Consider the following 56783-nt stretch of genomic DNA (forward strand, 5'->3'; position numbering starts at 1 on the left):
CTCGCGGCTTACGCACCTGCCGCCGTAGGAGCCGGCTTGCCGGCGAAGAGGCCTTCAAGCCTTGTGCTGCCCTTGCGGGCGCACTCGCTGGCAAGCCAGCTCCTACAGCGAGGCGGCCGGCAAGGATCAGGCGCCGGGAACGAAGTGCTTCTGGGCGGTGCCGCGGGCGATCAGGCGGGAGATGTAGTCGAGCTTCTGGGCATCCTGGTCCACGAAGCGGAAAGTCAGCTGCAGCCACTCGCTGTCCGGCTTGGGTTCAAAGGCCACCACCGCATGCAGGTAGCCATTGAGCCGCGCCACTTCGGCGTTGTCGCCCTGCTCCAGGTCCAGCACCGCGCTCTCCAGCACCTGGGGCAGGCTGTCGGTGCGCTTCACCACCAGCAAGGCTTCCTTGATGCTCAGGGCCTTGATCACACACTGTTGGTTGCCGCTGGACAGCCGCAGCTGGCCCTGGCCACGACCACCACCGGCCGCTGCCGCAGGCGCCGGGGCCTTGACCGGAGGGCTGTTGAGCAAACCGCGGGCCGGCGCTGCTGCCGCTGGAGCTGGAGCCGGGGCGGCAGCCGCCGGTTTGGCGAACGGATTGACCGGAGCGGAAGCCGCCCCCACCACCGCCGGCTTGCCGCCAGTCAGGGCGCTCAGGGAGTCGTTGCCAAAGGCCGAGTTCATCTTGGTCGGCGCGCTGTTCATCAAGGTGTCGAGCTTGCCGACCTTGTTCAGCGCCTGCTTGACCTTGGTCAGCAGCTGTTCGTTGGTAAAAGGCTTGCTCACATAACCGGAAACCCCGGCCTGGATCGCCTGCACCACGTTTTCCTTGTCGCCCCGGCTGGTGACCATGATGAACGGCATGGCCTTCAGCGCATCTTGCTCGCGGCACCAGGTCAGCAGCTCAAGGCCGGACATTTCCGGCATTTCCCAGTCGCACAGGACCAGGTCGAAGGCTTCACGGGCGAGCATCGCCTGGGCCTTCTTGCCATTGATCGCGTCTTCGATCTTGATGCCAGGGAAGTAGTTGCGCAGGCACTTCTTCACCAGGTCACGAATGAACGAAGCGTCATCCACCACCAACACACTTACCTTACTCATCGACCACCCCTTTAAAAATCCCGGCAAGCATAACGCTGGCTGATGGCACTTTGCCAAAACTCTTCAGTCACGCCGGGACTTTTCGTTCGCGGGTGCTGCTTTTCAATTTCCAGGAGCACAAACAAAAACGCCCGGCCAAAAGGCCGGGCGCTCTTCTCGGGCACTCTTACTTATCGTCAGTTTCATCCGGAACATTAGCGGATTCGCCACTGGTACCTTCAACTTCCTGCTTCATGCGCTTGAGCCCAAGGTGACGAACATCGGTGCCGCGCACCAGATAAATCACCAGCTCGGAAATGTTGCGCGCGTGGTCGCCGATCCGCTCCAGCGAGCGCAGCACCCAGATAATGCTCAGAACCCGCGAGATAGAGCGTGGGTCTTCCATCATGTAGGTGGCCAGCTCACGCAGCGCGGTCTTGTATTCGCGGTCGATGATCTTGTCGTACTGGGCCACCGAAAGTGCCAGGTCGGCATCGAAGCGGGCAAAGGCGTCCAGGGCATCGCGCACCATGTTGCGCACCTGGTCGCCGATATGCCGCACTTCCACGTAGCCACGCGGGGCCTCGCCCTCTTCGCAGAGCTGGATGGCCCGGCGGGCGATCTTGGTGGCTTCGTCGCCGATGCGCTCCAGGTCGATCACCGACTTGGAGATGCTGATGATCAAACGCAGGTCCGAGGCCGCCGGTTGGCGACGGGCGAGAATGCGCAGGCATTCCTCGTCGATATTGCGTTCCATCTGGTTGATCTGGTCGTCGATCTCGCGCACCTGCTGGGCCAGGCCGGAGTCGGCCTCGATCAGCGCTGTGACCGCGTCATTGACTTGCTTCTCCACCAGCCCGCCCATGGCCAGGAGGTGGCTGCGTACTTCTTCCAGCTCGGCATTGAACTGCTGGGAGATGTGATGGGTTAAGCCTTCCTTCGAAATCATCGTGTTCGCTCCGCGAAAGTTGCAAGCTTCAAGCCGCAAGCTTCAAGCAGTTAAATAGTGATCCGGATGTCGCGCACCGCCTCTGTTGCGCCGCGTGAAACCTGCGGCTGGCAGCTGCTTTCTAGCCATAGCGCCCGGTAATGTAGTCTTCGGTCTGCTTCTTCGCCGGGTTGGTGAACAGCGTGTCGGTATCGCCGAACTCCACCAGTTTGCCCATGTACATGAAGGCGGTGTAGTCGGAAACCCGCGCCGCCTGCTGCATGTTGTGGGTCACGATGACGATGGTGAACTTGGACTTGAGCTCATAGATCAGCTCCTCGACCTTCAGGGTCGAGATCGGGTCCAGGGCCGAGCAGGGTTCGTCCAGCAGCAGCACTTCCGGCTCCACGGCGATGGTCCGGGCGATCACCAGACGTTGCTGCTGGCCGCCGGACAGGCCCAGGGCCGAATCATGCAGGCGGTCCTTGACCTCGTCCCACAGCGCCGCGCCCTTGAGGGCCCATTCCACGGCTTCGTCGAGCACGCGCTTCTTGTTGATGCCCTGGATGCGCAGGCCGTAGACCACGTTTTCATAGATGGTCTTGGGGAACGGGTTGGGCTTCTGGAACACCATGCCGACCCGGCGACGCAGCTCGGCCACGTCTTCGCCCTTGCGATAGATGTTGTTGCCGTAGAGGTTGATCGCACCCTCTACGCGGCAGCCGTCCACCAGGTCGTTCATGCGGTTGAAGGTCCGCAGCAGGGTCGACTTGCCGCAACCGGACGGGCCGATAAAGGCGGTCACGCGTTGCTTGGGGATGTTCATGCCGACGTCGAACAGCGCCTGTTTCTCGCCGTAGTACAGGCTCAGGCCGGGCACTTCGATGGCCACGGTTTCCTGTTCCAGGCTCAGGCTCTGCTTGTCGCGGCCCAGGGCGGACATGTTGATGCCATGAGTGTGTGCTTCGTGTTGCATGGGATGCTCCCTGTGCTACCAATTCGTTTGTCGTGAACCGCAGGCATCAGGCCAGCGGCGACATCATTCTGTTTGTAGGAGCCGGCTTGCCGGCGAAGAGGCCTGCAGGCCTTGTGTCGCCCTTGCGGACGCCTTCGCTGGCAAGCCAGCTCCTACGCAAGCCAGCGTCCACACAAGCCAGCCGATCAGCTGTCCAGTGCCTTGTATTTTTCACGCAGGTGGTTACGGATCCACACCGCCGACAGGTTCAGGGTGGCGATCACCAGCACCAGCAGCAGCGCGGTGGCGTACACCAGCGGCCGCGCCGCCTCGACGTTGGGGCTCTGGAAGCCGACGTCGTAGATGTGGAAGCCCAGGTGCATGATCTTCTGGTCCAGGTGCAGGTACGGGTAGTTGCCATCCAGCGGCAGCGACGGCGCCAGCTTCACCACACCCACCAGCATCAGCGGCGCCACTTCACCGGCGGCACGGGCCACCGCGAGGATCATGCCGGTCATCATCGCCGGGCTGGCCATGGGCAGCACGATCTTCCACAAGGTCTCGGCCTTGGTCGCGCCCAGGGCCAGGGAGCCTTCACGCACGGTGCGGGGAATCCGCGCCAGGCCTTCTTCGGTGGCCACGATCACCACCGGCACCGCCAGCAGCGCCAGGGTCAGGGAAGCCCAGAGCAGGCCCGGGGTGCCGAAGGTCGGCGCCGGCAGGGCTTCGGGGAAGAACAGACGGTCCACGGAACCACCCAGCACGTAGACGAAGAAGCCCAGGCCGAACACGCCGTAGACGATGGCCGGAACCCCCGCCAGGTTGTTCACCGCAATGCGGATCACCCGGGTCAGGGTGTTCTGCTTGGCATATTCACGCAGGTAGACCGCTGCCAGCACGCCGAACGGGGTGACGATCATGGCCATGATCAGGGTCATCATCACGGTGCCGAAAATGGCCGGGAAAATACCGCCCTCGGTGTTGGCTTCGCGCGGGTCATCGCTGAGGAACTCCCAGACCTTGCTGAAGTAGAAACCGATCTTGGTAAAAGTGCCCATGGCGTTCGGCTGGTAGGCGTGTACCACCTTGCCCAGGCCGATCTCCACTTCCTTGCCGTTGGCATCACGGGCGGTCAGGCTGTCGCGGTTGAACTGGGCGTGCAGGTCGCTCAGGCGCGCCTCGATGTCCTGGTAGCGGGCATTGAGTTCGGCGCGCTCGGCATCCATGTCGGCCTGGGCCGCGGCATCCAGCTTGCCGTCCAGCTCCAGCTTGCGGCCGTGCAGGCGGATGCGTTCCAGGCCGGCGTTGATGGCGCCGATGTCGGATTTCTCCAGGGTCTTGAGCTGGGCGGCCAGCTTGTTCACCCGGTCGATCCGCGCTTGCAGCTCGGGCCAGGCGGCTTCGCCTTCGGCGATCACCTTGCCGCTTTCCTTGACGTTGACCAGGTAGCCGTAGAAGTTGCCCCACTCACGGCGCTCGATGGCCATCAGCTCTTTGGGGTAGCTCTGGTTGGTCAGCCACTCGCCGACGATCCAGGTGAAGTCGTTGCCGTTCAGGTCACGGTTGCCGACCTTGATCAGCTCGCGGGTCATGAACTCCGGGCCCTGGTCGGGCACCGGCAGGCCGGCACTCTTCAGGCGCGCCCGGGGCACTTCTTCCTTCTGCACCACTTCACCGATGACCAGGTGGTTGGCCTGGCCCGGAACGTCGTAGTTGGCATGCACCAGGTCGGCTGGCCAGAAGTGGCCGAGGCCACGCACGGCGATCACCGCCAGCAGGCCGATGGTCATGATGACCGCGATGGACACCGCGCCACCGCTGATCCAGACGCCGGGGGCGCCGCTCTTGAACCAGTCTTTTAGGGAGTTCTGTTTCACAGACTTCTACCTTTCTTAAAGCGACGAGTATTTCTTGCGCAGACGCTGACGGATCAGCTCGGCGAGGGTGTTCATGACGAAGGTGAACAGCAGCAGCACCAGCGCCGAGAGGAACAGCACGCGGTAGTGGCTGCCGCCGACTTCCGATTCGGGCATTTCCACCGCGACGTTGGCGGCCAGGGTGCGCAGGCCTTCGAACAGGTTCATTTCCATGACCGGGGTGTTGCCGGTGGCCATCAGCACGATCATGGTCTCGCCCACGGCGCGGCCCATGCCGATCATCAGCGCCGAGAAGATCCCCGGGCTGGCAGTGAGGATCACCACCCGCGTCATGGTCTGCCACGGCGTGGCGCCCAGGGCCAGGGAGCCCAGGGTCAGGCCCCGCGGCACGCTGAACACGGCGTCTTCGGCGATCGAGTAGATATTCGGGATCACCGCAAAGCCCATGGCCAGGCCCACTACCAGGGCGTTGCGCTGGTCGTAGGTGATCCCCAGGTCGTGGGAGATCCACATGCGCATGTCACCACCGAAGAACCAGTTCTCCATGAACGGGCTCATGTACAGCGAGAGGAAGCCGACGAAGATGATCACCGGGATCAGGATCGCGCTTTCCCAGCCTTCCGGCACTTTAAGGCGCAACGACTCGGGCAAACGACTCCAGGCGAAACCGGCCACCAGGATGCCGATCGGCAGCAGGAGCAGCAGGCTGAAGATGCCCGGCAAGTGGCCCTCGACATAAGGCGCGAGGAACAGGCCGGCGAAGAAACCGAGGATCACCGTCGGCATCGCCTCCATCAGCTCGATCACCGGCTTGACCTTGCGGCGCATGCCCGGGGCCATGAAGTAGGCGGTGTAGATCGCCGCCGCCACCGCCAATGGCGCCGCCAGCAGCATGGCGTAGAACGCCGCCTTCAGGGTACCGAAGGTCAGGGGCGAGAGGCTCAGCTTGGGTTCGAAATCGGTGTTGGCCGCGGTGGATTGCCAGACGTATTTAGGCTCGTCGTAGTTCTCGTACCAGACCTTGCTCCACAGCGCACTCCAGGACACTTCCGGGTGCGGGTTGTCGAGCACCAGGGGCTGCAGCTTGCCGCCGGCCTCGACGATCACCCGGTTGGCCCGTGGCGACAGGCCGAACAGGCCCTGGCCGTCTACCACCTGGTCCACCAGCAGGGTGCGGTGGGCGGTGCTGTGGAAAACCCCGAGCTTGCCGGCGGCGTCCAGGGCAACGAAGCCCTTGCGACGCTCTTCGGCGGTGATTTCAACAATGGGCGCGGTGCCCATCTGGAAGGTGCGGATCTGCTTCAGGCGCAGCTCGCCGTCCGGGTCGCGGGCCATGAACCACTGGGCCAGGCCGCCCTTGGAGGTCCCGATGATCAGCGAGATGCCGCCCACCAGCTGGGTGCTGGCGGTGACTTCGGTATCGGCGTCTTCCAGCAGTTTGTAGCGACCGTTGAGGCTCTTGTCCCGCAGGCTGAAGACGTCGGCCTGGGCGCGCCCGTTGATCACGTACAGCCACTGCTGGCGCGGGTCGATGTACATGGCCTTGACCGGCTCGGTCATCTGCGGCAGCTCGATGCGGCTCTGCTCGCTGGTGACCTCGCCGGTCATCATGTTTTCTTCGCGGGTCAGCTTCAGCACTTGCAACTGCGAAGCGGTAGAACCGGCAACGATCAGCGACGAATCGGTGGCATTGAGGTTGACGTGCTCCAGCGCACCGCCCTGCTCGTTCAGGGTGATGGGGGTCTCGCCGTAGGGGTACTCGATGGCCGGCGAGATGGTCTTCTTGCCGTCCGGGTAGCTGACCTTGTAGGTATGACGGAACACCAGGGCCTGGCCGTTGGACAGGCCGACCACCACCAGCGGGTTGCCGGGCTGGTCCTTGCCGATGGAGGTGACGCTGGCGCCCGCCGGGATCGGCAGGTCGACCTTGCGCAGCTCGGCGCCACTATCGATGTCGAAGAACAGCGCCTGGCCCTTGTCGGAGACACGCATGCCAACCTGGTTCTGCTCTTCCAGGGAGAACATCAGCGGCTTGCCGGCGTCCTGCATCCAGGCGGGAGTCAGAGGGTCCTTGGCGGTCAGCTCGGCACCCTGGAACAGCGGCGCAACGACATAGGCGAGGAAGAAGAAGATCAGGGTGATAGCACCCAGTACCGCGAGGCCGCCGACAAGGACGTACCAGCGGGTCAGGCGGTCTTTGAGCGCGCGGATGCGGCGCTTGCGTTGCAGTTCAGGCGTATTGAAGTCAATGCGCTTGGGGGGAGAAGTCGTAGTCATGGTGGAGTTGGCCAGATCATTCATGCGCACACCCTAGCGATCCTGTATGACAGAAAGATGACAATGCAGTGACGCAACAAATCCGCCGCATGGCAGGGCCGGCAGCGGACAGAAAATGAGGTTGCAGGAGCCGGCAGGCCGACGAACCAGCCTTGAGCCTGGGTCGCCATTTCGGGCGCTTTGCCTGGCAAGCGGAACGCCGCCCGGCCAGCTCCTACGAAAACGAGAAGGTCCGGGGAGCCCGGACCTTCGGAGGCGGCTTATGCGCCTTCTTTCAGGCCCAGGTCAGCCAGTGCCTTGGCGGCCACCTTGGCTGGCAGTGGGATGTAGCCGTCTTTGACGACCACTTCCTGGCCTTGCTTGGACAGGACCAGTTTCACGAACTCGGCTTCCAGCGGGGCCAGAGGCTTGTTCGGGGCCTTGTTGACGTAGACGTAGAGGAAGCGTGACAGCGGGTACTTGCCGTTCAGGGCGTTTTCCTCGGTGTCTTCGATGAAGTCGGTGCTGCCTTTCTTGGCCAGGGCCACGGTCTTCACGCTGGCGGTCTTGTAGCCGATGCCCGAGTAGCCGATGCCGTTCAGCGAGGAGCTGATAGACTGCACCACCGACGCCGAACCAGGCTGTTCGTTGACGTTAGGCTTGTAGTCGCCTTTGCACAGGGCTTCTTCCTTGAAGTAGCCGTAGGTGCCGGATACCGAGTTGCGACCGAACAGCTGAACCGGCTTGTTGGCCAGGTCGCCCTTCACGCCCAGGTCGCCCCAGGTCTTCACTTCTTCCTTGGCGCCGCACAGACGAGTCGAGGAGAAGATCGCGTCGACCTGTTCCATGGTCAGGTGCTGGATCGGGTTGTCCTTGTGCACGAACACGGCCAGGGCGTCCACGGCCACCGGGATAGCGGTTGGCTTGTAGCCGTACTTCTGCTCGAAGGCCGCCAGTTCCGTGTCCTTCATCTTGCGGCTCATAGGGCCCAGGTTGGAGGTGCCTTCGGTCAGCGCGGGTGGCGCGGTGGCGGAGCCGGCGGCCTGAATCTGAATGTTGACGTTCGGGTATTCCTTTTTGTAGTTCTCGGCCCACAGGGTCATCAGGTTCGCCAAGGTATCGGAACCGACGCTGGACAGGTTGCCCGACACACCAGTGGTCTTGGTGTAGCTCGGGATAGCAGGGTCAACAGCGGCAACCGCGTGGGCAGTCGCAACGCCAGCGGCGACAAAGGTCATTGCCGCCATCAAACGCTTCAGTTTCATGCCTTACTCCTAGCAGATAGGGTGTGTTAAGTCGGGGCCAAGTATCTGTAGGCCGTGTGAACACTCTATGTCCGGAATATGACAATTAGATGAAAGGCCAGCATTCCTGAACGGAAGCTGGCCTTTCTTTGTTCGGCGATAAAAACCTCTGTAGCCGCTGCCGCAGGCTGCGATCGATCCGCAGGGTCGCGGCGCCCTTCAGCGCACACCAGGGCCTGAGCGGCTACAGGGTGGTGGTCAGCGGCCCTTGGCCCACAGGTACAACCCCACCAGCAGGCCGATGCCGCAAATAATTGCAACATAATAGGCCGGGCCCATGGGGCTTTCCTTGAGCAGCCAGGTCACCACCATTGGCGTCAGGCCACCGAAGATCGCGTACGCCAGGTTGTAGGAAAACGACAGGCCGCTGAAGCGCACCACCGCCGGGAACGCCTTGACCATCACATAAGGCACCGCGCCGATGGTGCCGACGAACAGGCCGGTCAGGGCATACAGCGGGAACAGCCACTGCGGGTTGTCCAGCAGGCCGTGATAGAAGGTCCAGGAAGTGACCAGCAACAAGGTGCTGCCGAACACGAACACCTTGCCCGCACCGAATCGGTCCGCCAGGGCACCCGAGGCCACGCAGCCCAGGCTCAGGAAGATAATGGCCAGGCTGTTGGCCTCCAGGGCGGTGATGGCCGGGAATTTATAGACGGTCTGCAGCACGGTGGGGGTCATCAGGATCACCACGATGATCCCGGCGGACAGCAGCCAGGTCAGCAGCATGGAAATCACGATCGCCCCGCGGTGATCACGCAGCACCGTGCGCAGCGGCAGTTCCTCGGCCAGGGCCTTGCGCAGTTGCAGTTCGGCGAACACCGGGGTTTCGTGGAGCAGGCGGCGCAGGTACACCGAGAACAGGCCGAACACCCCACCCAGCAGGAACGGGATCCGCCAGGCGTAATCCGCCACTTCCACCGGGGTATAGATGCTGTTGATCGCAGTGGCCACCAGCGACCCCAGGAGAATCCCGGCAGTCAGGCCCGAGGTCAGGGTGCCGCAGGCATAGCCGATATGCCGCTGGGGCACGTGTTCGGAAACGAACACCCAGGCCCCGGGCACTTCACCACCGATGGCCGCCCCCTGGATCACCCGCATCAGCAACAGCAGGATCGGCGCCCACATGCCGATCTGCGCGTAGGTCGGCAACAGGCCCATGATCAGGGTCGGCACCGCCATCATGAAGATGCTCAGGGTGAACATCTTCTTGCGCCCCAGCAGGTCGCCAAAGTGGGCCATGACGATCCCGCCCAGGGGCCGCGCCAGGTAACCGGCCGCGAAAATCCCGAAGGTCTGCATCAGGCGCAGCCACTCGGGCATGTCCGCCGGAAAGAACAGCTTGCCGACCACGGTGGCAAAGAACACGAAGATGATGAAGTCGTAGAACTCCAGCGCCCCGCCCAGGGCAGACAGGGACAATGTCTTGTAGTCACTACGGGTCAGCGGACGGGCGGGTTGCGCAGGCTGCGCGGCGCTCGAGGGCACAGTGGTCATGGCAAGGGCTTCTCTTATTAGTCGGTTCTGGAAGCCGCAACAGCGCTGGTTGGGGCCTGGCAGGTTCGGCACGATAGCAAATTGTTCGAATGCGTACACAGCGGCGCACAAATGACTCACAAATTTGCGAACTGGACGGGTCGTCGCGGAGTCTATCGACCGATATACTCGCAGACCTCGAAGCGCAAAGCCGCTTCTGGCAAGGGTTGCTGTGCGAAAACGCTGCTGCGCGCCCCTGGCCCTGGCCAGCGCCAGTCGATTTCGCAGAGTTTCCCTTTAGCACGCCTTAGAAAGAACGTGACGAACGTAGTATGTTCGGGCTGAATCGTTTTTCCTGAAGACGGCTATTCACCTGAAGTACCCATGAAGCGTCACGGGTCAGAGGCCCCCCGGCATGATAGAACTCGAACAAGAAGATCCAATCCCGCAAGGCGACCTGGCCTTGCAAATCACCGCACTGCCCCGTGAAACCAACGGCTTTGGCGATATTTTCGGCGGCTGGCTGGTCGCGCAGATGGACCTGGCGGGCACCGCCATGGCCAGCCGCGTGGCCGGCGGCCGGGTGGCCACGGTGGCCATCGACCGCATGGCGTTCCTGGTGCCGGTGGCGGTGGGCGCGCAGCTGTCCTTCTACACCCAGACCCTGGAGATCGGCCGCAGCTCGATCCAGATGATGGTGGAAGTGTGGAGCGACGACCCGCTGTCCAGCGAATGGCGCAAGGTCACCGAGGCAGTGTTCGTATTCGTCGCCATCGATGGCAGTGGCCGCACCCGCTCGGTTCCGCCGCGCGCGCGCTAAACCTGATGACCGTTCTGCGGTCCATAGCAGCCCACACCTTGCGAACGAGAACAGCAGCATGCCTACGCCCCAGGTCGAAACGGTAAAACTGGATGAACTGAACTGCTGGCGCATCCGCCACGGTGACGCCGAACTGCTGGTGGCCCAGCAGGGCGCGCACATCCTCAGTTATCAAGTGGCCGGGCAACAGCCGCTGATCTGGCTCAACGACGAGGCCGTGTTCAAGCGCGGCAAGAGCATCCGCGCCGGGGTGCCGGTGTGCTGGCCCTGGTTCGGCAACTTTGCCCGCAACCCGCAGGCGGTGCAGGCCATGCGCCAAGGCACTGACCCGGCGCCGGCCCACGGCCTGGTGCGGGCCACCGACTGGGAGCTGCTGGGCATCGAAAGCCAGGGCGACAGCCTGCTGGTGGAGCTGCGCCTGCCCTGCCCCGCGGGTGGTTTTCCCGGCTGGCCCCATCAAGTGGAACCGCGCCTGAGCATCCGCCTCGACCAGCAACTGCACATCAGCCTCAGCAGCCACAACCTGGGCACTGAAAGCGTGAGCATCAGCCAGGCGCTGCACAGCTACTTCGCGGTCAGCGATGTGCGCCAGGTGCAGGTCGAAGGCGTGGACGGGCTGAGCTACATCGAAACCCTGGAAGACTGGAAGACCAAGGTCCAGAGCGGCAGCCTGCACTTTACCGGCGAGACCGACCGCATCTACCTGAACGCCCCGGCGCAGCTGGAGATCGTCGATCCGGACTGGCAACGACGGATCCGCCTGCGCAGCGAAGGCTCGCGCACCGCGGTGATCTGGAACCCCTGGATCGACCGCGCCGCCCAATTCAGCGACATGGCCGACGACGGCTGGCAGCGCATGCTGTGCATCGAGACCGCCAACGTGATGGACGACATCGTCACCCTGGCCCCGGGCGCCAGCCACACCCTGAGCGTCAGCATCAGCGCCGCCCCGCTCTGACCCCCACCTGCCCCGTAGGAGCTGGCTTGCCAGCGAAGAGGCCCTCAAGACCGCGTTCGCCGGCAGGCCGGCTCCTACCGTTCAGCGGCGTTCAAATGCGCCGCTTCAGAGATCCGATTCCTTGACCACCCGCACCTTCGCCGCATCCAGGGCGTAGGCGGCATCGGCCAGGTCGTTGCTGACTTTCTCGATCTTCAGGGTGCCGGTCACCCACAGCGGCGTGTAGATGTCGTCCAGCTTCAAGCCCTTGGGAAAACGCACCAGCACCAGCTGGTTGGGTGGCGGTGGCGGCACGTGGATGCAGGCGCCCGGGTACGGCACCAGGAAGAACAGCGTGCTGCGCCCCTTGGCATCGGCTTCCAGCGGCACCGGATAACCGCCGATGCGGATCTGCTTGTCATTCATGGCCGGCACGGTCTTGGTGGAATACATCACCGCCGGCAACCCCTTGCTCTGCTTCAGGCCGCCCTTTTCGGTGAAGGTGCCATTGGCTTCCGGGGAGTTGTGGTCGATTTCCGGCATCTGCTCCAGGGCCTTCTGGTCCGACTTGGGCATCAGCTCCAGCCAATCGGTTTCCGGCAGTTCGCCAGCCTGGGCCAGGCCGCAGCCCAGCAGAACAAAGGTCAATAGAAGACGGCGCATGTGAGGGTGGCTCGGTCAAAAGGGAAGGACGGGAAAACCCAGGCATTCTAGTGCCCAGACCGTCAGATGCGTTGAAGTTTCAGATGAAGAAAAAGGCTCCCCTCCGCGCGGACGGCAGAGGGGGCTTGTAGCGTGGTTCAGCTCTTCTTGACGAAGCCGTAGATCACCAGCAGGACGATCGCGCCCACCAGTGCACCGATGAAACCGGCGCCCTGGCCAGCCTGGTAGATACCCAGCGCCTGGCCGCCATAAGTGGCCGCCAACGAACCGCCGATACCCAGCAGGATGGTCATGATCCAGCCCATGCTGTCGTCTCCCGGTTTGAGGAAGCGCGCCAGCAGACCAACGATCAAGCCGATGAAAATGGTTCCAATAATGCCCATGGCTGTTCCTCTGTAAGGGGGGATCAAGCCAAAGCCTAGCCAGCACTTTGGCATCCTGCTATCAGAGAACGGCGGGAAACGAAGGTTCCCGCCAGCCGGAGGATTTGTTACTCGGCGATCAGCGCTTGCACCTTGAGGATCTGCGCTTGCAGGGTCGCCTGATCGGCGCAGCGCAGGTTGGCGTGGCCGACCTTGCGACCGACCTTGAAGGCCTTGCCGTAGTGATGCAGGTGGCAGTCGTCGATGGCGATGACCTTGTCCACCGGCGGCACTTCGCCGATGAAGTTGATCATGGCGCTCTCACCGACCTTGGCCGTGGAGCCCAGGGGCAGGCCGGCCACCGCCCGCAGGTGGTTTTCGAACTGGCTGCACTCGGCGCCTTCGGTGGTCCAGTGCCCGGAGTTGTGCACCCGCGGAGCGATCTCGTTGGCCTTGAGGCCGCCGTCCACTTCGAAGAACTCGAAAGCCATTACGCCCACGTAATCCAACTGCTTGAGCACGCGGCTGGAGTAGTCCTCGGCCAGGGCCTGCAACGGGTGGTCGCTACTGGCCACCGACAGGCGCAGGATGCCGCTGTCGTGGGTGTTGTGCACCAGCGGGTAGAAACGGGTTTCACCGTCACGGGCGCGCACGGCAATCAGCGAGACTTCACCGGTGAAGGGCACGAAGCCTTCCAGCAGGCAAGGCACGCTGCCCAGTTCGGCGAAGGTGCCTGCGACGTCGGCGACGCTGCGCAGGACCTTCTGGCCCTTGCCGTCGTAACCCAGGGTGCGGGTCTTGAGCACGGCCGGTAGGCCGATGCGCGCCACGGCGGCGTCGAGATCCGCCTGGGACTGGATGTCGGCGAACTCCGGGGTAGGAATCCCCAGGTCCTTGAACATGCTCTTCTCGAACCAGCGATCGCGGGCGATGCGCAGGGCTTCGGCGCTCGGGTAGACCGGCACGAACTGCGAGAGGAAGGCCACGGTTTCCGCCGGCACGCTCTCGAACTCGAAGGTCACCAGGTCCACTTCATCGGCCAGCTGGCGCAGGTGGTCCTGGTCGCCGTAGTCGGCCCGCAGGTGTTCGCCCAGGGCGGCTGCACAGGCATCCGGCGCCGGGTCGAGGAAAGCGAAGTTCATTCCCAGCGGAGTCCCCGCCAGGGCCAACATGCGGCCCAACTGGCCGCCACCGATTACACCGATCTTCATCGTCAACAACCTCAGGCGACGCGCGGGTCTGGATTGTCCAGGACGCTGTCTGTCTGTTCAGCACGGAATTTTTTCAGCACCGCATGGAACTGCGGGTGCTTGGCGCCCAGGATGCTCGCCGAGAGCAGGGCCGCGTTGATCGCGCCAGCCTTGCCGATGGCCAGGGTGGCCACGGGGATGCCGGCCGGCATCTGCACGATGGACAGCAGCGAATCCACGCCCGAGAGCATCGACGACTGCACCGGCACGCCCAGCACCGGCAGGTGGGTCTTGGCCGCGCACATGCCCGGCAGGTGCGCCGCGCCGCCGGCACCGGCGATGATCACCTCGATGCCTCGCGCCTCAGCCTCATCGGCGTACTGGAACAGCAGGTCCGGGGTGCGGTGTGCGGAAACCACCTTCACCTCGTAAGGGATGCCGAGCTTTTCCAGCATATCGGCGGTGTGGCTAAGGGTGGACCAATCGGACTTGGAGCCCATGATCACGCCAACCAGTGCACTCATCGTCGTGCCTCTTCTCTCTGGGCGCCCGCAGGCGCGTCAAAAACAACAAGCCACGCGAAATGCGTGGCTTAAATTGTACGAATTATGGCCAGGCGAACCGGCCGAAGGCCGCGCAGTATACCGAAAAAGGCGCGTTAAACGCACTTTCGCCGACCATCTGCAAAACAAAGCATTTCCGGCGCAAAACCCCGGTTTTATTGACTCCAAGGTCAATCCCGCCCCCCCTCGCAGGCGCTGGCTTGCCAGCGAACAGGCCCACCCTGCGATCACCGCCCTCCCGGCCGACGCCTTCGCCGGCAAGCCGGCTCCTACAAAAAAACCTGCGCCTATCTCCCGTAGGAGCTGGCTTGCCAGCGAAGAGGCCCGCCCTGCAATCACCACCCTTCCGGCCGACGCTTTCGCCGGCAAGCCGGCTCCTACGTGGCCGCAGCTTGCGCGGCAGCGCCTTCCAGCTTGCGCCAGAGCAAGCGTACGTTGGCCTTGCGCACCAGGGCGCAGCGGTACAGGCGAATCTCCAGCGGCACATGCCATTGCGCCCCGCCGCACACCACCAGCTCGCCCCGGGCCAGCTCGGCGCGCACGCTCAGTTGCGGCACCCAGGCAATGCCCAGGCCTTCCAACGCCATGCTCTTGAGGCTGTCGGCCATGGCGGTTTCATAGACGGTGGTGAAACGCAGGTTGCGCTGGCGCAGCAGCAGGTTCACCGAACGCCCGAGGAAAGCCCCGGCGCTGTACGCCAGCAACGGCACGCTGGCCTCGCCTTCCAGGTCGAACAGCGGCTTGCCCTGGGCATCGGCGGCGCACACCGGGAGCATCTCGGTGTGCCCCAGGTGCAGCGAGGGGAAGATTTCCGAGTCCATCTGCAAGGCCGCGTCCGGGTCATAGAAGGCCAGCATCAGGTCGCAACCGCCTTCGCGCAGGGCGTGCACCGCATCACCGACGTTGGTGGCCACCAGCCGCGTGGCGATGTTCAGCCCTTCGTTGCGCAGTTGGGCGATCCAGCGCGGGAAGAAGCCCAGCGCCAGGGAGTGGGCAGCCGCCACCTGCATCACCTCGCCCTGCCCGCCTTCCAGGTGGTGCAGGTGACGCACCACCTCGCCGAGCTGTTCGACCACGGTGCGCGCGGTCACCAGGAACAACTGCCCCGCTGCCGTCAGCTCCACCGGCGTGCGCGAGCGGTTGACCAGGGTCAGGCCCAGGGCCGCTTCCAGGCTGCGGATCCGCCGGCTGAAGGCCGGCTGGGTCACGAAACGTCGCTCGGCAGCCTGGGAAAAGCTGCGGGTGGCGGCCAGGGCACTGAAGTCCTCGAGCCATTTGCTTTCCAGATTCATCACGTCCTCCCGGACACGCACCATTTTAGGTCACACGCTCGCCGGCAACCCGGCGTCACACCGGCATTATGCCGAATATGCATAGCCCAGTGTTTAACAGCATTGGCCCAAAAAATCCCTTCGGCCTAGGATTCGCAGCGTTCCCGGCACAGACCGGGTCCCTACCGAGATGATCTCCGTCATGTCCTCCGCTGCATCTTTCCGCACAGAAAAAGACCTGCTTGGCGTACTCGAAGTACCGGCTCAAGCGTATTACGGCATCCAGACCCTGCGAGCGGTGAACAACTTCCGCCTCTCCGGCGTTCCGATTTCGCACTACCCAAAACTGGTCGTGGCCCTGGCAATGGTCAAGCAGGCAGCTGCTGACGCCAACCGCGAACTGGGTCATCTGAGCGAAGCCAAGCATGCAGCCATCAGCGAGGCTTGTGCCCGCCTGATCCGCGGCGACTTCCACGAAGAGTTCGTGGTGGACATGATTCAAGGCGGCGCTGGCACTTCGACCAACATGAATGCCAACGAAGTCATCGCCAACATCGCGCTGGAGGCCATGGGCCACAGCAAGGGCGAATACCAGTACCTGCACCCGAACAACGACGTGAACATGGCGCAGTCCACCAACGACGCCTACCCGACCGCGATCCGCCTGGGTCTGCTGCTGGGTCACGACGCGCTGCTGGCCAGCCTCGACAGCCTGATCCAGGCGTTCGCCGCCAAGGGCCAGGAATTCAGCCACGTCCTGAAGATGGGCCGTACCCAGCTGCAAGACGCCGTGCCGATGACCCTCGGCCAGGAATTCCACGCCTTCGCCACCACCCTGGGTGAAGACCTGGCTCGCCTGAAGACCCTGGCGCCGGAAGTGCTGACCGAAGTCAACCTGGGCGGCACCGCCATCGGTACCGGCATCAACGCCGACCCGCGCTACCAGCACCTGGCCGTACAACGCCTGGCCACCATCAGCGGCCAGCCGCTGGTACCGGCCGCCGACCTGATCGAAGCCACCTCCGACATGGGCGCCTTCGTGCTGTTCTCCGGCATGCTCAAGCGCACCGCGGTCAAGCTGTCGAAGATCTGCAACGACCTGCGCCTGCTGTCCAGCGGCCCACGCACCGGCATCAACGAAATCAACCTGCCAGCGCGTCAGCCCGGCAGCTCGATCATGCCCGGCAAGGTCAACCCGGTCATCCCGGAAGCGGTCAACCAAGTGGCGTTCCAGATCATCGGCAACGACCTGGCCCTGACCATCGCGGCCGAAGGCGGCCAGCTGCAACTGAACGTGATGGAGCCGCTGATCGCCTTCAAGATCTTCGACTCGATCCGCCTGCTGCAACGCGCCATGGACATGCTGCGCGAGCACTGCATCACCGGCATCACCGCCAACGAAACCCGTTGCCGCGAACTGGTGGAGCACTCCATCGGCCTGGTCACCGCGCTGAACCCGTACATCGGCTATGAAAACGCCACCCGTATCGCCCGCATCGCCCTGGAAAGTGGCCGTGGCGTACTGGAACTGGTGCGCGAAGAAGGCCTGCTGGACGACGCCATGCTCGACGACATCCTGCGTCCGGAAAACATGATTGCCCCGCGCCTGGTTCCGCTGAAAGCCTAACCGCCGCGACACCGAAACATGCAACACCGCTCACCAGGTTGAGGGACTAGACACCTCTCACCTTTTGAGGGCTTGGAGATACGTCTCCAGGCCCTTTTTTTTTGGTTTTCACGAAGTCCCGGAAACCCAGAAACAAGACCGCCTATTGTTCAGCGCCGACCCTTGGTGGAGCGCCGTGATAGTGCGGAAGCTGTGCACAGTTTCGCTTCATGACAGACGCAGCGCTGCCCCCCCTCTCGCCCTTCACTTTTCGAAATTTCGAACAAGATGGAGAGTGGCGAACGCGTGAATCTAATTTCCATAGAACGTATTGGTAAGACCCCTTCCCGGTCCTAGTGCGGGTGACACGCTCAAACACCCCATCGGAAGGCTCACACCCACAATCGTTAATCGGTATGCAGCAGGCAGTAACGAATAAGTGCCTGCTCGACGCTTTGCTTATCCCGCAGCACCAGCCCAATCACGATCGCCTGATCCGCATCTACGATTTCGTAGAACACCCGGTATCCATCGGTGTTGAGCTCACGGTAATGCAAAATGCCCAGGTCGCTTGCTTGAGGGCTGACTGGGTAGCCTAACGGGGCGGACAAGAGCTTGTCCTGAAGAGCGTCAATCACAGCATCCAGCCGCTCAAAGGCGGACTTAAGGTCGCTATAGTCGGCCAGATGCACGATCTGGTCTTCAATGCTTTGTTGTGCGGTTTCGGTGTAGCGGATGGTCAGTGTTGACATCTATCCCACCCTTTTTATTTGTGGGCAAACCTCTTGCTCAGGCGGGCCTTGAGCTCATCAGTCGAACAATGCTTGCCTTGGGCGTACTCGCGCGAACTGACTGCGAGCAATTTCACCAACGCCACTGCCTCGTCGCGGCGCTTACGCTCAACGTAAGACTCGACAACGTAAACAGGCACACCGTTTTGCGTGACGACCATTGGTTCCTCTAAAGGAAGGTCGGATGCGTATCGTTTTAAAAAGCTGACCGTTTCAACTCGCATGAGTGAAACCTCCTACATTTGGCGACGTGCTCGCCGCCCTGCTACGAACTGATCCTGTGCGACTTCGAAGCTCAGGATGCCTAACGCTCACTATGCAGGATCGCAATCATCCTGCCGGCTTGAACCCTACACTATATTCAGCCCAAATATAGACCGATTATCGAATCCTGATTTCACTGAATATCAAATCATTTTTATGCTCCTTTGATTGGCCGGTGTGCCGTTTTTTTACCTGGAAAAAAGCTGCGATTTGTCAGGCGATGCCGCCCCGCAACGAAGCAGAATCTCTTTGTTTTGTAGGGCAAATCCGAGAGAATCCCCCACGCCTTTGAGCGCCTTGTACCCCTTCGAACGATCAGGCAGTCTCCCGGTGCCGCTGCCAAATCAGCGGCCCGGATGTGGAAGTCTGGGATAAAGGACGTGCAGTCGTCTCATTCGAACACCCTTGCCGATGCGGCTTGGGTGAACTCGATTTATGGCGGCTGTGCGTAGGGCACCCTCGGGTGCGCCGGTTCCTTTAGCCCGGTCTTCCACACCTGCGCACGGCTGCCACCCTCTCATGTGGAAGTGAGATCCGGCGGTTTCTTATATTGCTAAAGGAACCAGTCTCATGAAAAAGCTCGTCCCCGATCCGCCACTAACAAACGATCGCCCACGCCGCGACCCGGAGCTGGACCGCGCCAACGCCAACCTGCTGGCCGCCTTGCACGGCACCCGCCATCGCCCCTTCGGCCTGCGCGACGCCCAGGGCCACCCGCTGTTCGCCGTACAGCCCCAGGTGAATGCCGAAGACGCCCTGATGCACGTTTCCTTGCTGCTCAAATGCGCCGAAGAGGTGTCCGATGAAATCACCGAACGGGCCAGCGGCATCGAACGCGGGCTGATCTGGTCCATGGTGCATTCCGTGGAAATGGCCCGCGCCGTGGTGGACGCCCTGCTCGACGGCGCCCGCCCCGGCCCCGCCTAAACACCGCCCCGTAGGAGCTGGCTTGCCAACGAAGAGGCCCACCCTGCCTTCTCCGGCATCCTGGCCGACGCTTTCGCCGGCAAGCCGGCTCCTACAACCCCAAACCGCGTACATCCCGTAGGAGCTGGCTTGCCAGCGAAGAGGCCTGCCCTGCCTTCACCGGCATCCCGGCCGACGCCTTCGCCGGCAAGCCGGCTCCTACAGGTCTTGCGAACGTCATGGGGCCCTTGTTTTAAACCAGCACAATCCATCGCCCAAGGTGGATAATCGCTCCTCCCAAACATCCGCCATCCCCGAGGCACCGCAGTCGATGGACCCGACGCACACCCAAGCCCTGCAACAGCTACGCAAGCTGATCCCCATCGGCCTGCGCCATGCCCAGGCCCTGCTCGCCCGCTGCGCCAATAATCCGCAGCAAGCCGCCGAGTCCTACAAAGCCGAACTGTTGCAGGTGCTGGTAGACAAATCCGGCCTGCCCCCCGAGCAAGCACTGGAACACCTGCACGCCGCCGCTTACGACCTGAACCGCGCCCTGCACGCTATAGAAGAAGCGCGCTTCACCCTGACCCAGCGCATCCTGCGCAAGCATCACCGGGACAAGGGCCAGGCCCTGGACCTGATCGCTCAGGCCATCGAAACCGCCGAGCAACTGCCGCGCCAGTACTGGCTAGATTTCCAGCGTCTGGAACAACTGCCCCCCGCACTGCGCTGCTTCATGGTGCTCCACGAGTGGCTGGCCTTCGAGGACTGGGAGGGTTTCGACAGCGCCCTGCACTTTCACCTGCCCCAGGCCATCGCTCAGTTCAGGCACCTGCAACTGGACGCCCTGGCGCACACCCTGGAACAGGCCGATCAGCGCCAGCAACAGGTGCGGGCCGCCCATGCTGCAAGCGACAGCGCCACCGAGCTGGCGGCTCGGGTCAATCAGGACCCGCTCTTCAACCGTTGCCAGGACAGTTATCGCCAACATCGAGCCCAGCTCGAAGAGCGTCTGTTGGAGTGGGTGGAACAGCATCTGCCAGCATTTCCCGCCTGAGCGGCACTGTCGCTGCTCACGCCACTCCTCGTCACACCCCAGAAGCCGGTAGACTGCCGCCCTCACCGAACACGGACCTCGGATTCAGCCCCCATGGAATTGCACTACCGCATCACCCCCGCCCACACCGAAGCCTGGATTGCCGAACCGCTGAAGCAGGAATTGCTCAAGGATGATCAGCAGCATGTCCGGGCCATGAGCACATTTGCCCGGTGGCAAAGCCGCTTTATCGGTCCCGTGATGTTCACCCTGTGTCTGATCGGCGGCTGCCTGTCGATCTATTTCCCCGAGCGGACCTTCACCCCGGAGAAGGTCATCGCCATGGTGGCGTTCGCCCTGATCTTCATCCCCCTGTGGTGGCGCTTTTCCGGGCGCTGGATCAAGCACCTGCAAGCCCGGATTGCCGCCACCCCGATCAAACCCCAAGCGCCGTTGCGCGGGTTGAGTCAGCGCCTGATCGAAACCCGCTTGCGGGCCGTCGAAGGCACCTATTGCCTGAACTTCGACGACCAGGGCTTCACCCTGCTCAACGCTCGCGGAGGTCAGAGCAGCCTGGCCTGGAAGCAGATCGCAAGCGTGCAGGAAATTCCCGACTTCTACCTCGTGGCGGACGCCGATATGGAGCGTCAAGGCGTGGCCTGCTTCATCGCCAAACACACTGACCTGATGCCCACCGAGGCCTACCAGCAGGGGCTGCAAGCCTTCCTGAGCCAATGCCCGGCGGCACTGCCAGCGCACTAACCGCCTCTCTCAACGCCAGCCCCGACGCCCACACACACGGAATTTGCATGCACACATCAGCGTCCTCCCCTCGCCCGGCCCGCGCCCTGGCCATCCTCGGCACCGGTCACGCCCTGCCGCAGCGGGTGGTCACCAGTGCCGAGCTGGACCGCCAGCTCGGCCTGGAAACCGGCAGCGTGGCGCGCATCAGCGGAGTGCAGCAGCGCCACGTCGCCGATCCTGCGGACACCGCCGCCAGCCTCGGCGCCAGCGCCGCGCGCCGGGCCCTGCACGCGGCGGGCCTGGAGCTTGGCCAACTGGACCTGATCGTCTGCGCCAGCGGCACCATGGACCAGGGCATGCCCTGCAACGCCGCGCTGCTGCAACGGGAGCTGGGCCTGGGCCAGTCAGGCATTCCGGCCATGGACATCAACGCCAGTTGCCTGGGCTTTATTGCCGCCCTGGACACCCTGTCCTGGCCGATCCAGGCCGGGCATTACCGGCGCGTGCTGCTGGTGTGCGCCGACATCGCCTCCTGCGGCCTGGACTGGCAACAGGTGGAAGTCTGCGGCATCTTCGGCGACGGCGCGGCAGCGGTGGTGCTGGAAGCGGGCGACGGCGGCCCGAAGATCCTCGCCTCGCGCCTCAAGACCTACGCCGAAGGCGCCGCGCTGTGCCAGATCCCCGCCGGCGGTTCGCGCTTTCATCCGCGGCGCATCCAGGTGCCGTTCGAGCCCCTGACCAGTTTCACCATGCAGGGCAAAGGCGTGTTCCGCCTCGCGGCCAAGCACCTGCCCGAACTGATGGACGATTTGCTGCAGCAAGCCGCGCTGTCCCTTGCGCAGATCGACTGGGTCATCCCCCATCAAGCCAGCCAACAGGCCATGCAGCATGCGGCCAAACGCCTGAGCCTGGGGCCGGAGAAAGTCATCGATATCTTTGCCCGGCATGGCAATCAGGTGGCGGCCTCGCTGCCCACCGCTCTGGACATCGCGGTGCGCGACGGGCGCATTCAACGCGGACAAACCCTGATGCTGATCGGCACCGGCGCGGGCCTGTCCCTCGGCGGCATGATCCTGGAGTTTTGATGAAGATCCTGGTCACCGGCGGCACCGGTTTTATCGGACGGCATCTGGTCTGGAAGCTGGCCGCCGAAGGCTGCGAGGTGCAGTTCAGCGGGCGCAACCCCGAGGCGGCGGCGCAAGTCATTGCCCACAGCCCGGCGCCCGTGCGCTGGCTGCCCCTGGAGCACGGCAGCCCGCTGGCCAAACGCCTGCTGGCCGATGCTAGCCGCGAGCATGACGCCATCGTGCATTGCGCCGCCTTGTCTTCACCCTGGGGTTCGCCCCAAGCGTTTGCCCGGGCCAACCTCGACTCCACCGCCGAGGTGATCCACGCCTGCGGCAAGAACCGCATCCCGCGGCTGGTGCATATCTCCACCCCCAGCCTGTATTTCAACTTCAGTGATCGCCTGGGCATCCGCGAAGACCAGCCGCTGCCACCACCGGTGAATGACTACGCCCGCAGCAAGGCCCAGGCCGAAACCCTGCTGGCAGACGCCAAGCTGCCCGAATGCGTGATCCTGCGCCCCCGGGCGGTGTTCGGCCCCTGGGACGCAACCCTGATGCCGCGCCTGCTGCGGGTGATGCAACGGGGGGCGATTCCGCTGATGCGCGGCGGCCGGGCACAGCTGGACCTGACCTGCGTCGACAATCTGGTGCACGCGGTGTGGCTGGCGCTGACCCGGCCGCTGCCGCGGCCGCTGTGCGTGTACAACCTGAGCAACGGCACACCCCTGGCCTTCAAGGACCTGCTGCAACAGATGGCCGAGCACTTCCGCCTGCCCCTGCGCACCCGTCGCCTGCCCTGGCCCCTGGTGCATGGCGTGGCGCGTCTGCTGGAGCTCAAGGCACGGCTGGGCAACGGCGCCGAACCCCTGATCACCCGCTACGGCGCAGGCGTCCTGGCCTTCAGTCAGACCCTGGACATCAGCGCCATCCAGCGCGAGCTGGGCTACCACCCGGTGATCACCCAGAACCAGGGCATTGCCCAGCACGCCCAATGGTGGTTGGCCCAACAGAGGCAACGAGCATGAGCCGCAGCGTGAGCTTGAAGATCCTCCGGGCCGGCTGGTGCCAGCACCTGGAATGCATGGCCGACCGTGGCGGGCGCCTGGCGCCGGTGCAATTTCCGGCACTGTGCGGGCTGATCCAGCACCCGGAGCACGGCTGGATTTTGTACGACACCGGCTACGCCGAGCACTTCTTCCAGGCCACCCGCGCCCTGCCCGAGCGCCTGTACCGCAGCGCAGTGCCGGTGCAGTTGCCGGTGGTCGAGCAACTGGGGGCGCAGCTGCATGAGCTGGGCATCGGCCCGGGGGATATCCGCCATGTGATCATTTCCCACTTCCACGCCGACCATATCGCCGGGCTGCGGGATTTTGCCAATGCGCGCTTTATCGCCCTGGAAGCCGATTACAGGCATATCGACAGCCTGCGCGGCCAGCGTTGGCGCGCCACCCTTGGCGGCCATCTGCCGAGCTTGCTGCCGGACGACTTCAGCGCCCGCCTGCGCCTGGCCGAAGCCAGCCCCAGCTGTGCGCTGCCAAGCTGGATGGCGCCCTTCGAGCAAGGCCTGGACCTGTTCGGCGATGGCAGCCTGATCGGCGTGCCGCTGCCGGGGCACAGCAAAGGCCAGCTGGGCCTGTTCATCCCCGACGCCCAGGGCCGGCCGGTGTTCCTGGTGGCCGACGCCTGCTGGTCGGTGCCGGCCTGCCGCGCCGAGCGCCTGCCCGCTGCACCGGCACTGTGGTTTGCCAGCGCCGACCGTCAGCAATACGTGCGCACCTACAGCGGCCTGGGCCAGCTGATCTGCCGCGAACCGGCGGTGGCGGTGCTGCCGTCCCATTGCACCCAGGCCTGGGAGGCGTTCGTCAATGAACAGTGAGCGCCTGCTGGGCACTCTGCGCAGCATCGGTTCATTCGTGTTCAGCCGCTACGTCCTGCGCTTTCGCCGCCGTGAGCGGCTGGAAGCCTGGCAGGCCCGGCGCCTGCGGCACTTCATGGCCAAAGTCCTGCCCCGTGGCCAGCGCTTCAACGGGCTGACCCAAGACGGCCTGCACAACTTGCCGCTCATGGACAAAGCCGCCCTGATGAGCGACTTCGCCGCCTTCAACACCCGCGCCCTGGGCCTGGAACAGGTGTTGCCGGTGGCCCTGCAGGCGGAGCGTTCCCGGGACTTCAGCCCGACCCTGGGGGACATCACCTTGGGCCTGTCCAGCGGCACCTCGGGGGCCCAGGGGGTGTTCCTGGTCAGCAGTGTGGAACGCCAACGCTGGGCCGGCATCCTGCTGGCGCGCACCCTGCCCCGGGCGCTGCTGCCCCGGCTGCTGTGCCCCTGGCTGGCGCCGCTGCGGATCGCCTTCTTCCTGCGGGCCAATAGCCGCCTGTACACCACCCTCGCCAGCCGCCGCATCGACTTCGCCTTTCATGACCTGACTCTAGGCCTGACCGCCTCCCTGCAACGCCTCAACCAGCAGTATCCGGACGTGCTGGTGGCCCCGGCCACAGTGCTGCGGGGGCTGGCCCAGGCGGCTCTGGCCGGGCAGCTGACGATCCGCCCACGGCACATCCTGTCGGTGGCCGAAGTGCTGGAAAGCACCGACGCCGAGCTGGTCCAGCAAGCTTTCGGGCGCAAGCCGCAGCAGATCTATCAGGCCAGTGAAGGCTTTCTCGGCTACACCTGCGAGGCCGGCACCCTGCACCTGAATGAAAGCCACCTGCATATCGAACCGCAATGGCTGGACCCTGAGCGCACGCGTTTTCAGCCGATCATCACCGACTTTTCCCGGCGTACGCAGCTGATCGTGCGTTATCGCCTCAACGACATTCTGCGGGTGGCCAGCGCGCCCTGCCCCTGTGGCCGTGCGGAGCGGGCCATCGCCGCCGTGGAAGGCCGCGCCGACGAGATCCTCTGGCTGCCCCGGCTCGACGGCCAGCAGCTGGCGCCGCTCTACCCCGACGTATTGCGCCGGGCGCTGCTGATGCTGGGGGCGGAGCTGGAGGAATACGAAATCCACCAGCGCGGGCTGCTCTGGCAAATCAATCTGCACACTTCGGGCGACTATCACGGGCTGTGCCAGCGCTTGCGCGAGGCCCTGGCCGAACTCTGCGCGCAACAAGGGCTGCAAGCGCCGCAGCTGAGCTTCGGCCACTGGCAGGCACCGCCGCCACACGCGAAAAGACGCCGTCTGCTGATGCTGCAACTTCCCGAGGGACTGAAATGCGTGTACTGATTCTCGGCGCCCGGGCCCCGGCCTGCCTGGAGTGGGCCCGGGCCTTTAGCCAAGCCGGCTGGACGGTGACCGTGGCCGATTCCCTGGCCCAGCCCCTGAGCCGCTTCAGCCGCGCCGCCGAGCACTTCGTGCGCCTGCCGGAACCCCGCCACGACCCGGATGCCTGGATCGAAGCCCTGGCCGGGGTCATCCGCCAACAGGCCATCGACCTGCTGCTGCCGACCTGTGAAGAGGTGTTCTACCTGGCCCACGGCCTGGAGCGCCTGCGCCCGCTGTGCCGGGTGTTCACCAGCGACTTCGAGCTGCTGCACCGCCTGCATCACAAGGGCGATTTCGCTGCCATGACCCAGGGCTGGGACGTGGCCGCGCCGCCGACTCAGGTGCTGCATGACCCGGCCGCGCTGCAAGCGCTGGCGGCGGAGCACGACGCCCTGGTATTCAAGCCGGCCTATTCGCGCTTCGCCTCCCAGACCCTGATCCGCCCGAGCCCGGCGCAACTGGCAAAAGTCCGGCCCAGTAGCGATGCGCCCTGGGTGGCCCAGCGTTTTGTCCCCGGCCAGGAGTACTGCAGCTTCAGCGTGCTGGTGGACGGCCAGTTGCGCGCCCACAGCAGCTATCAGCCGCGCTACCGGGTTGGGCGCGGCTCGGGGATCTACTTCCACAGCTGCGCCCCGGCGCCGATCCGTGCGTTTCTGGAGCAGTTCGGCCGGGCCACCGGCTACACCGGGCAAGTGGGTTTTGACTTCATCGAGGACCGCCAGGGCCGCTTCCATGTCCTGGAGTGCAACCCCAGGGCCACCAGCGGCGTGCACCTGTTCGACGACCAGCGCGTGCAGTTGGTAGCGGCGCTGGGCAGCGAAGCCGACGCAGCGCTGGAGGCGACCCTGGAACCCCGGATGATCGCCCTGGCCATGCTGCTTCTGGCGGCGCCGCAACGGGCCTTGAGCCGCACGTTCTGGCACGACTACCGACAAGCCCGGGACGTGATCGTCCAGGACGGCGATCGCGGCCCGCTGACCGCCCAGCTGCTGAGCCTGAGCGAGATCATCGGCCGCGCCCTGACCCGCCGTTGCGGGCTGCTGGCCGCCTCCACCGCCGATATCGAATGGAACGGCCAGCCCCTGGGAGCACCGCGCCCATGAAGCTGTTGCTGCCCGAGCAACTGGCCCTTGAGCCCCCGAGCATTGGCGACAGCCATGCCCGGCAGTACGTGCGCACCTGCGCCGGCGGCGCGCTGATCGGCAATGTCAGCACCGCCCTGGCCCTGCTGGACACCGGCCGCCAGCAGTTCCCAGTGAGCGTCAACCACGGCCACGACCCTGTGGATAACTGCTACGTGGTCTCGCCGCAAACCGCCTACAGCGGCTATGCCCGGGAAGAACTGCAGCGCCTGAAACGGCCCTGGCTGGCCTGGCCCTTGAAGCTGCTGACCCAGGGCGTGGACCGGCTACTGAGCGCGGCCAAGGTCGACCGCCTGGTGCAGGTCAATAACTGGCTGCTGTCGACCAATCTCTACCCCGCCGACTGGGATGGTTCGGATTTGCCGGCGATCACCGAACTGCTGCGCCGGCAGTTTCCCGACCATGGCTTTGGCTTTCGCTCGCTCAACGACTTCAGCAACCTCGAACTGCGCAAGCGCCTGCAAGCCCTGGGCTACCTGGCGATTCCCAGCCGCCAGGTGTACCTGTTCGACGGCCGCGAGGGCGAAAATTCAGCCTTCCTGCGCCACCACAACACCCGCCTGGACGCCACCCTGCTGCGCCGCAGCCCGTATACGGTGGTGCCCGGCAACGAGCTGAACGAGGCCGACTTCCAGCGCATCGAGCAGCTGTACAACCTGCTGTACCTGGACAAATACAGCCGCCTGAACCCCCACTACAGCGCCCACTGGCTGCAACGCGGGCAGGCCGAAGGCTGGCTGCAAGTGCGCGCCCTGCGCAACGCCGAAGGGCGCATTGACGGCGCCCTGGGCTGGTTCGCCAACAGCGCGCTGATCAGCACCCCCATCGTCGGCTACGACACCGCCCTGCCCCAGCGCGCCGGTCTGTACCGACAACTGACCAGGCTGTGCCTGCAAGAGGCGGTGAACCGTCGTCAGGTGCTCAACTTCAGCTCCGGCGCGGCCGCCTTCAAGCGCCTGCGCGGCGGCCAGCCCGAAATCGAATACAGCCTGATCCACGTCGCCCACCTGCCCTGGTCGCGGCGCCTGGTGTGGCAACTGATGGGCCTGCTGCTGCAACGGATCGGCGTACCGCTGATGAGGAAGCTCAAATTGTGAACAGTCACTCGGGCTGGTGGCCCGTCGCCCTGAGCCGGCAGCTGCAACGCCAACCTCTGGCCTGCACCCTGCACGGCGTGCCGCTGGTACTGTTTCGCGACGCCGACGGCGCCGCCGCCGTGCTGCCGGACCGCTGCCCCCACCGCTTTGCGCCACTGAGCGCCGGGCGGGTGCGCGACGGGCAGCTCCAGTGCCCCTACCACGGCTGGCGCTTCGACCCCCAGGGCCGTTGTACTCAGCTGCCCGGCCAGGAGCAGCAGCGGTGCAGCCAGCCCTTGTTGCAACCGCTGCACAGCTGCGAAGCCCAGGGGCTGGTCTGGGCCAGCCTCGCCAGCGAGCGGCCGAATGCCCCACCGGTGGCCGCCGCCGAGCAGGCCCAGGCCCTGGATGTGTTCTGGATCAGCGACCGGGTGCAGTGCAGCTTGCAGGACGCTGCGGAGAACTTCCTCGACGGCTTCCACACCCATTTCGTGCACGCCGGCTGGATCCGCCACGACCGCCAGCGCCAGCGGATTCGTGCCTGGGTGCATCAGCTCGAAGACGGGGTCGAAGCGCAGTACAGCGAAGAAGGCACCCAATCCGGGCTGATATCGCGGCTGTTCGAAGGCGAACGCGGCCTCAGCATGGGGCGCTTTCGCCTGCCGGGGTTGGCGGAAATCGAATACCGCGACCGTCAGGGCCGGCTCAACCTGCTGGTCAGCGCCTGGCTGACCCCGACTGCCGAGGGCGAACTGCGCCTGTTCGCCCGCATCGCCACGGCCCGCGGCCGCTTGCCGGGCTGGCTCAAGCGCGCTGTGCTGCAGCCCTTGTTCAAGGTGATCCTCAAACAGGACCGGCAGATCCTGGAAAAAGTCAGCGCCAACCAGCAGCGCTTCGCCCAGGTGCCGCTGCGCTGGCACCGGCCCACGCCTCTGGACAGCTCGCTGGATCTGCTGGGGCCGTGGATCCGACAATTACTGGAACAAGGTGAACTGAAGGACTTCCAAGAGTGCCGAGAGGAATTCTGGCTGTAATCCCGTAGGAGCCGAATTGCCAGCGAACAGGCCCTCAAGACCGGCGCCGCTCAAACGGGCCCCTTCGCTGGCAAGCCAGCTCCTACGGCTTGGCAGCGTTATCAAAGAGATGATGCGGGCCTCTGTTCGCGGGGTTTTGCGGGGCCTCGCAAGAACCGATTCAGCCCCCCGTACAGCCTGCCGTTCCTCGGCTCGACGCGCTACATGCAGACGGCGAGCCCGCGCACCGGTATAGTGCGCCCCCTCTTCACGTGGACAGCCGTCGGTAACGAGGCTCAAACCCACGGGAAACCCGAACTAATAACAACCCGCGAATAGAGAACCGGGACGAACAATCGCCCCACCGCTTTGCCGTGCGTGCAATCAGCGGTGTAACAGAATGTTTCCGTCCGCTCTGCTTTTGCCTACACAAAAAACAGCGAGGAATAATCCATGCTCGAAGTCATCAACGACTTCCTCTCAGGGAAAGTGCTGATCGTGCTCATTGTCGGGCTCGGCAGCTACTTCACGATCCGCTCGCGTTTCGTTCAATTGCGCCACTTCCTCCACATGTTCGCGGTGTTCCGCGACAGCCTGAAAAGCAGCGGCGGCCAGCTCAGCTCGTTCCAGGCGCTGATGCTCAGCCTCGCCGGCCGGGTCGGCGCGGGCAACATTGCAGGCGTCGGCATCGCCGTGACCCTGGGTGGCCCGGGCGCGGTGTTCTGGATGTGGGTGACCGCGCTGGTCGGCATGTCCAGCAGCTTCTTCGAATGCACCCTGGCCCAGGTCTACAAGCGCGCCGACGGCGACGGCCTGTACCGCGGCGGCCCGGCCTACTACATCCAGCACGGCCTGAAGCGCAAAGGCATGGCGGTGGTGTTCTCCATCCTGCTGCTGGTCACCTACGGCTTCGCCTTCATCGGCCTGCAGTCCTACACCGTGACGCACTCGCTGCAGGATGCCTTTGCCTTCGACCCAAGCCACACCGGCATCGTCCTGGCGGTGCTGCTGGCCATTACCTTCATCGGCGGCATCAAGCGCATCGCCGCAGTGTCCGACCTGCTGGTCCCGATCAAGACCCTGGCCTACATCGCCGTGACCCTGTACGTGATCGGCACCCAGATCGAACAAGTGCCGGCCATGCTGGAGACCATCATCAAGAGCGCCTTCGGCCTCGACCCGGCCTTCGGCGGCCTGCTCGGCAGCGCCATCGTCATGGGCGTGAAGCGTGGCGTGTTCGCCAACGAAGCGGGCCTGGGCAGTGCGCCCAACGTCGCTGCCGTGGCCGCCGTGAAGCACCCGGGCGCCCAGGGCGTGGTCCAGGCCTTCAGCGTGTTCCTCGACACCTTCGTGATCTGCACCTGCACCGCGCTGCTGATCCTGCTGTCGGGCTTCTACACCCCGGGCTTCGAAGGCGACGGCATTGTCCTGACCCAGAACTCGCTGGCCGCCGTGGTCGGTGACTGGGGTCGCCTGTTCGTCAGCGTCGCGCTGTCGCTGTTCGTCTTCACCTGCATCCTCTACAACTACTACCTGGGCGAGAACAGCCTGCAGTTCCTCACCCGCAACCGCACCGTGCTGATGCTGTTCCGCGGCCTGGTGCTGGCGCTGGTGGTATGGGGTTCGATGCAGGACCTTTCGACCGTGTTCGCCTTCGCCGACATCACCATGACCTGCCTGGCCTTCGTCAACCTGGTGGCCCTGGCCATGCTGTTCAAGGTCGGCCTGCGCGTGATGCGCGACTACGACGAGCAGCGCCGCGCCGGCGTCGCCCAGCCGGTGTTCGACTCGCGCAAGTTCGCCGATCTGGACCTGGACCTGAAGGCCTGGCCCGCCGAACCCTCGGCCACCGCCGAGGCCGAGCCGCAAGGCGTGCCCGCAGCGCAACGCTGACGGGTGAACGACGGGCGCATCCTCTGCACCCGTCGGTTACAGTGCGATAAATGTGCGAGCGGGCTTGCCCGCTCCCACAGGTACTCACCGTTTCGGAGAATCCCATGACCCCTTCGACCTACCCTGGCGCCCAGCACGTCATGGTGCTCTACACCGGCGGCACCATCGGCATGCAGGCCAGCGCCGACGGCCTGGCCCCGGCCTCGGGTTTCGACGTGCGCATGCGCGCCTACCTCGACAGCCAGCCCGGACTGGTGCTGCCGGCCTGGCGCTTTCGCGAGATGGCGCCGCTGATCGACAGCGCCAACATGACCCCCGACTACTGGCAGCGCCTGCGTGAAGCGGTGGTCGAAGCCGTGGACCAGGGCTGCGACAGCGTGCTGATCCTCCATGGCACCGATACCCTGGCCTACAGCGCCGCCGCCATGAGCTTCCAGTTGCTGGGCCTGCCGGCGCCCGTGGTGTTCACCGGCTCGATGCTGCCGGCCGGCGTGCCCGACAGCGATGCCTGGGAAAACCTCAGCGGCGCCCTGTCAGCCCTGGGCCAGGGCCTGGCCCCGGGGGTGCACCTGTACTTCCACGGCGAGCTGCTGGCACCGACCCGCTGCGCGAAAATCCGCAGCTTCGGCCGTCACCCGTTCGCCGCCCTGAAGCGCAATGGCGGCGGCGCCAGGGCCGAGGCGATTCCCGCCGGGCTGGATTACCGCCAAGCCAGGCAACTGGCCAAGGTCGGCGTGCTGCCCCTGTTCCCCGGCATCGGCGCCGAGCTGCTGGACGGCGTGCTCGACAGCGGCATCCAGGCCCTGGTCCTGGAATGCTTCGGCAGTGGCACCGGGCCCAGCGACAACCCGGCGTTCCTCGCCAGCCTCAAGCGCGCACAGCAGCAAGGCATCGTCGTGCTGGCCGTGACCCAGTGCCATGAAGGGGGGGTGGAGCTGGATATCTACGAAGCCGGCAGCCGCCTGCGCGGCGTGGGCGTGCTGTCCGGTGGCGGCATGACCCGTGAAGCGGCGTTCGGCAAGCTCAATGCGCTGCTCGGCGCCGGGCTGGAAACCGCCGAAGTGCGGCGCCTGGTGGAACTCGACCTGTGTGGCGAGTTGAGCTGAAGCTCGGGAGCCGGTAGCTACTGCAGTAGCCGCCGGCTCGACGACGAACAGCGGGGGCGGCCAGGTTACTTCTTGACCGAATAATCCTGGCCCCAGACCCGCACCGAACTCGAGCTCTCGATCGGCCCTTCAAACACGAACTTCTGCCGCACTGCTGCCTTGGCCGGGATGGTGACTTCGTCCGGGTTTTCGAGGCTGACAGTCAGGTTGTTGGCGTAACCGTCCTGGTCGATCGCCAGCAGGGCGCCGGTCTGCTTGAGGTTGATCAGCCGCAACTGGCTGTCGCTGCTGTTCTTGAAACCCAGGGTGACGTTGAAGCTGTCGCCGACGGCTTCGGTCTTCAATACCTGGACCTCGACGCGGCCTTTCATTTGCTCACGGGAGGAAATGATCGACGCACCGTCGACGCCTTGCGCCGATTGGCGACCATCGAGCACACCTTCGCTGACGCCGCCCAAGAGGTTCTTGCCTGCCGAGATGGCTGACGAGACGGCTGACTTGGCAGAGTCCTTGATGGTGCTTTCGCTGCCTGGCTCAGCCTCGGCCAGGCACAGCGAACTCAGGAGCAAGCCGGACACCAGAAGCAGGGAACGCGCAGGAATGAGGGTCATACATAGTCCTTTATCGGGGTTGCTGCACCGCCACCTCAGGCGGTGAATGGCAGGCAGGTTGCACCAATCGATGCGCCAAGTCACTAGCCACACAACGCCGGGAATGCCGCATGTCGCTGGCCGGCAAACCGCAGGCCTGATCGCGGGCGGCATGCAACTTGCTCCGGTTAAGGGTCTTTCCCAGGCTGGAATCTGCGCATGCTGCACTCGCACCTCACCACCCTCAATGCGGTTTCCCTGATCCTCAATACCTTCAAGGACCAGGGCCAGGCCGGCGGCGCGCTGTTGGCCGGCAGCGGTATAAACCCCGCCGACCTGAGCCGCGCCGACACTCGCATCACCACCAACCAGGAAATGCTGGTGTGCGCCAACGCCGTGGCCTTGCAACGGGACATCGGCCTGGAACTGGGCCGGCGCATGCACGTTTCCTCCTACGGCATGCTCGGCTATGCCCTGCTCACCAGTGCCACCTTAGGTGACGCTTTGCGCCTGGCGCTGCGCTATCCGGCGCTGATGGGAACACTTTTCGAACTGAGCCTGGAAACCGACGGTTCGCGCATCTGGCTGACCGCCGCCGACTACCGCGAAAGCCCGGCCCTGGCCGCGTTCAATACCGAGTTCTGCCTGGTGTCGCTGAAGGTCATCTGCGACGACCTGCTGGGCCACGCCCTGCCGCTACTGGGCGCACGCTTCGACTACCCGGCCCCGGACTATCAGCAACGCTACCGCGAGCCTTTCGACTGCCCGCTGCAATTCAACGCCAGCAGCAACGCCTTCGCCTTCGACCAGCGCTGGCTGGACCAACCCCTGCCCCTGGCGGACGTGATCACCCACCAGGCCATGGCCGAACGCTGCCGCAAGCAGAACACCGAGTTCACCGGGCGCCAGGCCTGGCTGGGGCGCATCCGCCAGTTGCTGGCGGCGCAGCTGGACGCCGCACCGGGCCTGGAGGGGCTGGCGGAACAGATGAACTGCTCGGCCCGGACCCTGCGCCGCCACCTGCGGGACCTGGGGTGCAGCTATCAGGAACTGCTGGACGAGCTGCGCTTCGAGCGCGCCAAGCAGATGCTCTGCGAAGACCAGATGCCCATCTACCGCATCGCCGAGGCCCTGGGCTTCAGCGAAACCGCGAGCTTTCGCCATGCTTTCATCCGCTGGAGCGGCGTGGCGCCGAGCCAGTTCCGGCCCTGACAAAAACCCCGACACAACGCTGGCGATTGCATTACATTGCCGACCTTTCTACCGGCAAGGGACTGCACGCTTGAACCTATTCACAGACGCCATCGGCATTCGCAGGCTTTGCCTGGCACTGGTGCTGCTGGCTGGCGTCCCTGTCGCCCAGGCGTTCGACCTGTCCAAGATCAAATGGTGGGAGATGTCCCGCAGCTTTGTCCTGGATGAGCCGGAAACCGCCATCCTGCAGATCAAGCCGTTCCCCCTGCCCGGCCTTGCGCAAGTGCCGGCGCGGATCGTCCTCAGCCAATACCGTGGGCTGTTCTATCTCAATGCCTACCAGGACCTGGATTACCAGCAGCGGATCTACAAGTCCGCGCCCCTGCCGCTGCTCAGCCCCGAGGACCTGCGCAACTGCGTGTCGCCGGACAACCCGATCCAGGTCTCGGACAACTGGCCACCGAGCAACACCCTGGACACCGGCATCACCCTGACGCCGCTGGGTTTCGACTGTTCGGTGCCCCCGCAGTGGCAACTCAGCCTGCGCTACCTGCTGATCGACCAGCGCGATCCCCAACACCCGCTGCTGGCCATCAGTCACCGCCAGGACATGACCCAGATGGACTTCACCCCGTTGCAACCCATCAGCGTCGAGACCGGGCAACAATGGTTGCAGGCCTTGCAAAAGTTTCCGCCGTGGTTCCGCGCCTTCGACAGCGGTAGCGGGCCGATCACCCTCAATGCCTACACGCCACCGGCCACGGCGGACAGCGTGTGGAAGCAGTTTCGTGCACTGCATGAACAACTGCGCACAGCCAAGGACAAGGGGCCGGGCATCCGCCAGGTGGAAGACTTCTTCGCCCTCCATGACTATCGCAGCATCGCCATCGACCACAGCGAATACCCGGGCCTGCTCAATGACATCGCCTACTGGACCAGCGAGGCCGGTCAGTTGAACACCGCCCGGAACTGGCTGTTGGAAGTGCTGCGCCGGGATCTGGGCCGCATGCCGACCTACCTCAACCTGGCCGACCTGGACTGGGCCCTGTTCGAGCAACGGCCGTTGGACAACATCCACCAGGGCCGGGCCATCGAGGGTTATCGGCTGTACTGCGGCATGCGCCTGCAACGCCAGATGAGCGTGCCGCCGCGGGTGCTCAAGCGCCTGGGCCTGGAGTCCGCCAACCCGCAGGCGTGCCAGGGCTTCTGGCCGCTGGTGGCCGCCGCGGATGCCGGCGACGAGGCAGAGGTAAGGCGTTTGCTGGCCAGTGGCGTCAGCGGCGAGGTCATGGCCGAGGACGGCCGCAGTGCCCTGCTGCACGCTCTGGATGCGCCGCACCTGGAGATCGCCCGACTGCTGCTGGCCCACGGCGCCCACACCAGCGGCCAGTACCAGTGGAGCACCCTGGCCATGCTGGCCATGCAACGTGACCTCAAGGACAGCCCCGACCTGAACCAGGGCGGGCGCCTGAAATTTCTCCTGCAAGCCGGCGTCGCCATCGACGAGCCGAACAGTCGCGGGCAGACACCGCTGATGAAGCTGGCCGAGCAGGAACGCAACCTCCAGGGCTTCACCTGGTTGCTGCAGCACCCGCAGAACCTCGACCTGCGTACCGTCGACGACGGTGAAACCGCGCTGTACCGCGCCTTCTGGGGCAACAACTACCCGGCCATGAAACTCCTGATAGAGGCCGGCGCCGATCTGAACCTGAGCTATGGCCGCGGCACCTGCGGCAACGAGCCCATGGGCCAGAGCCTGCTGATGCTCGTTGCCGACAAGATTTCCCCGGACCAGCACTCCCCCATCGTGAGCATGCAGGACACCCTGGACATGTTCACCCTACTGCTGGAAAAGGGCGCCGACCCCAACGTCGGCCAGCGCTGCGAGAAAAAGGGCCGGACCCTGCTACTGGAGATCATCGCCCGGAAAAAACGCGACGACATGCTCAAGGTGCTGCAAGGCTTTGCGCCGCCACCGCCGGCGACGGCGTTTCGTCCTTGAGGCGTGGCGCCGAACCCGCTGCGCCCCTGAAACAAAGCCCGGCACAACGGCGCCGATTGCATTACATTGCCGGGCTTTCTACCGGCAAGGGACTGCACACGTGAACCTATTGACCGCCATCGCCCGGCGCATCGGCATTCGCGGGCTTGGCCTGGCGCTGGCACTGCTGGTTGCCACCCCCGTGGCCCAGGCCTTCGACCTGGACCTGGCCTGGTTCAAATGGTCGGGAATGCGCCGCACCTTCGTCCTCGACTACCCGGAAACCGCCACCCTGGAGCTCAAGCCGTTCCCCCTGCCGGGCCTGGCGCGAATGCCGCTGCGGATTGTCCTGAGCCAGTACCGCGGGCTGTTCTACTTCAATGCCTATCAGGACCTGCAGTACCGGCAGCGGGTCTACAAGTCGCCGCCGATGGCCCTGTTCAGCCCTGAAGAGCTGCGGGCCTGTGTGTCCCCGGGCGATGACATCCAGGTCAACGACATCTGGCCCACGAGCAACAGCCTGGTCCCCGGCATCACCCTGACGCCCCTGAGCTTCCAGTGCAAGGAGCCATCCGAGTGGCAACTTAGCGGGCGCTACCTGCTGATCGACCAGCGCGATCCGCAACATCCGCTGCTGGCCATCAGTCACCGCCAGGACCTTGGCCAGATGGAATTCACCCCGTTGCAACCCATCAGCGAGGAAACCGGGCAGCAGTGGTTGCAGGCCCTGGAGACATTCCCGCCGTGGTTCCGCCCCTTCACCCAAGGCAGCGGGCCGATCACCGTCAATGCCTTTGTGCCTGCGCCAGCCTCGACGCCGGACAGCCTGTGGAAAGAGTTCCGCGCGCTGCACGAACAACTGCGCACGGCCAAGGACAAACTGCCGGGCATCCGCGAAGTGGAAGACTTCTTCGTCACCCATGACTTTCGCAGCATCGCCACCGAGCGCCGTGAATACGCCGGCCTGCTCAACGACATCGCCTACTGGACCAGCGAAGCCGGGCAGCTGAGAACCGCCCGCCCCTGGCTCAAGGAAGTGCTGCGCCGTGACCCCGGGCGCATGCCGACCTACCTCAACCTGGCGGACCTGGACTGGGCGATCTACCAACAACGCACGCAGGACAACATCCACCAGGGCCGGGCCATAGAAGGTTATCGGGTGTATTGCGGCCTGCGCCTGAAGCGCCAGATGAGCATCCCGCCCCGGGTGCTGCAGCGCTTGGGCCTGAACGCCGCCAACCCCCGGGACTGCCAGGCCTTCTGGCCGCTGGTGGACGCGGTGGATGCCGGCGACCTGAGCGAAGTGCAGCGCCTGCTGGCCAGTGGCATCAGCGGCGAGGTCATGGCCGACGATGGCCGCAGCGCCTTGTTGCACGCCCTGGACGCACCGCACCTGGACATCGCCCGGCTGCTGCTGGAGCACGGCGCCCACACCAGCGGCCTGTACAACTGGACCACCCTGGCGACCCTGGCCATGCGCCGCGACCTGGGCGACAGCCCCGACCTGAGCCAGGGCGGACGCCTGAAGTTCCTCATCGAGGCTGGCGTGGCCATCGACGAACCCGACAGCCAGGGCGTGACGCCACTGATGCAGATGGCCGAGAACAAGCGCAGCCTGCAAGGCTTCAGCTGGCTGCTGCAGTACCCGCAGAACCTCGACCTGCGCAACAAGAATGACGGCGAAACCGCACTGTACCGTGCCTTCTCGGGCAACAACTACGTGGCCATGAAGCAGTTGATAGCGGCCGGCGCCAACCTCAACCTGAGCTACGGCCGTGCCGTTTGCAACAACCAGCCCGTCGGCGAAAGCCTGCTGACCCTGGTCGCCGACAAGACCTCCGCCGACGCCCAGTCGCCCTCCGTCAGCCAGCAGGACACCCTGGAGATGTTCACCCTGCTGCTGGAGAAAGGCGCCGACCCGAATGTCGGCCAGCACTGCGAGAAAAAGGGCTACGCAATATTGCTGGAAGCCATTGCCCGGAAAAAACGCGAGGACATGCTCAAGGTCCTGCAGCGCTACGCCCCTACCCCGCCTGCCAGCTGAAACCGGATGGCGCCCCGCAACGGGGCGCCATGCCTCTTTAAGGGGCGAATTTCGGTCAAACACTTTGGCCACATCAATCCCCTTTTGGCCGCTCCTGCCGTTCTCCCAAACCCCGCGCCCCGCAAGACTGTGCTCCACCGAATCAGCCTGCGGAGAACAAGAAAATGCTGACGATCTACTCGGACGATCACCACCTGCACCACGGCCGTTGCGAACTCATCGACGGGCAACTGATGCCCTGCTTCGAAATGCCTTCCCGGGCCGACCACGTGCTGGATCGGGTGAAACATCAAAACCTGGGGCCGGTAGAGGCACCCAAGGACTTCGGCCTGGAGCCTATCGAGCGCATCCACAGCCGGGCCTACCTGGACTTCTTCAAGGGCGCCTGGGCGCGCTGGGCGGCACAGGGCATCGACGGCGACCTGCTGCCCTACACCTGGCCGGCGCGTACCTTGCGCAGCGTGATTCCCACCAGCCTCCACGGCCAGCTCGGCTACTACAGCTTCGACGGCGGCGCGCCGATCACCGCCGGCACCTGGCAGGCGGCCTATAGCGCGGCGCAGGTGGCGCTGACCGCCCAGGCCCATATCCAGAATGGCGCCCACAGTGCCTTCGCCCTGTGCCGGCCACCGGGACACCACGCCGCCGGCGACCTGATGGGCGGCTACTGCTACCTGAACAACGCCGCCATTGCTGCCCAGGCGTTCCTCGATCAGGGCCACAGGAAGGTCGCGATCCTCGACGTCGACTACCACCACGGCAACGGCACCCAGTCGATCTTCTATGAGCGCAGCGACGTGCTCTTCACCTCGATCCACGGCCACCCGGAAGCCGAGTTCCCGTTCTTCCTGGGCTATGCCGACGAATGCGGCGAAGGCGCCGGGGAAGGCTTCAACTTCAACTACCCACTGGCCGCCGGTAGCGGCTGGGATGCGTGGAGCGCGGCCCTGGAACAGGCCTGCAACGAAATCCAGCGCTATGACGCCGACATCATCGTGGTGTCCCTGGGCGTGGACACCTTCAAGGACGACCCGATCTCGCAATTCAAACTCGACAGCCCGGACTACCTGGCCATGGGCAAGCGCATCGCCGCCCTCGGCAAGCCGACGCTGTTCGTCATGGAAGGCGGTTATGCGGTAGAGGAAATCGGCATCAACGCCGTCAACGTTCTCGAAGGCTTCCAAAGCGCCCAGTGAGGGATTCGCATCATGCAAAGACTCAAACGCTTAATGATCCCCGCCCTGTGCGCCAGCCTGCTGGGGACCGCCGCCCACGCCGAAGAACGCACCCTGCGGGTGTACAACTGGTTCGACTACATCACCCCCAAGGCCCTGGAAGACTTCAAGGCCCAGAACAGCCAGGTGAAGCTGGTCTACGACATCTTCGACACCAACGAAGCCCTGGAGGCCAAGCTGCTCACCGGCAACTCCGGCTATGACGTGGTGGTGCCGTCTAACGTGTTCCTGGCCAAGCAGATCGAGGCCGGGGTGTTCCAGCCCCTGGACCGCAGCAAGCTGCCCAACTGGAACCACCTGGACCCCAAGCTGATGAAGCTGATCGAGGCCAACGACCCGGGCAACAAGTTCGCCGTGCCCTACATGTACGGCACCATCCTGATCGGCTTCAACCCGGACAAGGTCAAGGCCGCCCTCGGCGACAAGGCGCCGGTGGACAGCTGGGACCTGATCTTCAAGGAAGAGAACATCAGCAAGCTCAAGCAGTGCGGCGTGGCCCTGCTCGACTCGCCTTCGGAAATCCTGCCCCTGGCCCTGCAGCACCTGGGCCTGGACCCCAACAGCAAGAAGCCGGCGGACTACGAGAAGGCTGAAGAGCTGCTGATGAAGATCCGGCCGTACATCACCTACTTCCACTCGTCCAAGTACATGGCCGACATCGCCAATGGCGATATCTGCGTGGCCGTGGGCTATTCGGGGAGCTTCTCCCAGGCCGCCAACCGCGCCAAAGAAGCCAAGAACGGCGTGACCGTGGACATGCGTCTGCCCAAGGAAGGCGCGCCGATCTGGTTCGACATGCTGGCGCTCCCCAAGGGCGCGAAGAACCCGGAAGATGCCTACACCTTCATCAACTACCTGCTGCAACCCCAGGTGATTGCCCCGGTCAGCGACTTTGTCGGTTATCCCAACCCGAACAAGGACGCGACCGGACTGGTAGACCCTTCGATCCGCAACAACCCCAACCTGTATCCGACAGAAGCGGCCATGAGCACCCTGTACACGCTGCAGCCGTTGCCCCGTGATGCAGAGCGGGCGCGGACCCGGGCCTGGACCAAGATCAAGTCCGGGACCTGATCCGGCGCAAGCACACGGGCGGTGTTCTGGTGGGCGGCGACCGACGAGGACGCGGCGGGTGATAGACCGCGTCGCCGCTGTTCGCCGGCAAGCCGGCTCCTACACAGTGGCGTTTAGCAGCCGGTGAGGCCTTGGGGGCTGCGTTCTTCGGCGAAGAACCAGGGCCGCAGGCGCACGCCCACGCCGTTGCCGATGAAGGCCGCCACCAGCCACAGCCAGCCATGCAGGCTGCCGGAGGCGATGCCGCTGAAGTAGGCGCCGATGTTGCAGCCATAGGCCAGGCGCGAACCGTAGCCCAGCAGCAGGCCGCCGATTACCGCCGCTACCAGGGAACGGGTGGGGATTCTCAGGTTGGGGGCAAAACGTCCCGCCAACCCTGCCGCCAGCAAGGCACCCAGGACGATGCCGATGTCCATGACACTGGTGATGTCCTGCCACACCGGTGCCGCCAGCGCCTTGGCATTCGCCGCGCCCTGCCAGAACACCCAGCTGCCTACGTCCACCCCCAGCCCGCTGGCGACCTTGGCGCCCCACAGGGCGAACGCCGAGGTAATGCCCCATGGGCGCCCCGCCAGGGCCAGGGTGGCGAAGTTCAGCAGAGCCAGGGCTACCGCGCCCCAGACCAGCGGCCAGGGGCCGCGCAGCAGCCGGCGCCAGCCCTGGTGCTCGCTGGTGACCGGAGCTTCAAGGCTGCCATGACGGCGCTTTTCCAGGGTCAGGGTGAGCACCGCGATCAGCGCGAACAGGCACAGGCTCAGGCCCAGCGCCGGGCCTACACCAAAACTCTGGACGATAGAGATTGGCGGCAGCGACGGCAGCGCAAACCACCAGTCGACGTGATGGGTGGCGATCAGCGAACCGCAAATGAAGAACGCCAGGGTCACCAGCATCCGCGCATTGCCGCCGCCAACGGTGAACAGGGTGCCCGAGGCGCAACCGCCGCCCAACTGCATGCCGATGCCGAAGATGAAGGCACCGAAGATCACCGAGACGCCGGCCGGCGCCACCAGCCCCACCACCGGCTGGCCGAACAGGCTGCCCGCCCCCAGCGCGGGGAAGAACAGCAGCACCGCCAGGGCCAGCATGACCATTTGCGCTCGCAGGCCGGCGCCACGCCGGTCGCGGATGAACACCCGCCAGGCCGAGGTGAAGCCGAAGGCCGCGTGGTACAGGGTCAGCCCCAGGGCAGCGCCCAGCAGCAACAGCAGCACCTGGCGGGCACCCACCTGGGCTTGCAGGAACAGAGCACCGGCCACCAGCAGCAGCAAGGCGAACAGCGGGGCGCCGAACTTGCGTTCAGGCGCCAGGGAGAGGGTCTGGCTCATGGGGGTTCTCGCGCGGGAAATGCTCGCGAGTATACCGCTTCAGGCCCGCCAGGCCTGGCGCAAACGGCTTACCGCAGCCTGTATATCGGCTTCCGGCACAGCCGCGAAGCCCAGCACCAGCCCGGCCCGCTGGTCCTCGGGCAAGGTGGTTTGCGGCAGCCAATAGCTGCTCAGGCCGGCGACCTCGACCTCCACACTGGCGGCCTGGGCCAGCAGTTCCTGCTCCCGCGCCAGGCTGTCGACCCGCACCGTCAGGTGCAGCCCCGCCGCCACGCCGGGCAGTGGCCCGACGCCGCCGATCGCCTGCGGCCAGGCCGCCAGCAAGGTGTTGCGCCGGCTCAGGGCCGCCCGGCGCATGCGCCGGATATGCCGCTGGAAGTGCCCGGCGGCCATGAACTCGGCCATCACCGCCTGGGTACTGACCTCGGAATGGCGCACGTCCACCGCCCGGCGCTGGGCGAAGGCCTGGACCAGGGTCGGCGGCAGCACCAGGTAGCCCAGGCGCAGGGCCGGAAAGGCGACCTTGCCGAAGGTCCCGACGTAGATCACCCGGCCCTGGCGGTCCAACGCCGCCAGGGGGGCCAGGGGCGCACCGCTGTAGCGGTACTCGCCGTCGTAGTCGTCCTCGATGATCCAGCCCTGGCTGCGTTCGGCCCAGGCCAGCAGCTCCAGGCGCCGGGCCAGGCTCATGATCACCCCGGTGGGGTACTGGTGGGACGGCGTGACATAGGCCAGGCAGCAGCTGTCCAGCTGCTCCAGCTGGCGGCAGTCGATGCCCTCCTGGTCCACCGCCACGCCCTGCAACTGCGCACCCGCCAGGGCGAAGGCATGCCCCGCGGCGCGGTAGCCGGGGTTTTCCACAGCCACCTTGTCGCCTGGCTCCACCAGCAGCTGTGCACAAAGGCTGATGCCCTGCTGCGCGCCACTGGTGATCACAATTTGTTCAGCCGTGCAGTTCAGGCCCCGAGCGCTGCGCAGGTAGGCGGCGATCAGGCTGCGCAGCCGCGGATCGCCCGCCGAGTCGCCGTAGCACAATTGCCCGAGGTCGGGCCTGCGCCAGAAAGCCGCATTCAGCTTGGCCCAGACCTCGAACGGGAACAGATCGAAGGCTGGCACACCAACCCGAAAAGCCCGTGGCGGCCCCTTGGGCGGGGTACTCAAATGATGGGTTTGCAGGCGCTGCCAGCCGCTGCTGTGGATAACTTTACTGGATAAATCACCAGCCATTTCTGCCTTTTTTGTGGATAAACCTGTGGGTAAGCCTGTTGAAAACCCTGTGGATACTTTTGTGGATAGTTTTTTGATCGGCAATCGGGTTTCCGGCAATTGCGCCACATAGGTGCCGTCACCGACCCGCCCTTCGATAAAACCCTCGGCGTACAGCTGGTCATAGGCCCGCACTACGCTGTTGCGGGAAATCCCCAGGGCGGCGGCCAGGTCGCGGCTGGCAGGCAGGCGCGTACCACTGGCCAGGCGCCCGTCCAGCACCCGCTGTCGCAAGGCCTGGTACAGCTGGCGACTGAGGCCCTGGCGGCGGTCCAGCTCGATGCCGGCCGGATTGAAGGACAACGGGGGTACGGCACTGTTCATCGAGGTTCACCTGGGCAATTGGACCCACAAAATAGACCAGAAATGGCTCTTACAACGAACCATTAGCCTGCCTAGGATGCAGCCACTCGCCAAGGATTTTTTTACATGTACCTACCCCGCGCTTTCGTCGATGAAGACCTCGCCCGCCTGCAGCAACTGATCCTGGGCAGCCGCCTGGCGACCCTGGTGACCTGGGGCGCCCTGGGCCTGCAGGCCAGCCACCTGCCCCTGCTGCTGGAGCCCGGACAGGGGGCCAATGGCACCCTCTACGGGCACCTGGCCAAGGCCAACCCGCAATGCGCCGAACTGGCCGCTGGCGCCGAGGCGCTGGTGATCTTCACGGGCGAGGATGCCTACGTCAGCCCCTCGTTCTATCCAAGCAAGGCCGAGCACGGCAAAGTGGTGCCGACCTGGAACTACGTGGCAGTGCACGCCTATGGCCAGCCTGAGGTATTCAGCGATCCGGAGCGGCTGCTCAAGGTGGTGGGGGGCCTGACCGAGCGTCACGAAGCCGGCCGCCCCCAACCCTGGCAAGTGACAGATGCCCCCGCCGACTACCTGGAGGGCATGCTCCGGGCAATCGTCGGCTTTGCCTTGCCGATCCAGCGGCTGGAAGGCAAGCGCAAGCTCAGCCAGAACCGCAGCGCCGAGGATATCGCCGGGGTGCGCGAAGGCCTCGCGGCCAGCGCCGACCTGCGCGACCAGCAACTGTCCCGATTGATGAGCTAGGTTTTCGTCCAGAACAATAAAGGAGCTTTCATGCGCCAGATCCAGATCCGCCCCGTTACCGCCGCCGACCACAGCGCCTGGCAGCCCCTGTGGCAGGCCTACCTGAGCTTCTACGAAACCGAACTGCCGGACGCCGTGACCCAAAGCACCTGGCAGCGTTTTCTCGATGCCGGCGAGCCGACCCACGCGGCCCTGGCCTGGGACGGCGAGCGCGCCGTGGGCCTGGTGCATTTCATCTACCACCGCTCCAACTGGAGCATCGAGAATTCCTGCTACCTGCAGGACCTGCTGGTGACCCCGGACCAGCGCGGCACCGGCGTCGGCCGCCAGCTGATCGAGTTCGTCTACACCCAGGCGAAACAGGACGGCTGCGCCAAGGTGCATTGGCTGACCCACGAAACCAATGCCACGGCCATCCAGCTGTATGAGCGTATTGCCGAGCGCCCGGGTTTCATCCAGTTCCGCAAACCCCTCTGAGTTGCCAAGGAGCCACTGCATGTCGATTTCACTCGCCGATTGGAAAGGCGTTCCCGCCCCTTCGGCCACCCTGCTTGAAGGGCGCTTCATCCGTTTGGAAAGGCTCGACCCGGCGCGCCATGGCGACGATCTGTTCCAGGTGCTGCAAGGCCCTGGCGCCGACCCCGTGCTGTGGAACTACCTGCCTTATGGCCCCTTCCCCGAGCGTGCGGCGTTCGATGCCTGGCTCGCTAACCACGCCGTCGCCAGCGACCCGTACTTCTTTACCGTGATCGACCGCGCCAGCGGCCAGGCCCAGGGCCTCATCAGCCTGATGTCCATCGTCCCGGCCCAGGGGCGTATCGAGATCGGCCATGTAACCTTCGGTGCACCGATGCAACGTTCGCCAAAGAGCACTGAAGCGGTGTACCTGCTGGCCAAGGAAGCCTTCGCCCTGGGTTACCGGCGCCTGGAATGGAAGTGCAACAACGCCAATGCCCGCTCGCGCTACGCCGCGGAACGTTTGGGTTTCAGCTTCGAGGGTGTGTTTCGCCAGCACATGGTGGCCAAGGGGCAGAACCGCGATACCGCGTGGTTCTCGATCCTGGATGGGGAATGGCCGGTGATTGCCAAGGGTTTCGAGCAATGGCTCAGCGATGAGAACCAGAGCGGCTCGGGGCAGCTCAAGTCGCTGGCGGAGTGTCGCGGGTAAGCGGGATTTTCGCCGGCAAGCCGGCTCCTACAGGCCTGTGTAGGAGCCGGCTTGCCGGCGAAGGACTCAACCGAGCTTCTGCGCCAACACCGCAATATGCTCCGGCCCAATGCCGCAGCAACCGCCCACATGGCTGGCACCGCGCTGGTGCCAGTCCGCCACCCATTGCAGATAACCCGGCGGGTCCAGGTCCTCGCGCAGCGGGCACAGGCCGTCGTTGGCGGTGGCATCCTCGGGCTGCGGCGGAAAGGCATTGGCATACACGCCAATGTGAATCTGCACGCCCAGGCGCTCGAAGGTCTCGCGAGCCACATCCACCGCAGCCCCAATCACTTCCGGCTGGCTGCAGTTGAACAGCAGGGTCTGCACCCCCAACTGCGCCGCCACGGCTGCCGCTTCGGCCACCGTCTCGCCGGAACGCAGGCGCGGCACTTCGTCGACCTCTTCGTCCTTCAGGGTGAAGGACAGCCAGAACGGCTTGCCGTCCTTGGGCAGGCCGGCGTGGATAGCCCGCGCTTCGACGATCGAGCTCTGGGTTTCCGCCAGCCACAGGTCGACATGGGGCGCCAGGCCCTTGACCAGCGGGCTGAGGATTTCCTCGACCCGCGCAGCGTCGAACAGGTCCGGGCGATAGGAACCGAACAGCGGCGGCAACGAACCCGCGACCCGCACCGGCTTGCCGGAGGCCTCTACTGCGCGGCGCGCCAGCTCACCGGCCAGAGCCGCCAGGGCTTGGCCTTCAGCGGCAAAACGTTCCTCGCCGATATGAAACGGCACCACCGCGTAGCTGTTGCTGGTGATCACGTTGGCACCGCTGTCGATATAGGCCGCGTGCACCGCCTCAACCGCCTGGGGCGCCTCGCTCAGCGCCAGGGCCGACCATTCAGGCTGCCGGAACGGCGCCCCGCGACGCTGCAGTTCACGCCCCATACCGCCATCGAGAATTACCGTATTGCCTGCGCCCATATGCTTTTTACTCATATGCTTATGAAAATAACTCACTACCGGAGTCGTTCTTATAACTATTAAATACGCACCATTCGGTTAATAACAACTCTTTTTCAGTCAGGATTCCGATGAATTTCAAACCGCTGCTGGCCCTCGGCCTGACCCTTCTCGCCGCCTCCTCCCAAGCCTTCGCCGGCGCCACCTTGGAACGTATCGAGCAGAAAAAGGAGCTGGTCGGGGTGCTGATGGAAAGCTACCCGCCCTTCTCCTTCCTCAACGAGCAGAACCAGCTGGACGGCTTCGACGTCGACGTGGCCAAGGCCGTGGCCGACAAGCTCGGGGTCAGGCTGCGCCTGGAAACCCCGTCCTGGGATGTGATCGCCGCCGGACGCTGGAGCGGGCGCTACGACATCTGCATCTGCTCCATGACCCCGAGCAAGGCCCGCGCCGAGGTCTTCGACTTCCCGGTGCAGTACTACGCCTCGCCGGCGGTGATCGTGGTCAACGCCAAGGATGAACGGATCCACGGCGCCCAGGACCTGAGCGACAAGAAGGTCGGCCTGACCGCCGCCTCCAGCTACGAGGGCTACCTGAACAAGAACCTGGTGATCGAAGGCGCCGAGGACACCCACCTGCAATACCCCTTCGAGAATGTGCAGATCGCCCCCTACGACACCGACAACGTGGCCTTCCAGGACCTCGGCCTGGGCCCGGGTGTACGCCTGGATGCGATCCTCACCAACCTGGTCACCGCCCAGCCGCGCCTAACCCAGGACTCGCGCTTCAAGCTGGCCGGCGAGCCGCTGTACGCCGAGCCCAACTCGGTGGCCATCGAGAAAGGCGATGCCCAGTGGAATGCCAAGGTGCGTGAAGTCTTCGCCCAGCTGAAGCAGGACGGCACCCTGAGCAAGCTGTCGCAGAAATGGATCGGCGCCGACATCAGCCAATGACCGCCTACACGCCACCGCCGCAGCCACCACAATCGGTGGCTGCACCGCTGCTCAAGCGCCTGCTGGGTTTTCGCAGCCGCCTGTACCTGACCTGGGCAGCGCTGCTGGTGCTGTTCGCCAGCTTCTTCCTGAGCTTCGACCTGAAGTTCTCGATCATCCTCGACAAGCTGCCGAACCTGCTGGGTCTGCACCTGTCCCCCAGCGGCTTTCTCCAGGGTGCGGCGCTGACCCTGTTCCTCTGCGCCTGCTCCATCGTCGCTTCGTCGCTGCTGGGCTTCATCACCGCCCTGGCACGCCTGTCCTCGAGCGCCGTGGCGTTCGGCATCGCCAGCTTCTACGCCTCGTTCTTTCGCGGCACTCCGCTGCTGATCCAGATCCTGCTGATCTACCTCGGCCTGCCACAATTAGGGGTGGTGCCGGGCGCCATTACCGCCGGGATCATCGCCCTGTCGCTGAACTACGGCGCCTACCTCAGCGAGATCTTCCGCGCCGGCATCCTCGGCGTGCCCCAAGGCCAGCGCCAGGCCGCCCTGGCCCTGGGCATGAGCGACAGCGTGATCTTCTGGCAGGTGACCCTGCCCCAGGCCATGCGCACCATCATCCCGCCGGCCACCAACCAGTTCATCTCGATGCTCAAGGACTCGTCGCTGATCTCGGTGATGGGGGTCTGGGAAGTGATGTTCCTGGCCCAGTCCTACGGCCGTTCCAGCTACCGCTACATCGAAATGCTCAGCACCGCGGCGCTGATCTACTGGCTGCTGTCCATCGGCCTGGAACTGATCCAGGCGCGGATGGAAAGGCATTACGGCAAGGGTTACGTTCAGCGCGGGTGAAGCTCAAGGGCGCAGGGAAACCACGCCCATCTGCAGGCCGAAAGGCTTGAACACCGCGTTCAGCGACTTGAGGGTCGGGTTGCCGTCGCCGTGTTCGATATGGATCAGGGTACGCAGGGAAATCCGGCACATCCTGGCGAACTGGCTCTGATGCAACCCGGTGACTTCAGTGCGCAGGCGCTTGACCGCATCACCAACCGACAAACGCCCAGCGGCCAGTTCCTGGCGGATGTTATCGATCAGCAGGCCGCGCTGTTCCAGGGTCGTAGTCATCGCAAACCCCACTCCTGCAGGCGTCGATCCAGGTCACGCAGGTAAATGCGCGGGTGATTCAGGGTGGCCTCGGGCAAGCCCCCGGCACTCAGCAGGTCCGGCAGGGCCCGTAGCCGTTCGGCATCTTCGCGCAGGCGCGTCAGCGCAGCATCGGGATCGATCAGCGGCTTGAGGCTGGCACACACCTGGCGCCAGTCGATATCACCCGCCACTTCCATCCGGCCGGGCCATTTGGTGCTGCGGGTAATGCCCTTGTCATCCATCACTCGCGGCGCCAGATCGTGGATCGGCGCCAACTGCACCTGGCCCTCGTGACGGATGATCCAGGTATTGCGCCCATGGTTGGCCGAGTTGCCAAGGAGCTTGTTGAGCAGGTCCCGACGCAGGTAGTCGGCCACCAGCTCCGGGATCGCCGAGGCCTGCCCGGCGGTTCGCCAGAGTTCGGCCAGCAGCCCCAGGACCTTGGTGTGCCGCATGCCCAGGCTCTGGCCGGGCAACCCCGCCAGGGAATAGATGGACTCCAGCGCCAGCCGTTCCACACCCTGCCCGTGCAGGCGACGATCAAAGCGTCGCATCCACAGGCTCGGCTGCCGCTCCTCTTCCAGGGCCAGGCCTTGGGCGGGAACCGTATCGATGCCCAGCTGCTGCAGCGCCCGGTAGTAGTGGAACTCGCTTCTGAGCATGTCGCAGTCATTTGGCGTCGCCTGCTCTGGCGGGCATTTCACCAGCCAGTGGCACGCCGCCAGCCTGTCTTCCAACAGCGCATCGGGGTACAGCAACCCGTCACGCCCCTGGGTCAGCAGCAGCTTCGTCGCCTCGCCAACGGCACCCGTGGCACCGCTCATTGCCGCTCCCTGTTCATGGGCGTATTCAAGAAAGCGGTTGTCGCGGGCGCTGACCTCGGCCCGGGAGAACCCCAGCAGCGGCCGTTCATTCATGGCGGCAAGGGACTCCTTGATCCGCAGATTGCCCATGGGGGCCGCGCTGGATCGGGCCAGCAGGAACAAGTCGGGGGCAATGCCGGCGGGGCGCGCGCCCACCGAGCGCTCGGCCAAAAAACGCTGCATGGTGAGCGTCGGCGCAATGTCATACAGGAACGCCGGGACGCCCGGACTGCGCAGCAGTTCCCAGGTCAGCGGCAGACGCACACTCACCGATCCCGCCAGCGGCGTGGCAAAGGCTTCCAGATTGCCTGCCAGGTACGACTGCTCATAACCCAGACGGCAAGGGCTGGTGAAGCCCTGCTCGGGATGCTCGAAAATCAGGGTCATCGCATCGCTCCACGTCCCGGCGCGATGGACCTGCAAAGTCAGCTGTAGCATTCATTACCTGCAATTTAATGCACTTTTGGTGCGTCATTACCTCTGCGAAATGCATTGTAATGCAGATACAGCCGATTTTTGCAGACAATAAGTGCACTAAAATGCACTCAGGCAAATCGTGGACAAAAAAAGGGAGGCCGTAGCCTCCCCGAGGTAAAGCGTTGCAGATGAAGGCCTGAACTCAGCCTTCGATCTCGATCAGGATCTCGCCCGGGTTGACCCGGTCGCCCTTGGCCACATGGATCGCCACGACCTTGCCGGCAACCGCTGCCTGGACTTCGGTCTCCATCTTCATGGCTTCGGTGATCAATACCGCCTGGCCGGCCTTGACCGTGTCGCCTTCCTTGACCAGCACATCGACGATGTTGCCCGGCATGGTGGTGCTGACATGGCCCGGGGCGCTCGCCTGCTTGCGCTTGCTGCCACCACCGCCGACGAATTCGTTGAGAGGTTCGAACACCACCTCTTCCGGCATGCCGTCGATGGACAGGTAGAAGTGGCGCTTGCCTTCGGCCTTGACCCCGACGCCGGTGATGTCGACGCGGTAGGTCTCGCCGTGGACGTCGATGACGAACTCGGTGGGCACGCCTTCACCGCCCGGCTTGCTCACGCCGCCCGCTTCAGGAATCGGCAGCAGCACTTCCGGAACCAGGGTGCCGGCCTCACGCTCTTCGAGGAACTTGCGTCCGATGTCCGGGAACATGGCGTAGGTCAGCACGTCTTCTTCGGAATGCGCCAGGGCGCCGATTTCGCCACGCAGCTTGGTCATTTCCGGCTTCAGCAGGTCGGCGGGACGTACATCGATCACCTCCTCGCTGCCGATGGCCTGGCGCCGCAGTTTCTCGTCGACTTCCCCCGGAGCCTTGCCGTAGCCGCCTTGCAGGTAGAGCTTCACTTCGTTGGTGATGGTCTTGTAGCGCTCGCCAGCCAGGACGTTGAAGAACGCCTGGGTACCGACGATCTGCGAAGTCGGGGTCACCAGCGGCGGGTAGCCCAGGTCGTGACGGACCCGTGGAATCTCGGCCAGCACTTCGTTCATGCGGTTCAGGGCGCCCTGCTCTTTGAGCTGGTTGGCCAGGTTGGAAATCATCCCGCCCGGCACCTGGTTGACCTGCACCCGGGTGTCCACGGCGGTGAATTCGCTTTCGAACTGGTGGTACTTCTTGCGCACGGCGTAGAAGTACAGGCCGATTTCCTGCAGCAGTTCCAGGTCCAGGCCAGTGTCGAACTCGCTGCCTTTGAGGGCTGCGACCATGGACTCGGTACCCGGGTGGCTGGTGCCCCAGGCGAAGCTGGAGATGGCGGTGTCGATATGGTCGGCGCCGTTCTCGATGGCCTTGAGTTGGCACATCGCAGCCAGGCCGGCGGTGTCATGGGAGTGGATGAACACCGGCAGCGACAGCTCGGCCTTCAGCGCCTTGACCAGCTCGCCGGTGGCGTAAGGGGTCAACAGGCCGGCCATGTCCTTGATCGCGATGGAGTCGCAGCCCATGGCTTCCATCTGCTTGCCCTGGGCCACGAAGGCCTCGATGGTGTGCACCGGGCTGGTGGTGTAGGCGATGGTGCCCTGGGCGTGCTTGCCGGCGGCTTTCACCGCTTCGATGGCGACCCGCAGGTTACGCACGTCGTTCATGGCGTCGAAGATGCGGAACACGTCGATGCCATTGACCGCCGCCTTGGCCACGAAGGCCTTGACCACGTCATCGCTGTAATGGCGGTAGCCCAGCAGGTTCTGGCCGCGCAGGAGCATCTGCAGGCGGGTGTTGGGCAGCGTGGCGCGCAGTTTGCGCAGGCGCTCCCAGGGGTCTTCCTTGAGGAAGCGCACGCAGGCATCGAAGGTGGCGCCGCCCCAGACTTCCAGGGACCAGTAGCCGACTTTGTCGAGCTTGTCGCAGATCGGCAGCATGTCGTCGGTGCGCATGCGGGTCGCCAGCAGCGATTGGTGGGCGTCGCGCAGGATGGTGTCGGTTACATGAATCTTCTTGGACATTGTTTTATTCCTCACAGGCCTGCGTGGGCGGCAATGGCGGCGGCGATGGCCAGGGCCAGCTCTTCGGGTTTGCGCTTGATCGAGTAGTTGGTCAGTTCCGGGTGGCTCTCAACGAAGCTGGTGTTGAACTGACCGCTGCGGAATTCCGGGTTACGCAGGATTTCCTGGTAATAGGCGGCGGTGGTCTTGACCCCTTGCAGGCGCATGTCGTCCAGGGCGCGCAGGCCACGGTCCATCGCTTCTTCCCAGGTCAGGGCCCAGACCACGAGTTTCAGGCACATGGAGTCGTAGAACGGCGGAATGGTGTAGCCGGTGTAGATCGCCGTGTCGGTGCGCACGCCCGGGCCGCCGGGGGCGTAGTAGCGGGTGATCTTGCCGAAGCTGGGCAGGAAGTTGTTCTTCGGGTCCTCGGCATTGATCCGGAACTGCAGGGCAAAGCCGCGGTGCTGGATGTCTTCCTGTTTCACCGAGAGCGGCAGGCCGGAAGCAATGCGGATCTGCTCGCGGACGATATCGATGCCGGTGATTTCTTCGGTGATGGTGTGTTCCACCTGCACCCGGGTGTTCATCTCCATGAAGTACACCTCGCCCTCGGCGAGCAGGAACTCCACGGTGCCGGCGTTCTCGTAGCCCACGGCCTTGGCCGCGCGCACCGACAGGTCGCCGATGTAGGCGCGCTGTTCCGGGGTCAGCTGCGGGCTCGGGGCGATCTCGATGAGCTTCTGGTTGCGGCGCTGGATCGAGCAGTCGCGCTCGAACAGGTGCACCACGTTGCCAAAACTGTCGCCGAGGATCTGCGCTTCGATGTGCTTGGGATTGACGATGCACTTTTCCAGGAACACTTCCGCCGAACCGAAGGCCTTGGTGGCTTCGGAAATGACCCGGGGGAAAGCCTGCTCCAGCTCTTCACGGCTGTTGCAACGACGGATGCCGCGCCCGCCACCACCGGAGGTGGCCTTGAGCATCACCGGGTAGCCGATGCGGTCGCCTTCGGACAGGGCTTCGTGGATATCGGCCACGTTGCCTTCGGTGCCCGGAGTCACCGGCACGCCCGCCTTGATCATGCTGCGGCGGGCTTCGGTCTTGTCGCCCATGCGGCGGATCACTTCCGCCGACGGGCCAATAAACTTGATTCCACGTTCGGCGCAGATGTCCGCCAGTTCGGCGTTTTCCGAGAGAAACCCATAGCCGGGATGCAGCGCATCACAGCCGGTTTCCACCGCCAGGTTCACCAGTTTGCGTGGGTTCAGGTAGCCGGCCAGCGGCTCGGCGCCAATGCTGTGGGCCTCATCCGCGCGCTTTACATGCAAGGCATGGCGATCGGCGTCGGAGAAGATCGCTACCGAACGGATGCCCATTTCCGCGCAGGCACGCACGATTCGTACGGCAATCTCACCACGGTTGGCGATCAGGATCTTTTTTATCACTTGGAGGTTCCCTTGAGCCGTTGAAACAGACGACCCGCTAGACCGAGTCGGCGCGTGACCAAATGTTTCAAGTCAGTCGCAGCGACACACTAGCTCTGCAGAGGGATTAACAAAAATCAATAATTATTGGGTTGGCCATAAGTAAAGACTTATAGTCATGCCACCAGCCCTTGGCGCGAGCCCTCAAGAAATGCGCAAGTCCTTGATGAGACTGACATTGCGTCAGTTGCAGATTTTCAATGAAGTCTGCGATCTACGCTCCTACAGCCGCGCCGCCGATGAAATGTCCCTCACCCAGCCCGCGGTCAGCCTGCAGATTCGCCAGTTGGAGGAGCTGATCGGCCAGCCGCTGTTCGACTATGTGGGCAAGAAGCTCTACATGACCGAAGCCGCCGAAGCGCTGCAACGGGCCAGCCGGGACATCTTCGGGCGCCTGGAGAACCTCGACATGCAGCTCTCCGACATGCAGGGTTCGCTGCAGGGCCAGCTCAAGCTGGCGGTGGAATCCAGCGCCAAGTACTTCGTGCCGCACCTGTTCGCCGCCTTCAAGCGCCAGCACCCGGAAGTGCACCTGCAACTGACGGTGGTCAACCGCTCCCAGGTGATCCGCCGGCTCTCGGACAATCGCGACGACCTGGTGATCATGTCCATGGTGCCCCAGGACATGGAGCTGGAGTTCCTGCCCTTCCTCAACAACCCGATCGTCGCGGTGGCCCCGCCGGAGCACCCTCTGAGCCACATGGGCCCGCTGCGCCTGCAGGACCTGGAGCCCTACACGCTGGTACTGCGCGAACAGGGCTCCGGCACCCGCCTGGCCTGCGAGGAGTACTTCAAGGAGAAGCGCGTGCACTTCACCCAGATCCTCGAAGTGTCGTCGGCGGAAGCTCAGCGTGAGTGTGTGCGGGCGGGTCTGGGCGTGGCCTTGCTGACGCGCCACGCCCTGAACCTTGAGTTGGCGACCGGCGGCTTGATCGAGTTGCCGGTCGAAGAGCTGCCATTGCTTCGCAGCTGGTGCCTGGTACAGGCCAAAGCCAAACGCCTGTCACCGGTAGCGCATGCGTTCCTGGGATTCATCCGCAGCGAACGCGTGCAGATCAGCGGGCTGGTTGAACGCTTCGACGGGAAGCCGCGGGTGCCGCCTGCCAGTAATTGACCGCGTCCAGCTCAGGGTAATCGTTGATTTGTTGCTGCAACTGACGCAGCTCGAAGCGGTGTTCGATCGCACGACGAAATTCCATGCGGCGCTGGTCTTCCTGCTGACGACGGGTCTTGACTGCGCTGTTGCTCTCTTCGTAAGGCCGGGCCATTTCGAGTCTCCCAATGCGAGTACGGAAGCTTCACGATGGACGTCGGCGGTTACGGTTTGGCGGCGGGTCGGTTACAGGACGATGAACATTCACAGCGCCTACCTTTCTGTAGGAGCCGGCTTGCCAGCGAAGGCGTCCGTCAGCGCGATGCACAACCCCGAGGCCTCATCACCGGCCAGAGAGACTCAATCGTCCAGGGCTTTCACCGACTTGGGCGACAGGCGCAGGCTGCGAAGGCTGCGCTTGACGCTCTTGAGGTGGTTCACCAGGCTCGGGCCGCGGGCCATCGCCACGCCCATCGCCAGCACGTCGATCACCACCAGGTGGGCGATACGCGAGGTCAGCGGGGTGTAGATCTCGGTGTCTTCGTGCACGTCGATCGCCAGGTTGACCGTGGACAGCTCGGCCAACGGCGTCTGGCTCGGGCACAGGGTGATCAGCGAGGCGCCGCTTTCACGTACCAGGTTGGCGGTGATCAGCAGGTCCTTGGAACGACCGGACTGGGAAATGCAGATGGCGACATCGGTAGGCTTCAAGGTCACCGCCGACATCGCTTGCATGTGCGGGTCGGAATAGGCCGCTGCGGTCAGCAGCAAACGGAAGAACTTGTGCTGTGCATCCGCCGCTACCGCGCCCGAGGCACCAAAGCCGTAGAACTCCACGCGCTGGGCCTGGGACATGGCGGTCACCGCCTGCTGCAGGGCCACCGGGTCGAGCTTCTCGCGGACCTCCATCAGGGTATGCAGGGTGGTGTCGAAGATCTTCAGGCTGTAGTCGGCGACCGAATCGTCTTCATGGATCGCGAACTGGCCGAAGCTGGCCCCGGCGGCAAGGCTCTGCGCCAGCTTGAGCTTGAGGTCCTGGAAGCCGGAGCAGCCGATGGCCCGGCAGAAGCGCACGATGGTCGGTTCACTGATGCCCACGCTGTGGGCCAGGTCCGCCATGGAACTGTGCATCACGGCCGCAGGATCAAGGAGCACGTGATCGGCGACCTTGAGTTCCGATTTGCGTAACAAATGACGTGACTGGGCGATGTGCTGCAACAGGTTCAAAGGGCTGGACTCATTGTTATTGGCTGACGCCGGGGATGTAGCAAGCTTGTAGTTATACTACAGGAATCGGCTTTTTGCCCGCCCAATGCATCACGAAGTTGCCTGCCTGCCCCCCATTTTCAGCCGGGTACGACTTATGTAGCCGTTGTGGCAGGCAGCCCTGGCGGCTACCGGCTCTGGGCCTGCAACAGCAGCGCGAGGCCTTCGGCGGCCACCGGGCGGCTGATCAGGTAGCCCTGCACCTCGTCGCAGTGTTCCGCCTTGAGGAAGGCCAGTTGCGCCGGGTCTTCCACCCCTTCGGCCACCACTTTCAACGACAGCCCATGAGCCATGGCGATGATCGCCCGGGTGATCGCCGCGTCCTCACCGCCCTCGGCCAGGCCGCGAATGAAGGCCTGGTCGATCTTCACGTAATCCACCGGGATCCGTTTCAGGTAACTCAGGGACGAATAGCCAGTGCCGAAGTCGTCGATGGCCAGCTTGACCCCCAGGCCCCGCAGTTGCTGGAAGGTCGCGATGATGTGCTCGACGCTGTCCAGCAGTTGGCTTTCGGTCAGTTCCAGTTCGAGAAAATGCGGCTCCAGGCCTGTTTCTTCCAGCACCTGGCGCACCAGGCTCACCAGCTTGCCCTGGCGCAACTGATACACCGACAGGTTGACCGACACGCGAATCGGCTCCAGGCCCTGGCGTTGCCATTCGCAGGCTTGGCGGCACGCCTGGCGCAACACGAACTCGCCAATGGGGCCGATCAATCCGGTCTCTTCCGCCAGGCCGATGAAATCCCCCGGGGGCACCCGGCCCATGACGGGGTGATCCCAGCGCACCAGGGCCTCGGCGGCATTCAGACGGCCGCTGGCCAGGCACAGCTTGGGTTGGTAGAAGACCGTCAACTGGCCCTCCTCAATGGCCTTGCGCAGCTGGTTTTCCAGCTGCAGGCGCTCCAGGGTGCTGGCTTGCAGGCTCTCGGTATAGAACTGGAAATTGTTGCCGCCCAGGTGCTTGGCATGGGCCATGGCCATGTTCGCCTGGCTGATCAGGGCTGCGATCTCCCGGGCGCTGTCGGGCAGCATGCTGATGCCCATGGAGGCGCTGACTACCAGTTCATGGCCCTCGACGGTGATCGGCAGGCGCAGCTTGCTCAGCAGCCGGGTAGCGACCCGGGTCAGGCTCGACAGGCTGCCGTAAGCGTCGAACAGCACGGCGAATTCGTCCCCGGAAAGCCGGGCGATGGTGTCGGCTTCCGGCAAGGCATTGACCAGCCGCCGGGCCATCTTTTGCAGCAGCTGGTCGGCCACTTCATGGCCAAGGCTGTCGTTGAGCAGCTTGAAACGGTCCAGGTTGATGTGCAGCAAGGCCAGGCTGCGGCCGCCCTGGCGCACCCGCTGATGGGCCTCGCGCAGGCGCTCGCGGAACAACGAACGGTTGGCCAGCCCCGTGAGTTCGTCGTAATGGGTGAGGTAGCGCATGCGCTCCTCGGATTCGCGCCGTGCCGAAAGATCGGCGAAGAAGCCCACGATATGCCGGACTTTTCCTCGTTTATCACGCACTACATTCAATTGCAGCCATTGTGGGTAGAGCTCGCCGTTCTTGCGTGTCTCCACCAACTCGCCCTGCCAGCTGCCGTACTGTTCCAGGGCCTGGTGGATCAACGGGTAGTGCCGGCGCGCATCGCGGCTGCACGACAGCTCCACTACATTGCGCCCGAGCATGTCTTCGATCTGGTAGCCGGTGACCTGGCTGAAGGCCTGATTGGCGGCGATCAAGGCGTAATCGGGGTCGAGGATGACGATGCCTTCGCTGGCCGCCTCGAACACCGTGGCCGCCAGGTTGCGCTGGACCTCCAGCTCCTTGTCGGCACTGATGTCGCGACGGGTGCCGGCCATGCGCAGCACCCGGCCACTGGGGCTGCGCTCCACGGCCCGGCCACGGTCCTCGATCCACACCCAGTGGCCGGCGCCGTGGCGTACCCGGTACTCCACCTGGTAATCGTCGCTGCGGCCCTTGAGGTGCTCCACCAGGGCGCGCTTGAGCAGGGGCAGGTCTTCCGGATGCAGGCGTGGCTTGAGATGGCTGAGCATGGCCGTGACATCTTCCGGCTCCAGGCCGAACAGCTCCTTGATCTGGGTGTGATGGACCTCGTCGGTCTGCAGGTTCCAGTCCCACAGCCCCAGCTCGCT

51 protein-coding genes (1 of these 51 cut by a window edge) are annotated in these 56783 nt (G+C 64.4%); 26 read left to right on the top strand and 25 right to left on the bottom strand.

Annotated elements, in window-relative coordinates; genetic code table 11:
• Nucleotides 1–126: 126 nt before the first annotated feature.
• The 7 genes from AC1RGE_RS23975 to AC1RGE_RS24005 form a co-directional block, all read right to left on the bottom strand.
• On the bottom strand, nt 127–1086 hold the full coding sequence (locus tag AC1RGE_RS23975) for a response regulator (RefSeq protein ID WP_019093932.1): 960 nt from the start codon (nt 1084–1086) through the stop codon (nt 127–129).
• A 166-nt stretch (nt 1087–1252) separates the two neighbouring features.
• Nucleotides 1253–2014, bottom strand: coding sequence for a phosphate signaling complex protein PhoU (gene phoU, locus AC1RGE_RS23980; RefSeq protein ID WP_011064281.1), 762 nt, complete (start codon nt 2012–2014; stop codon nt 1253–1255).
• Between the two features lie 121 nt (nt 2015–2135).
• Nucleotides 2136–2969: a phosphate ABC transporter ATP-binding protein PstB gene (gene pstB, locus AC1RGE_RS23985; protein WP_492585119.1), complete on the bottom strand. Its 834-nt coding sequence runs from the start codon at nt 2967–2969 to the stop codon at nt 2136–2138.
• Nucleotides 2970–3154: 185 nt separating this feature from the next.
• Nucleotides 3155–4825 (bottom strand): phosphate ABC transporter permease PstA, encoded by a 1671-nt coding sequence (gene pstA, locus AC1RGE_RS23990; protein ID WP_011064283.1) that lies wholly within the window; start codon nt 4823–4825, stop codon nt 3155–3157.
• A gap of 15 nt (nt 4826–4840) precedes the next feature.
• Nucleotides 4841–6874, bottom strand: a complete 2034-nt coding sequence (locus tag AC1RGE_RS23995) for an ABC transporter permease subunit (protein ID WP_176876769.1) — start codon at nt 6872–6874, stop codon at nt 4841–4843.
• Between the two features lie 488 nt (nt 6875–7362).
• Nucleotides 7363–8346 carry a phosphate ABC transporter substrate-binding protein PstS gene (locus AC1RGE_RS24000; protein ID WP_011064285.1) on the bottom strand — a complete coding sequence of 328 codons (984 nt, stop codon included), beginning with the start codon at nt 8344–8346 and terminating at the stop codon, nt 7363–7365.
• A gap of 237 nt (nt 8347–8583) precedes the next feature.
• Nucleotides 8584–9882: an MFS transporter gene (locus AC1RGE_RS24005; RefSeq protein ID WP_492585120.1), complete on the bottom strand. Its 1299-nt coding sequence runs from the start codon at nt 9880–9882 to the stop codon at nt 8584–8586.
• Nucleotides 9883–10276: 394 nt separating this feature from the next.
• Here AC1RGE_RS24005 and AC1RGE_RS24010 point away from each other — a divergent pair, with 394 nt between their 5' ends.
• Entirely contained in the window at nt 10277–10681 is a 405-nt protein-coding gene (locus tag AC1RGE_RS24010) for an acyl-CoA thioesterase (protein ID WP_003229628.1), read from the top strand.
• A 58-nt stretch (nt 10682–10739) separates the two neighbouring features.
• Entirely contained in the window at nt 10740–11639 is a 900-nt protein-coding gene (locus tag AC1RGE_RS24015) for a D-hexose-6-phosphate mutarotase (protein WP_015637503.1), read from the top strand.
• Nucleotides 11640–11744: 105 nt separating this feature from the next.
• On the opposite strand, the gene AC1RGE_RS24020 is transcribed toward AC1RGE_RS24015, so the two are convergent.
• The 5 genes from AC1RGE_RS24020 to AC1RGE_RS24040 all read right to left on the bottom strand — a co-directional run bounded on the left by AC1RGE_RS24020 (nt 11745) and on the right by AC1RGE_RS24040 (nt 15688).
• Entirely contained in the window at nt 11745–12281 is a 537-nt protein-coding gene (locus tag AC1RGE_RS24020) for a DUF3299 domain-containing protein (protein ID WP_011064288.1), read from the bottom strand.
• A 137-nt stretch (nt 12282–12418) separates the two neighbouring features.
• Nucleotides 12419–12664 carry a GlsB/YeaQ/YmgE family stress response membrane protein gene (locus AC1RGE_RS24025; protein WP_011064289.1) on the bottom strand — a complete coding sequence of 82 codons (246 nt, stop codon included), beginning with the start codon at nt 12662–12664 and terminating at the stop codon, nt 12419–12421.
• 107 nt (nt 12665–12771) lie between these two features.
• Nucleotides 12772–13854: a 5-(carboxyamino)imidazole ribonucleotide synthase gene (locus tag AC1RGE_RS24030; protein ID WP_103408221.1), complete on the bottom strand. Its 1083-nt coding sequence runs from the start codon at nt 13852–13854 to the stop codon at nt 12772–12774.
• A gap of 11 nt (nt 13855–13865) precedes the next feature.
• On the bottom strand, nt 13866–14357 hold the full coding sequence (gene purE, locus AC1RGE_RS24035; protein ID WP_011064291.1) for a 5-(carboxyamino)imidazole ribonucleotide mutase: 492 nt from the start codon (nt 14355–14357) through the stop codon (nt 13866–13868).
• Nucleotides 14358–14773: 416 nt separating this feature from the next.
• Complete coding sequence (locus AC1RGE_RS24040) at nt 14774–15688, bottom strand: LysR substrate-binding domain-containing protein (protein ID WP_011064292.1); 915 nt, start codon at nt 15686–15688, stop codon at nt 14774–14776.
• Between the two features lie 181 nt (nt 15689–15869).
• Between AC1RGE_RS24040 and aspA the strand changes: the two genes are divergently transcribed.
• Complete coding sequence (aspA, locus tag AC1RGE_RS24045; RefSeq protein ID WP_041120431.1) at nt 15870–17294, top strand: aspartate ammonia-lyase; 1425 nt, start codon at nt 15870–15872, stop codon at nt 17292–17294.
• Between the two features lie 386 nt (nt 17295–17680).
• On the opposite strand, the gene AC1RGE_RS24050 is transcribed toward aspA, so the two are convergent.
• Together AC1RGE_RS24050 and AC1RGE_RS24055 are read right to left on the bottom strand one after the other, a co-directional pair.
• Complete coding sequence (locus AC1RGE_RS24050; RefSeq protein ID WP_103291506.1) at nt 17681–18025, bottom strand: type II toxin-antitoxin system RelE/ParE family toxin; 345 nt, start codon at nt 18023–18025, stop codon at nt 17681–17683.
• A 14-nt stretch (nt 18026–18039) separates the two neighbouring features.
• A complete protein-coding gene (locus AC1RGE_RS24055; protein WP_025131512.1) occupies nt 18040–18288 on the bottom strand; it encodes a prevent-host-death protein in 249 nt (82 codons plus the stop codon).
• Between the two features lie 610 nt (nt 18289–18898).
• Here AC1RGE_RS24055 and AC1RGE_RS24060 point away from each other — a divergent pair.
• From AC1RGE_RS24060 to AC1RGE_RS24115, 12 genes are all read left to right on the top strand, one after another.
• The gene (locus AC1RGE_RS24060) at nt 18899–19255 is read left to right on the top strand and encodes a DUF6124 family protein (protein ID WP_492585121.1); all 357 of its coding nucleotides are present in this window, start codon (nt 18899–18901) and stop codon (nt 19253–19255) included.
• A gap of 310 nt (nt 19256–19565) precedes the next feature.
• The gene (locus AC1RGE_RS24065; protein WP_492585122.1) at nt 19566–20291 is read left to right on the top strand and encodes a hypothetical protein; all 726 of its coding nucleotides are present in this window, start codon (nt 19566–19568) and stop codon (nt 20289–20291) included.
• Nucleotides 20292–20384: 93 nt separating this feature from the next.
• Nucleotides 20385–21032: a hypothetical protein gene (locus tag AC1RGE_RS24070; protein WP_072451885.1), complete on the top strand. Its 648-nt coding sequence runs from the start codon at nt 20385–20387 to the stop codon at nt 21030–21032.
• Between the two features lie 47 nt (nt 21033–21079).
• Nucleotides 21080–22099, top strand: coding sequence for a beta-ketoacyl-ACP synthase 3 (locus AC1RGE_RS24075; protein ID WP_492585123.1), 1020 nt, complete (start codon nt 21080–21082; stop codon nt 22097–22099).
• Nucleotides 22099–23106: an NAD-dependent epimerase/dehydratase family protein gene (locus tag AC1RGE_RS24080; RefSeq protein ID WP_401260546.1), complete on the top strand. Its 1008-nt coding sequence runs from the start codon at nt 22099–22101 to the stop codon at nt 23104–23106. The genes AC1RGE_RS24075 and AC1RGE_RS24080 overlap by 1 nt, the downstream gene beginning before the upstream one ends.
• Nucleotides 23103–23957 carry an MBL fold metallo-hydrolase gene (locus AC1RGE_RS24085; protein WP_401401593.1) on the top strand — a complete coding sequence of 285 codons (855 nt, stop codon included), beginning with the start codon at nt 23103–23105 and terminating at the stop codon, nt 23955–23957. The genes AC1RGE_RS24080 and AC1RGE_RS24085 overlap by 4 nt, the downstream gene beginning before the upstream one ends.
• A complete protein-coding gene (locus AC1RGE_RS24090; protein WP_492585124.1) occupies nt 23947–25305 on the top strand; it encodes a F390 synthetase-related protein in 1359 nt (452 codons plus the stop codon). The genes AC1RGE_RS24085 and AC1RGE_RS24090 overlap by 11 nt, the downstream gene beginning before the upstream one ends.
• Entirely contained in the window at nt 25293–26447 is a 1155-nt protein-coding gene (locus AC1RGE_RS24095) for an ATP-grasp domain-containing protein (protein ID WP_492585126.1), read from the top strand. The genes AC1RGE_RS24090 and AC1RGE_RS24095 overlap by 13 nt, the downstream gene beginning before the upstream one ends.
• Entirely contained in the window at nt 26444–27583 is a 1140-nt protein-coding gene (locus AC1RGE_RS24100) for a hypothetical protein (protein ID WP_492585127.1), read from the top strand. The genes AC1RGE_RS24095 and AC1RGE_RS24100 overlap by 4 nt, the downstream gene beginning before the upstream one ends.
• Nucleotides 27580–28596 carry a Rieske 2Fe-2S domain-containing protein gene (locus tag AC1RGE_RS24105; RefSeq protein ID WP_492585129.1) on the top strand — a complete coding sequence of 339 codons (1017 nt, stop codon included), beginning with the start codon at nt 27580–27582 and terminating at the stop codon, nt 28594–28596. Before AC1RGE_RS24100 ends, AC1RGE_RS24105 begins: the two co-directional genes overlap by 4 nt.
• A 432-nt stretch (nt 28597–29028) precedes the next feature.
• Entirely contained in the window at nt 29029–30468 is a 1440-nt protein-coding gene (locus tag AC1RGE_RS24110) for an alanine/glycine:cation symporter family protein (protein ID WP_492585131.1), read from the top strand.
• Nucleotides 30469–30572: 104 nt separating this feature from the next.
• Nucleotides 30573–31574, top strand: coding sequence for an asparaginase (locus AC1RGE_RS24115; protein WP_103291495.1), 1002 nt, complete (start codon nt 30573–30575; stop codon nt 31572–31574).
• A gap of 65 nt (nt 31575–31639) precedes the next feature.
• On the opposite strand, the gene AC1RGE_RS24120 is transcribed toward AC1RGE_RS24115, so the two are convergent.
• Nucleotides 31640–32185, bottom strand: coding sequence for a hypothetical protein (locus AC1RGE_RS24120; protein WP_258538614.1), 546 nt, complete (start codon nt 32183–32185; stop codon nt 31640–31642).
• A 198-nt stretch (nt 32186–32383) separates the two neighbouring features.
• Between AC1RGE_RS24120 and AC1RGE_RS24125 the strand changes: the two genes are divergently transcribed.
• The 5 genes from AC1RGE_RS24125 to AC1RGE_RS24145 all read left to right on the top strand — a co-directional run bounded on the left by AC1RGE_RS24125 (nt 32384) and on the right by AC1RGE_RS24145 (nt 39692).
• On the top strand, nt 32384–33376 hold the full coding sequence (locus AC1RGE_RS24125) for an AraC family transcriptional regulator (RefSeq protein WP_015637519.1): 993 nt from the start codon (nt 32384–32386) through the stop codon (nt 33374–33376).
• A gap of 70 nt (nt 33377–33446) precedes the next feature.
• Nucleotides 33447–35360, top strand: a complete 1914-nt coding sequence (locus AC1RGE_RS24130; protein WP_492585133.1) for an ankyrin repeat domain-containing protein — start codon at nt 33447–33449, stop codon at nt 35358–35360.
• A 100-nt stretch (nt 35361–35460) separates the two neighbouring features.
• Nucleotides 35461–37383 carry an ankyrin repeat domain-containing protein gene (locus AC1RGE_RS24135; protein ID WP_492585135.1) on the top strand — a complete coding sequence of 641 codons (1923 nt, stop codon included), beginning with the start codon at nt 35461–35463 and terminating at the stop codon, nt 37381–37383.
• 164 nt (nt 37384–37547) lie between these two features.
• Complete coding sequence (locus tag AC1RGE_RS24140) at nt 37548–38579, top strand: histone deacetylase family protein (RefSeq protein ID WP_011064310.1); 1032 nt, start codon at nt 37548–37550, stop codon at nt 38577–38579.
• Nucleotides 38580–38591: 12 nt separating this feature from the next.
• Nucleotides 38592–39692 carry a polyamine ABC transporter substrate-binding protein gene (locus tag AC1RGE_RS24145; RefSeq protein ID WP_492585137.1) on the top strand — a complete coding sequence of 367 codons (1101 nt, stop codon included), beginning with the start codon at nt 38592–38594 and terminating at the stop codon, nt 39690–39692.
• A gap of 113 nt (nt 39693–39805) precedes the next feature.
• Here the strand turns inward: AC1RGE_RS24145 and AC1RGE_RS24150 are convergent, their stop codons facing one another.
• Together AC1RGE_RS24150 and pdxR are read right to left on the bottom strand one after the other, a co-directional pair.
• A complete protein-coding gene (locus AC1RGE_RS24150) occupies nt 39806–41017 on the bottom strand; it encodes a YeeE/YedE family protein (RefSeq protein ID WP_053154657.1) in 1212 nt (403 codons plus the stop codon).
• Nucleotides 41018–41056: 39 nt separating this feature from the next.
• Nucleotides 41057–42607, bottom strand: a complete 1551-nt coding sequence (pdxR, locus tag AC1RGE_RS24155) for a MocR-like pyridoxine biosynthesis transcription factor PdxR (RefSeq protein WP_492585139.1) — start codon at nt 42605–42607, stop codon at nt 41057–41059.
• Nucleotides 42608–42712: 105 nt separating this feature from the next.
• Between pdxR and AC1RGE_RS24160 the strand changes: the two genes are divergently transcribed.
• From AC1RGE_RS24160 to AC1RGE_RS24170, 3 genes are read left to right on the top strand one after another with little or no spacing between them, the layout of a single operon-like run.
• Nucleotides 42713–43336: an FMN-binding negative transcriptional regulator gene (locus AC1RGE_RS24160; protein WP_019093466.1), complete on the top strand. Its 624-nt coding sequence runs from the start codon at nt 42713–42715 to the stop codon at nt 43334–43336.
• A 30-nt stretch (nt 43337–43366) separates the two neighbouring features.
• Nucleotides 43367–43813 (top strand): GNAT family N-acetyltransferase, encoded by a 447-nt coding sequence (locus AC1RGE_RS24165; RefSeq protein WP_492585141.1) that lies wholly within the window; start codon nt 43367–43369, stop codon nt 43811–43813.
• 19 nt (nt 43814–43832) lie between these two features.
• Nucleotides 43833–44504, top strand: coding sequence for a GNAT family N-acetyltransferase (locus tag AC1RGE_RS24170; RefSeq protein ID WP_053160498.1), 672 nt, complete (start codon nt 43833–43835; stop codon nt 44502–44504).
• A gap of 66 nt (nt 44505–44570) precedes the next feature.
• Here the strand turns inward: AC1RGE_RS24170 and AC1RGE_RS24175 are convergent, their stop codons facing one another.
• Nucleotides 44571–45470 (bottom strand): homocysteine S-methyltransferase family protein, encoded by a 900-nt coding sequence (locus AC1RGE_RS24175; RefSeq protein ID WP_492585143.1) that lies wholly within the window; start codon nt 45468–45470, stop codon nt 44571–44573.
• Nucleotides 45471–45580: 110 nt separating this feature from the next.
• Here AC1RGE_RS24175 and AC1RGE_RS24180 point away from each other — a divergent pair, with 110 nt between their 5' ends.
• Together AC1RGE_RS24180 and AC1RGE_RS24185 are read left to right on the top strand one after the other, a co-directional pair.
• A complete protein-coding gene (locus AC1RGE_RS24180; protein ID WP_492585145.1) occupies nt 45581–46402 on the top strand; it encodes an ABC transporter substrate-binding protein in 822 nt (273 codons plus the stop codon).
• The gene (locus tag AC1RGE_RS24185; protein ID WP_019093471.1) at nt 46399–47235 is read left to right on the top strand and encodes an amino acid ABC transporter permease; all 837 of its coding nucleotides are present in this window, start codon (nt 46399–46401) and stop codon (nt 47233–47235) included. Before AC1RGE_RS24180 ends, AC1RGE_RS24185 begins: the two co-directional genes overlap by 4 nt.
• A 3-nt stretch (nt 47236–47238) precedes the next feature.
• On the opposite strand, the gene AC1RGE_RS24190 is transcribed toward AC1RGE_RS24185, so the two are convergent.
• The 4 genes from AC1RGE_RS24190 to AC1RGE_RS24205 form a co-directional block, all read right to left on the bottom strand.
• Nucleotides 47239–47508, bottom strand: coding sequence for a helix-turn-helix domain-containing protein (locus tag AC1RGE_RS24190; protein WP_011064320.1), 270 nt, complete (start codon nt 47506–47508; stop codon nt 47239–47241).
• Complete coding sequence (locus AC1RGE_RS24195; RefSeq protein WP_492585147.1) at nt 47505–48779, bottom strand: type II toxin-antitoxin system HipA family toxin; 1275 nt, start codon at nt 48777–48779, stop codon at nt 47505–47507. The genes AC1RGE_RS24190 and AC1RGE_RS24195 overlap by 4 nt, the downstream gene beginning before the upstream one ends.
• 232 nt (nt 48780–49011) lie before the next feature.
• A complete protein-coding gene (gene oadA, locus AC1RGE_RS24200; protein ID WP_492585149.1) occupies nt 49012–50820 on the bottom strand; it encodes a sodium-extruding oxaloacetate decarboxylase subunit alpha in 1809 nt (602 codons plus the stop codon).
• Nucleotides 50821–50831: 11 nt separating this feature from the next.
• Entirely contained in the window at nt 50832–52247 is a 1416-nt protein-coding gene (locus AC1RGE_RS24205; protein WP_015637534.1) for an acetyl-CoA carboxylase biotin carboxylase subunit, read from the bottom strand.
• A gap of 190 nt (nt 52248–52437) precedes the next feature.
• Between AC1RGE_RS24205 and AC1RGE_RS24210 the strand changes: the two genes are divergently transcribed.
• Nucleotides 52438–53400 (top strand): LysR family transcriptional regulator, encoded by a 963-nt coding sequence (locus AC1RGE_RS24210; RefSeq protein WP_041774538.1) that lies wholly within the window; start codon nt 52438–52440, stop codon nt 53398–53400.
• Here the strand turns inward: AC1RGE_RS24210 and AC1RGE_RS24215 are convergent.
• From AC1RGE_RS24215 to AC1RGE_RS24225, 3 genes are all read right to left on the bottom strand, one after another.
• The gene (locus AC1RGE_RS24215; protein ID WP_072443388.1) at nt 53342–53554 is read right to left on the bottom strand and encodes a PA3496 family putative envelope integrity protein; all 213 of its coding nucleotides are present in this window, start codon (nt 53552–53554) and stop codon (nt 53342–53344) included. The two genes, AC1RGE_RS24210 and AC1RGE_RS24215, sit on opposite strands and share 59 nt — an antisense overlap.
• A gap of 185 nt (nt 53555–53739) precedes the next feature.
• A complete protein-coding gene (gene hexR, locus AC1RGE_RS24220; RefSeq protein WP_011064325.1) occupies nt 53740–54606 on the bottom strand; it encodes a transcriptional regulator HexR in 867 nt (288 codons plus the stop codon).
• A gap of 167 nt (nt 54607–54773) precedes the next feature.
• Nucleotides 54774–56783: the 3' portion of a putative bifunctional diguanylate cyclase/phosphodiesterase gene (locus tag AC1RGE_RS24225; RefSeq protein ID WP_011064326.1), read on the bottom strand. Its footprint extends 855 nt past the window's final position; 2010 of the gene's 2865 nt are visible here — the last part of the coding sequence; the start codon falls outside the window, past its right edge; it ends in the stop codon at nt 54774–54776.

The sequence above is a fragment of the Pseudomonas sp. GW823-FHT02C05 genome (genome assembly GCF_058797595.1).

Bases quoted from the DNA above. Each gene is read 5' to 3' on its own strand.
- AC1RGE_RS23975 (WP_019093932.1), bottom strand. From the start codon at position 1,086: ATGAGTAAGGTAAGTGTGTTGGTGGTGGATGACGCTTCGTTCATTCGT.
- phoU (WP_011064281.1), bottom strand. From the start codon at position 2,014: ATGATTTCGAAGGAAGGCTTAACCCATCACATCTCCCAGCAGTTCAAT.
- pstB (WP_492585119.1), bottom strand. From the start codon at position 2,969: ATGCAACACGAAGCACACACTCATGGCATCAACATGTCCGCCCTGGGC.
- AC1RGE_RS23995 (WP_176876769.1), bottom strand. From the start codon at position 6,874: ATGCAGGACGCCGGCAAGCCGCTGATGTTCTCCCTGGAAGAGCAGAAC.
- AC1RGE_RS24000 (WP_011064285.1), bottom strand. From the start codon at position 8,346: ATGAAACTGAAGCGTTTGATGGCGGCAATGACCTTTGTCGCCGCTGGC.
- AC1RGE_RS24005 (WP_492585120.1), bottom strand. From the start codon at position 9,882: ATGACCACTGTGCCCTCGAGCGCCGCGCAGCCTGCGCAACCCGCCCGT.
- AC1RGE_RS24010 (WP_003229628.1), top strand. From the start codon at position 10,277: ATGATAGAACTCGAACAAGAAGATCCAATCCCGCAAGGCGACCTGGCC.
- AC1RGE_RS24015 (WP_015637503.1), top strand. From the start codon at position 10,740: ATGCCTACGCCCCAGGTCGAAACGGTAAAACTGGATGAACTGAACTGC.
- AC1RGE_RS24020 (WP_011064288.1), bottom strand. From the start codon at position 12,281: ATGCGCCGTCTTCTATTGACCTTTGTTCTGCTGGGCTGCGGCCTGGCC.
- AC1RGE_RS24025 (WP_011064289.1), bottom strand. From the start codon at position 12,664: ATGGGCATTATTGGAACCATTTTCATCGGCTTGATCGTTGGTCTGCTG.
- AC1RGE_RS24030 (WP_103408221.1), bottom strand. From the start codon at position 13,854: ATGAAGATCGGTGTAATCGGTGGCGGCCAGTTGGGCCGCATGTTGGCC.
- purE (WP_011064291.1), bottom strand. From the start codon at position 14,357: ATGAGTGCACTGGTTGGCGTGATCATGGGCTCCAAGTCCGATTGGTCC.
- AC1RGE_RS24040 (WP_011064292.1), bottom strand. From the start codon at position 15,688: ATGAATCTGGAAAGCAAATGGCTCGAGGACTTCAGTGCCCTGGCCGCC.
- aspA (WP_041120431.1), top strand. From the start codon at position 15,870: ATGTCCTCCGCTGCATCTTTCCGCACAGAAAAAGACCTGCTTGGCGTA.
- AC1RGE_RS24050 (WP_103291506.1), bottom strand. From the start codon at position 18,025: ATGTCAACACTGACCATCCGCTACACCGAAACCGCACAACAAAGCATT.
- AC1RGE_RS24055 (WP_025131512.1), bottom strand. From the start codon at position 18,288: ATGCGAGTTGAAACGGTCAGCTTTTTAAAACGATACGCATCCGACCTT.
- AC1RGE_RS24060 (WP_492585121.1), top strand. From the start codon at position 18,899: ATGAAAAAGCTCGTCCCCGATCCGCCACTAACAAACGATCGCCCACGC.
- AC1RGE_RS24065 (WP_492585122.1), top strand. From the start codon at position 19,566: ATGGACCCGACGCACACCCAAGCCCTGCAACAGCTACGCAAGCTGATC.
- AC1RGE_RS24070 (WP_072451885.1), top strand. From the start codon at position 20,385: ATGGAATTGCACTACCGCATCACCCCCGCCCACACCGAAGCCTGGATT.
- AC1RGE_RS24075 (WP_492585123.1), top strand. From the start codon at position 21,080: ATGCACACATCAGCGTCCTCCCCTCGCCCGGCCCGCGCCCTGGCCATC.
- AC1RGE_RS24080 (WP_401260546.1), top strand. From the start codon at position 22,099: ATGAAGATCCTGGTCACCGGCGGCACCGGTTTTATCGGACGGCATCTG.
- AC1RGE_RS24085 (WP_401401593.1), top strand. From the start codon at position 23,103: ATGAGCCGCAGCGTGAGCTTGAAGATCCTCCGGGCCGGCTGGTGCCAG.
- AC1RGE_RS24090 (WP_492585124.1), top strand. From the start codon at position 23,947: ATGAACAGTGAGCGCCTGCTGGGCACTCTGCGCAGCATCGGTTCATTC.
- AC1RGE_RS24095 (WP_492585126.1), top strand. From the start codon at position 25,293: ATGCGTGTACTGATTCTCGGCGCCCGGGCCCCGGCCTGCCTGGAGTGG.
- AC1RGE_RS24100 (WP_492585127.1), top strand. From the start codon at position 26,444: ATGAAGCTGTTGCTGCCCGAGCAACTGGCCCTTGAGCCCCCGAGCATT.
- AC1RGE_RS24110 (WP_492585131.1), top strand. From the start codon at position 29,029: ATGCTCGAAGTCATCAACGACTTCCTCTCAGGGAAAGTGCTGATCGTG.
- AC1RGE_RS24115 (WP_103291495.1), top strand. From the start codon at position 30,573: ATGACCCCTTCGACCTACCCTGGCGCCCAGCACGTCATGGTGCTCTAC.
- AC1RGE_RS24120 (WP_258538614.1), bottom strand. From the start codon at position 32,185: ATGACCCTCATTCCTGCGCGTTCCCTGCTTCTGGTGTCCGGCTTGCTC.
- AC1RGE_RS24125 (WP_015637519.1), top strand. From the start codon at position 32,384: ATGCTGCACTCGCACCTCACCACCCTCAATGCGGTTTCCCTGATCCTC.
- AC1RGE_RS24140 (WP_011064310.1), top strand. From the start codon at position 37,548: ATGCTGACGATCTACTCGGACGATCACCACCTGCACCACGGCCGTTGC.
- AC1RGE_RS24145 (WP_492585137.1), top strand. From the start codon at position 38,592: ATGCAAAGACTCAAACGCTTAATGATCCCCGCCCTGTGCGCCAGCCTG.
- AC1RGE_RS24150 (WP_053154657.1), bottom strand. From the start codon at position 41,017: ATGAGCCAGACCCTCTCCCTGGCGCCTGAACGCAAGTTCGGCGCCCCG.
- pdxR (WP_492585139.1), bottom strand. From the start codon at position 42,607: ATGAACAGTGCCGTACCCCCGTTGTCCTTCAATCCGGCCGGCATCGAG.
- AC1RGE_RS24160 (WP_019093466.1), top strand. From the start codon at position 42,713: ATGTACCTACCCCGCGCTTTCGTCGATGAAGACCTCGCCCGCCTGCAG.
- AC1RGE_RS24165 (WP_492585141.1), top strand. From the start codon at position 43,367: ATGCGCCAGATCCAGATCCGCCCCGTTACCGCCGCCGACCACAGCGCC.
- AC1RGE_RS24170 (WP_053160498.1), top strand. From the start codon at position 43,833: ATGTCGATTTCACTCGCCGATTGGAAAGGCGTTCCCGCCCCTTCGGCC.
- AC1RGE_RS24175 (WP_492585143.1), bottom strand. From the start codon at position 45,470: ATGGGCGCAGGCAATACGGTAATTCTCGATGGCGGTATGGGGCGTGAA.
- AC1RGE_RS24180 (WP_492585145.1), top strand. From the start codon at position 45,581: ATGAATTTCAAACCGCTGCTGGCCCTCGGCCTGACCCTTCTCGCCGCC.
- AC1RGE_RS24185 (WP_019093471.1), top strand. From the start codon at position 46,399: ATGACCGCCTACACGCCACCGCCGCAGCCACCACAATCGGTGGCTGCA.
- AC1RGE_RS24190 (WP_011064320.1), bottom strand. From the start codon at position 47,508: ATGACTACGACCCTGGAACAGCGCGGCCTGCTGATCGATAACATCCGC.
- AC1RGE_RS24195 (WP_492585147.1), bottom strand. From the start codon at position 48,779: ATGACCCTGATTTTCGAGCATCCCGAGCAGGGCTTCACCAGCCCTTGC.
- oadA (WP_492585149.1), bottom strand. From the start codon at position 50,820: ATGTCCAAGAAGATTCATGTAACCGACACCATCCTGCGCGACGCCCAC.
- AC1RGE_RS24210 (WP_041774538.1), top strand. From the start codon at position 52,438: ATGCGCAAGTCCTTGATGAGACTGACATTGCGTCAGTTGCAGATTTTC.
- AC1RGE_RS24215 (WP_072443388.1), bottom strand. From the start codon at position 53,554: ATGGCCCGGCCTTACGAAGAGAGCAACAGCGCAGTCAAGACCCGTCGT.